This is a genomic window from Leisingera sp. ANG-Vp, from assembly GCF_000813725.1.
Taxonomy (GTDB): Bacteria; Pseudomonadota; Alphaproteobacteria; order Rhodobacterales; family Rhodobacteraceae; genus Leisingera.
The window spans coordinates 1-42,413 of sequence record NZ_JWLD01000077.1 but is presented as its reverse complement, the minus strand read 5'-3'; the positions used below and the strand labels follow the sequence as shown (position 1 = coordinate 42,413).

The 42,413-nt window shown below is 63.5% G+C and carries 47 protein-coding genes; 32 read left to right on the top strand and 15 right to left on the bottom strand.

Annotated elements, in window-relative coordinates; translation table 11 throughout:
• The coding region (locus RA20_RS21315) for a penicillin-binding transpeptidase domain-containing protein (protein WP_039133522.1) at positions 1-703 on the top strand (703 nt) is incomplete at its 5' end.
• Between the two features lie 262 nt (positions 704-965).
• On the opposite strand, the gene RA20_RS21310 is transcribed toward RA20_RS21315, so the two are convergent.
• Together RA20_RS21310 and RA20_RS21305 are read right to left on the bottom strand one after the other, a co-directional pair.
• Positions 966-1,553 carry an MlaC/ttg2D family ABC transporter substrate-binding protein gene (locus RA20_RS21310; RefSeq protein ID WP_082018091.1) on the bottom strand — a complete coding sequence of 196 codons (588 nt, stop codon included), beginning with the start codon at positions 1,551-1,553 and terminating at the stop codon, positions 966-968.
• Positions 1,554-1,556: 3 nt separating this feature from the next.
• Positions 1,557-2,309 carry an MlaA family lipoprotein gene (locus tag RA20_RS21305; RefSeq protein WP_446720162.1) on the bottom strand — a complete coding sequence of 251 codons (753 nt, stop codon included), beginning with the start codon at positions 2,307-2,309 and terminating at the stop codon, positions 1,557-1,559.
• 171 nt (positions 2,310-2,480) lie between these two features.
• Between RA20_RS21305 and RA20_RS21300 the strand changes: the two genes are divergently transcribed.
• The 6 genes from RA20_RS21300 to RA20_RS21275 all read left to right on the top strand — a co-directional run bounded on the left by RA20_RS21300 (position 2,481) and on the right by RA20_RS21275 (position 8,396).
• Positions 2,481-4,214, top strand: a complete 1,734-nt coding sequence (locus RA20_RS21300; protein WP_039133512.1) for a type I secretion system permease/ATPase — start codon at positions 2,481-2,483, stop codon at positions 4,212-4,214.
• Positions 4,211-5,515: an HlyD family type I secretion periplasmic adaptor subunit gene (locus tag RA20_RS21295; RefSeq protein WP_039133510.1), complete on the top strand. Its 1,305-nt coding sequence runs from the start codon at positions 4,211-4,213 to the stop codon at positions 5,513-5,515. Before RA20_RS21300 ends, RA20_RS21295 begins: the two co-directional genes overlap by 4 nt.
• 111 nt (positions 5,516-5,626) lie before the next feature.
• Entirely contained in the window at positions 5,627-6,085 is a 459-nt protein-coding gene (locus RA20_RS21290; RefSeq protein WP_039133507.1) for a RidA family protein, read from the top strand.
• Entirely contained in the window at positions 6,082-6,855 is a 774-nt protein-coding gene (locus RA20_RS21285) for a glycerophosphodiester phosphodiesterase family protein (protein WP_039133504.1), read from the top strand. Before RA20_RS21290 ends, RA20_RS21285 begins: the two co-directional genes overlap by 4 nt.
• Before the next feature lie 48 nt (positions 6,856-6,903).
• Positions 6,904-8,091: a GNAT family N-acetyltransferase gene (locus tag RA20_RS21280; RefSeq protein WP_039133501.1), complete on the top strand. Its 1,188-nt coding sequence runs from the start codon at positions 6,904-6,906 to the stop codon at positions 8,089-8,091.
• A complete protein-coding gene (locus RA20_RS21275; protein WP_039133498.1) occupies positions 8,088-8,396 on the top strand; it encodes a 4a-hydroxytetrahydrobiopterin dehydratase in 309 nt (102 codons plus the stop codon). The genes RA20_RS21280 and RA20_RS21275 overlap by 4 nt, the downstream gene beginning before the upstream one ends.
• A 488-nt stretch (positions 8,397-8,884) precedes the next feature.
• Here RA20_RS21275 and RA20_RS21265 read toward each other — a convergent pair whose 3' ends face one another.
• Positions 8,885-9,373: a peroxiredoxin gene (locus tag RA20_RS21265; protein ID WP_039133493.1), complete on the bottom strand. Its 489-nt coding sequence runs from the start codon at positions 9,371-9,373 to the stop codon at positions 8,885-8,887.
• A gap of 95 nt (positions 9,374-9,468) precedes the next feature.
• Between RA20_RS21265 and RA20_RS21260 the strand changes: the two genes are divergently transcribed.
• The 4 genes from RA20_RS21260 to RA20_RS21245 all read left to right on the top strand — a co-directional run bounded on the left by RA20_RS21260 (position 9,469) and on the right by RA20_RS21245 (position 12,232).
• Positions 9,469-10,680, top strand: coding sequence for an NAD(P)/FAD-dependent oxidoreductase (locus RA20_RS21260; RefSeq protein ID WP_039133490.1), 1,212 nt, complete (start codon positions 9,469-9,471; stop codon positions 10,678-10,680).
• Positions 10,677-11,237: a 16S rRNA (guanine(966)-N(2))-methyltransferase RsmD gene (rsmD, locus tag RA20_RS21255; protein ID WP_039133487.1), complete on the top strand. Its 561-nt coding sequence runs from the start codon at positions 10,677-10,679 to the stop codon at positions 11,235-11,237. The genes RA20_RS21260 and rsmD overlap by 4 nt, the downstream gene beginning before the upstream one ends.
• Before the next feature lie 125 nt (positions 11,238-11,362).
• Positions 11,363-12,025 (top strand): HAD family hydrolase, encoded by a 663-nt coding sequence (locus tag RA20_RS21250; RefSeq protein WP_039133485.1) that lies wholly within the window; start codon positions 11,363-11,365, stop codon positions 12,023-12,025.
• A 24-nt stretch (positions 12,026-12,049) separates the two neighbouring features.
• A complete protein-coding gene (locus RA20_RS21245; protein WP_039133481.1) occupies positions 12,050-12,232 on the top strand; it encodes a hypothetical protein in 183 nt (60 codons plus the stop codon).
• An 82-nt stretch (positions 12,233-12,314) separates the two neighbouring features.
• Here RA20_RS21245 and map read toward each other — a convergent pair whose 3' ends face one another.
• Positions 12,315-13,124, bottom strand: coding sequence for a type I methionyl aminopeptidase (gene map, locus RA20_RS21240; RefSeq protein ID WP_039133479.1), 810 nt, complete (start codon positions 13,122-13,124; stop codon positions 12,315-12,317).
• 162 nt (positions 13,125-13,286) lie between these two features.
• On the opposite strand from map, the gene RA20_RS21235 reads away from it, so the two are divergent.
• Positions 13,287-14,312, top strand: a complete 1,026-nt coding sequence (locus RA20_RS21235; RefSeq protein WP_152618580.1) for a hypothetical protein — start codon at positions 13,287-13,289, stop codon at positions 14,310-14,312.
• 43 nt (positions 14,313-14,355) lie between these two features.
• On the opposite strand, the gene sfsA is transcribed toward RA20_RS21235, so the two are convergent.
• Both sfsA and RA20_RS21225 read right to left on the bottom strand, forming a co-directional pair.
• Entirely contained in the window at positions 14,356-15,093 is a 738-nt protein-coding gene (sfsA, locus tag RA20_RS21230; protein ID WP_039133474.1) for a DNA/RNA nuclease SfsA, read from the bottom strand.
• A 39-nt stretch (positions 15,094-15,132) separates the two neighbouring features.
• Positions 15,133-15,888: an SDR family NAD(P)-dependent oxidoreductase gene (locus RA20_RS21225; RefSeq protein WP_039133472.1), complete on the bottom strand. Its 756-nt coding sequence runs from the start codon at positions 15,886-15,888 to the stop codon at positions 15,133-15,135.
• Positions 15,889-15,985: 97 nt separating this feature from the next.
• Between RA20_RS21225 and RA20_RS21220 the strand changes: the two genes are divergently transcribed.
• The 5 genes from RA20_RS21220 (at position 15,986) to RA20_RS21200 (ending at position 19,524) form a co-directional block, all read left to right on the top strand.
• The gene (locus RA20_RS21220; RefSeq protein WP_039133469.1) at positions 15,986-16,522 is read left to right on the top strand and encodes a TetR/AcrR family transcriptional regulator; all 537 of its coding nucleotides are present in this window, start codon (positions 15,986-15,988) and stop codon (positions 16,520-16,522) included.
• Positions 16,523-16,587: 65 nt separating this feature from the next.
• On the top strand, positions 16,588-17,319 hold the full coding sequence (locus RA20_RS21215) for a competence/damage-inducible protein A (protein ID WP_039133466.1): 732 nt from the start codon (positions 16,588-16,590) through the stop codon (positions 17,317-17,319).
• Positions 17,316-18,041 (top strand): GNAT family N-acetyltransferase, encoded by a 726-nt coding sequence (locus tag RA20_RS21210; RefSeq protein WP_039133463.1) that lies wholly within the window; start codon positions 17,316-17,318, stop codon positions 18,039-18,041. Before RA20_RS21215 ends, RA20_RS21210 begins: the two co-directional genes overlap by 4 nt.
• 5 nt (positions 18,042-18,046) lie before the next feature.
• Entirely contained in the window at positions 18,047-18,619 is a 573-nt protein-coding gene (locus RA20_RS21205) for a peroxidase-related enzyme (RefSeq protein WP_039133460.1), read from the top strand.
• Positions 18,610-19,524 carry an OmpA family protein gene (locus RA20_RS21200; protein ID WP_241482310.1) on the top strand — a complete coding sequence of 305 codons (915 nt, stop codon included), beginning with the start codon at positions 18,610-18,612 and terminating at the stop codon, positions 19,522-19,524. The genes RA20_RS21205 and RA20_RS21200 overlap by 10 nt, the downstream gene beginning before the upstream one ends.
• A gap of 189 nt (positions 19,525-19,713) precedes the next feature.
• Here RA20_RS21200 and RA20_RS21195 read toward each other — a convergent pair whose 3' ends face one another.
• Entirely contained in the window at positions 19,714-20,637 is a 924-nt protein-coding gene (locus RA20_RS21195) for a GlxA family transcriptional regulator (RefSeq protein WP_039133459.1), read from the bottom strand.
• A 96-nt stretch (positions 20,638-20,733) separates the two neighbouring features.
• Between RA20_RS21195 and RA20_RS21190 the strand changes: the two genes are divergently transcribed.
• Positions 20,734-21,525 (top strand): class II aldolase/adducin family protein, encoded by a 792-nt coding sequence (locus tag RA20_RS21190; RefSeq protein ID WP_039133455.1) that lies wholly within the window; start codon positions 20,734-20,736, stop codon positions 21,523-21,525.
• A 66-nt stretch (positions 21,526-21,591) separates the two neighbouring features.
• Here the strand turns inward: RA20_RS21190 and RA20_RS21185 are convergent, their stop codons facing one another.
• Positions 21,592-22,458, bottom strand: coding sequence for an MBL fold metallo-hydrolase (locus RA20_RS21185; RefSeq protein WP_052249118.1), 867 nt, complete (start codon positions 22,456-22,458; stop codon positions 21,592-21,594).
• Positions 22,459-22,554: 96 nt separating this feature from the next.
• On the opposite strand from RA20_RS21185, the gene RA20_RS21180 reads away from it, so the two are divergent.
• On the top strand, positions 22,555-23,181 hold the full coding sequence (locus tag RA20_RS21180) for a TetR/AcrR family transcriptional regulator (RefSeq protein WP_039133452.1): 627 nt from the start codon (positions 22,555-22,557) through the stop codon (positions 23,179-23,181).
• Positions 23,182-23,274: 93 nt separating this feature from the next.
• On the opposite strand, the gene RA20_RS21175 is transcribed toward RA20_RS21180, so the two are convergent.
• Complete coding sequence (locus RA20_RS21175; protein WP_039133449.1) at positions 23,275-24,186, bottom strand: LysR family transcriptional regulator; 912 nt, start codon at positions 24,184-24,186, stop codon at positions 23,275-23,277.
• Between the two features lie 531 nt (positions 24,187-24,717).
• Between RA20_RS21175 and RA20_RS21170 the strand changes: the two genes are divergently transcribed.
• Both RA20_RS21170 and RA20_RS21165 read left to right on the top strand, forming a co-directional pair.
• Positions 24,718-25,038 carry an NIPSNAP family protein gene (locus tag RA20_RS21170; protein ID WP_039133446.1) on the top strand — a complete coding sequence of 107 codons (321 nt, stop codon included), beginning with the start codon at positions 24,718-24,720 and terminating at the stop codon, positions 25,036-25,038.
• A gap of 11 nt (positions 25,039-25,049) precedes the next feature.
• Positions 25,050-25,394, top strand: a complete 345-nt coding sequence (locus tag RA20_RS21165; protein ID WP_039133443.1) for an antibiotic biosynthesis monooxygenase family protein — start codon at positions 25,050-25,052, stop codon at positions 25,392-25,394.
• Between the two features lie 292 nt (positions 25,395-25,686).
• On the opposite strand, the gene RA20_RS21160 is transcribed toward RA20_RS21165, so the two are convergent.
• Positions 25,687-27,714 carry an NADPH-dependent 2,4-dienoyl-CoA reductase gene (locus RA20_RS21160; protein ID WP_039133440.1) on the bottom strand — a complete coding sequence of 676 codons (2,028 nt, stop codon included), beginning with the start codon at positions 27,712-27,714 and terminating at the stop codon, positions 25,687-25,689.
• A gap of 139 nt (positions 27,715-27,853) precedes the next feature.
• On the opposite strand from RA20_RS21160, the gene RA20_RS21155 reads away from it, so the two are divergent.
• On the top strand, positions 27,854-28,336 hold the full coding sequence (locus RA20_RS21155) for an RNA pyrophosphohydrolase (RefSeq protein ID WP_039133439.1): 483 nt from the start codon (positions 27,854-27,856) through the stop codon (positions 28,334-28,336).
• Between the two features lies 1 nt (position 28,337).
• Positions 28,338-28,853 carry a hypothetical protein gene (locus RA20_RS21150; protein WP_241482309.1) on the top strand — a complete coding sequence of 172 codons (516 nt, stop codon included), beginning with the start codon at positions 28,338-28,340 and terminating at the stop codon, positions 28,851-28,853.
• A gap of 6 nt (positions 28,854-28,859) precedes the next feature.
• Here RA20_RS21150 and RA20_RS21145 read toward each other — a convergent pair whose 3' ends face one another.
• On the bottom strand, positions 28,860-29,729 hold the full coding sequence (locus RA20_RS21145; protein WP_039133437.1) for an EamA family transporter: 870 nt from the start codon (positions 29,727-29,729) through the stop codon (positions 28,860-28,862).
• A 75-nt stretch (positions 29,730-29,804) separates the two neighbouring features.
• Here RA20_RS21145 and RA20_RS21140 point away from each other — a divergent pair, with 75 nt between their 5' ends.
• Positions 29,805-30,290: a MarR family winged helix-turn-helix transcriptional regulator gene (locus RA20_RS21140; protein ID WP_039133435.1), complete on the top strand. Its 486-nt coding sequence runs from the start codon at positions 29,805-29,807 to the stop codon at positions 30,288-30,290.
• 129 nt (positions 30,291-30,419) lie between these two features.
• On the opposite strand, the gene RA20_RS21135 is transcribed toward RA20_RS21140, so the two are convergent.
• Positions 30,420-31,412 (bottom strand): adenosine kinase, encoded by a 993-nt coding sequence (locus RA20_RS21135; RefSeq protein WP_039133433.1) that lies wholly within the window; start codon positions 31,410-31,412, stop codon positions 30,420-30,422.
• 60 nt (positions 31,413-31,472) lie between these two features.
• Positions 31,473-32,117, bottom strand: a complete 645-nt coding sequence (gene nth / locus RA20_RS21130; protein WP_039133431.1) for an endonuclease III — start codon at positions 32,115-32,117, stop codon at positions 31,473-31,475.
• Positions 32,118-32,273: 156 nt separating this feature from the next.
• Here nth and RA20_RS21125 point away from each other — a divergent pair, with 156 nt between their 5' ends.
• The 5 genes from RA20_RS21125 to RA20_RS21105 all read left to right on the top strand — a co-directional run bounded on the left by RA20_RS21125 (position 32,274) and on the right by RA20_RS21105 (position 36,473).
• Positions 32,274-33,143 carry a methylated-DNA--[protein]-cysteine S-methyltransferase gene (locus tag RA20_RS21125; RefSeq protein WP_039133429.1) on the top strand — a complete coding sequence of 290 codons (870 nt, stop codon included), beginning with the start codon at positions 32,274-32,276 and terminating at the stop codon, positions 33,141-33,143.
• A gap of 269 nt (positions 33,144-33,412) precedes the next feature.
• Positions 33,413-34,102: a helix-turn-helix transcriptional regulator gene (locus RA20_RS21120; protein WP_039133426.1), complete on the top strand. Its 690-nt coding sequence runs from the start codon at positions 33,413-33,415 to the stop codon at positions 34,100-34,102.
• Between the two features lie 127 nt (positions 34,103-34,229).
• Entirely contained in the window at positions 34,230-34,889 is a 660-nt protein-coding gene (locus RA20_RS21115; RefSeq protein ID WP_039133422.1) for an OmpA family protein, read from the top strand.
• A gap of 168 nt (positions 34,890-35,057) precedes the next feature.
• On the top strand, positions 35,058-35,600 hold the full coding sequence (locus tag RA20_RS21110; RefSeq protein WP_039133419.1) for an NADPH-dependent FMN reductase: 543 nt from the start codon (positions 35,058-35,060) through the stop codon (positions 35,598-35,600).
• A 36-nt stretch (positions 35,601-35,636) separates the two neighbouring features.
• Positions 35,637-36,473 (top strand): acyl dehydratase, encoded by an 837-nt coding sequence (locus RA20_RS21105; protein ID WP_039133417.1) that lies wholly within the window; start codon positions 35,637-35,639, stop codon positions 36,471-36,473.
• Positions 36,474-36,700: 227 nt separating this feature from the next.
• Here the strand turns inward: RA20_RS21105 and RA20_RS21100 are convergent, their stop codons facing one another.
• Positions 36,701-37,741, bottom strand: coding sequence for an NAD(P)/FAD-dependent oxidoreductase (locus tag RA20_RS21100; RefSeq protein ID WP_039133413.1), 1,041 nt, complete (start codon positions 37,739-37,741; stop codon positions 36,701-36,703).
• Between the two features lie 58 nt (positions 37,742-37,799).
• Between RA20_RS21100 and mnmD the strand changes: the two genes are divergently transcribed.
• Both mnmD and RA20_RS21090 read left to right on the top strand, forming a co-directional pair.
• On the top strand, positions 37,800-38,468 hold the full coding sequence (gene mnmD / locus RA20_RS21095) for a tRNA (5-methylaminomethyl-2-thiouridine)(34)-methyltransferase MnmD (protein WP_039133410.1): 669 nt from the start codon (positions 37,800-37,802) through the stop codon (positions 38,466-38,468).
• Positions 38,465-39,370, top strand: coding sequence for a DMT family transporter (locus RA20_RS21090; protein WP_039133407.1), 906 nt, complete (start codon positions 38,465-38,467; stop codon positions 39,368-39,370). Before mnmD ends, RA20_RS21090 begins: the two co-directional genes overlap by 4 nt.
• Here the strand turns inward: RA20_RS21090 and RA20_RS21085 are convergent.
• A complete protein-coding gene (locus RA20_RS21085) occupies positions 39,344-41,302 on the bottom strand; it encodes a lytic transglycosylase domain-containing protein (RefSeq protein ID WP_039133404.1) in 1,959 nt (652 codons plus the stop codon). The two genes, RA20_RS21090 and RA20_RS21085, sit on opposite strands and share 27 nt — an antisense overlap.
• A 139-nt stretch (positions 41,303-41,441) precedes the next feature.
• Here RA20_RS21085 and dapA point away from each other — a divergent pair, with 139 nt between their 5' ends.
• Positions 41,442-42,314 carry a 4-hydroxy-tetrahydrodipicolinate synthase gene (gene dapA, locus RA20_RS21080; RefSeq protein ID WP_039133401.1) on the top strand — a complete coding sequence of 291 codons (873 nt, stop codon included), beginning with the start codon at positions 41,442-41,444 and terminating at the stop codon, positions 42,312-42,314.
• Positions 42,315-42,413: the final 99 nt, after the last annotated feature.

Below are 42,413 nucleotides of genomic sequence, written 5' to 3'. Positions count from 1 at the left end.
CTCGCTGAACGTGCCGGCGGTGAAAGTGTCCGAGGCGGTGGGCCGCGACAAGGTGAGCATCGTGGCCAAGGACTTCGGCATCGACAGCGATCTTGCGGCAGGGCCGGCTTTGGCCCTAGGGGCCTCGGAAAGCACGCTGCTGGAGATGAGCGGCGCCTATGCGGGCATCCTGAACGGCGGCTCGTCGGTGACGCCTTACGGGGTGACCGAGCTGAAACTGGTCGAAGACAACGAAGCACTGATGGGCGCCAGCGGCGGCATCGGCGAACGGGTGATCCGGCCCGAGGCGGCGCAGCAGCTGGTCTGGATGATGGAGAAGGTGATTGCCGCGGGCACCGGCCAGCGGGCGCAGATCCCCGGCTGGCAGGCCGCGGGCAAGTCGGGCACCACTTCGGCGGCCAAGGACGCCTGGTTCATCGGCTTTACCGCGGATTACGTGGCAGGCGTCTGGATGGGCTATGACGACAACACGCCGCTGAAAGGGGTGACCGGCGGCGGCCTCCCGGCTGAGATCTGGAAGGAAACCATGGTGCGCGTGCATGAAGGTCTTACGCCCAAGCCGCTGCCGATGCTGGAGCCTGCTCCGATAGCCCCGCCGCCGCAGGAAACCCGGCGCGAGCGCCGCCGCCGTCAAGGCCCCAAGCTGGGCCAGGAACTTGGCCGCGCGGTGGACAATATCCTGAACGACATCCTCGGTCACTGATCCGTCCTGCAGACGGGGGGCTCCCGCCTGGCTTGAGGCCCCCGGCGGGGCGCCTCCGCCAGTTGGGTCCGGCGCCGCACCTGGCGGTGCGGCGCGCGCCCCGCCCCCAGGGCAGGGCGCCAGGCCCAACGGGCTCGCAGCATCTTTGATGCGGCGGCGGCAGGCGGGAGAGCACCGGAATTGAACCGGGCGCAGCAAAAACAGGCAAAGAAAAAGGCCCCGGTAACCGGAGCCTTCCTGAAAATCCATCGGGATGGGCTGTTCAGCTCAGCCGCTTCAGCTCGGCGATCAGCGCGTCGATGTCGCCCTTCTTGCTGTCCAGAATGGCGCCGATCTCGGTGCGTTCCGTCAAGAGCAGGTTCACGCCTTCAATGAACATGTTGAAGAACAGCTCCTTGCCCGAACGGTCCGATACAAGGAAGGTCACTTCGAACGGCGACTGGCCGCGAAGATGGGCAATGGTGCTGACTTCGTACCACTTCTTCACCTTGCGCACGCCGGTCACTTCCAGCTTGCCGCCGATGAACTCGCGGAACCGCTTGCCGTATTTGCGCGAAATGTAGCCCTGGAACGCCTTCGAGAAAGCCTTCTTCTGAGCCCTGGTGGCGCGCCGCCCGTCGACCCCCAGCGCATAGGCTGCAATTGCTGACGTGTCGCCGTAGCGCTGGAAGATCCGCTCGAACTCCCGGAACATCGCGGTCTCGTTCTTGCCGGAAGCGATCACGGAGTTGATATCGGTAACCAGGGCATTGATCAGCCGGCTGGCGCTGTTCTCTGTCAGCGCCCACAGTGCCTGCGGGGCTGCGGCCAGTGCGGCGCCCAGGCCAATCAGGAAATTGCGGCGTTGCATCATTCAAAATCCTTCAGTGTTCAGGTCGAACGGGTCGACTTCCTGGATCTCTTCGCCATCACCCAGCTGGAACCGGCGGTTCTGCAGGTAGATCAGGCGCGATTGCGCATAGCTGTCGGCGCTCTCGTAGAGAATCGAATCGATCGTGTCGGAATAGTTGCCACGATCGCCCATGCGGCGCACGATCTCGGCGTAGATGCTGATGTTCTCGGCAGTATTCTGCTCGACATAGCCCAGCGGGTTGGTGAAGAAATCGACGCCGATGCCCACCGCATCGCGGGTGGTGGAGGGGCCGAAGAACGGCAGCTCGACATAGGCGCCTTCGCCAACGCCCCAGGCGTGCAGGGTCTCGCCGAAATCGGTGTCGACCTCGGGCACATGCAGCTCGGTGGCCGGGTCGGCCAGGCCGGCAAACCCCACGGTCGAGTTGACCAGGAAGCGGGTCAGCGCGTTGCCGGCCAGCTTCAGATCGCCCTGCAGCAGCGCGTTCACCATCTGCCCCGGCATCGACAGGTTTTCGGCAAAATGCGAGAAGCTGGTGACCATCGGCGCCGGCACAATCGCCACATAGCCCTTGGAGGCAGGGCGGAATGCCAGCCGGTCAACGCCGCGGTTGAAGGCATGGACCGAGCGGTTGGTCCGCTCATAGGGGTCGAACACTTCACCCGAGGCGCGGGCCACCGGATCCTGGGTGGCGCAGCCCGCGGCGGCAGCGGCCAAAATCAGCGCAGATACAAATTTAAGCGGTCGCAACATGAAAGGCATTCGGGTAAGTGTCCAATTGATACTGGGGCCGGCGGATCGGAGCGCAAATAAGGGTTTTGCCGCGGATTTCCAGTGCGATTACATTTTTTTACCTGCTTGTGCCAGAACTGTTACAAAATCAGTCCTGACCAGAAGCCAAGGAACCACTATTGCAGTCTGACCATGAATAAAAGCATTTATAAAAACGGCTATGAGGAGCTGCGCCGTGTTCGGCAGCAGAGCCGGGGCCTTTACTGGTTCACCGGCATCTTCAGCTTCTTCGTGAATCTGCTGATGCTGACCGGGCCTCTGTACATGATGCAGGTCTATGACCGGGTGCTGGGCAGCCGGTCGGAGGCGACGCTTCTGGCGCTGTCGCTGCTGGTTGTCTTTCTCTACGGCATGATGGGGCTTCTGGACTATGCCCGCGGCCGCATCATGGCGCGGGTCGGGGCGCGGTTCCAGGCGGCGCTCGACAAGCGGGTCTTTGATGCGATGATCCGCCGCTCGGCGGTGGCGCAGGATCAGACGGCGCAGACCGGCCTCAGTGATCTGGAATCGGTGCAGCGGCTGATCTCCTCGCCGGTGCTGACGGCTGCCTTCGATTTGCCGTGGACGCCGGTGTTCCTGGCGGGCATTGCCTTGTTCCATCCCTGGCTGGGCCTCCTGGCGCTGGCAGGCGGCGCGGTGCTGGTGGTGATTGCCATCTTTAACCAGGTCTTCACCCGGGCTCCGATGCAGAAGGCCAATATGACCGGCCACAAGGCCAACCTGATGTCCGAGGAGATCCGCAATGAAGCGGAGATGATCCAGTCGATGGGCATGCGCGGCGCCTCGTTTGAGCGCTGGAAGCAGGCCCGCGATGCGGCGCTGACCGACAGCGTCACGGCCAATGATACCGGCGGCGGCTTCACCACGCTGACCAAGACACTGCGGCTGTTCCTGCAGTCGGCGATGCTGGGGCTGGGCGCCTACCTGGTGCTGCAGAACGAAGTGTCGCCGGGCGCGATGATCGCGGGCTCCATTTTGATGGGCCGGGCCTTGGCGCCGATTGAACTGGGGCTGGGGCAGTGGGCCATGGTGCAGCGGGCGATGAAGGGCTGGCACAGCCTGGCCGAACTGCTGGACAAGGTGCCCGAAGAGGACGAACGCACTGCGCTGCCGAAGCCCAAAGCGCTGCTGGAAGTGCAGGGGCTGGCCATCGTGCCGCCGGGCAGCAACACGCCGCTGCTGCGCAATGTTAATTTCCGGGTGCAGCCTGGGCAGGCGATCGGTGTAATCGGGCCGTCTGGCTCCGGCAAATCGACGCTGGCGCGGGCGCTGACGGGCGTGTGGCGCCCCGCGGCGGGCTCTGTGCGCTTGGATGGCGCAGCGCTGGATCAGTATGCGCCGGATGTACTGGGCGGCCATATCGGCTATCTGCCGCAGCGGGTTCAGGTGTTTGACGGCACCATTGCTCAGAACATTGCCCGCCTGCAGCAGCAGCCGGATGCCGAGAAGGTTGTCGAAGCGGCCCGCAAGGCCGCCGCCCATGAGATGATCCTGAAACTGCCCGAGGGGTATGACACACGGGTCAATGCCACCGGGGGGCGTCTGTCAGGCGGCCAGATGCAGCGGGTCGGGCTGGCGCGCGCACTTTATGATGACCCGGTGATCGTCATTCTGGATGAGCCGAACTCGAACCTCGACAACGAGGGGTCGATTGCCCTCAACCAAGCGATCAAACAGATCAAGGCTGAGGGGCGTTCGGTGCTTATCATGGCGCACCGTCCGGCCGCGATCCAGGAATGCGATATGCTCCTGGTGATCGACAAGGGCACTCAGACGGCCTTTGGTCCCAAGGACAAGGTCCTGCAGGAAATGGTCGCCAACCACCAGAATATCCGCCAGGCCACTGGCACGGGAGGTGTGCGATGAGCGTCGAAAGCAATTGGCCCGCACGGCGGCCGCTGATCATCGGCCTGCTGGCAATGCTGATCCTGGTGGGCGGTTTCGGCTCCTGGTCGGTGCTGTCGACGATCTCCGGTGCCGTGGTGGCAACCGGCAAGATTGAGGTCGACCGCAACCGCCAGGTGGTGCAGCACCTGGATGGCGGCATCGTGGCCGAGATCCTGGTCGATGAGGGAGACACCGTGGCCGAAGGCGCCACGCTCCTGCGGCTGGATGCCAACGAGCTGACGTCGCAGCTGGTGATCACCGAAGGCCAGCTGTTCGAACTGATGGCGCGGCGGGGGCGGCTTGAGGCGGAGCGCGACGGTGCAGCGGCGATTGCCTTTGATCCGGAGTTGCTGCGGGTGGCGGAGGCCCAGCCGGAAGTGATGGATCTGGTACAGGGCCAGGACCGTTTGTTCCAAGCCCGAAAGGACACCACTGCCCGCGAGATCGAACAGCTGGAGAAACGCCGGGGGCAGACCCAGGAACAGATCCGCGGCATCCAGGCGCAGCAGCAGTCGCTGAAGGTGCAGCTGGAGCTGATCGGGGAGGAACTGGGCAACCAGCAGTCGCTCTTGGACCGCGGCCTGGCCCAGGCGGCAACGGTTTTGAACCTGCGCCGCACTCAGGCCAGCCTGGACGGGCAGCTGGGTGAACTGGTGGCCTCCGAGGCGCAGGCCGAGGGCCGCATCACCGAGATCGACATCGAGATTCTGAAGCTGGGCAGCGGCCAGCGCGAGGAGGCGATCAGCCGCCTGCGCGACCTGCGCTATCAGGAGCTGGAACTGGCCGAGACCCGCCGCTCGCTGCAGGGGCGGCTGGAACGGCTGGACATCACTGCTCCGGTGTCGGGCATTGTCTACGGGCTGCAGGTGCAGACCCCGCGCTCGGTGATCCGCCCGGCTGATCCGGTGCTCTATCTGGTGCCGCAAGACCGGCCGCTGGTGATTGCGGCGCAGGTGGCGCCCACGGATATCGACCAGCTCTACACCGGCCAGGAGGTCACCCTGCGGTTCTCGGCGCTGGACCAGCGCTCAACACCGGAGCTGTTCGGCCATGTCACCCAGGTCTCGGCGGATGCGTTTGAGGATCAGGGCAGCGGGCTGTCCTATTACCGGGCCGAGATCGAGCTGAACCCGGGGGAGCGCGGCCGCCTGCCTGCGGGGACTGTGCTGATCCCCGGCATGCCGGTGGAAAGCTACATCCGCACTGCCGACCGCTCGCCGCTGGCCTATCTGGTCAAGCCCTTGGCCGATTACTTTGTGAAAGCTTTCCGCGAAAGCTGACATGATCTGCCCGCAGGCCGGAAAGGGCTGCGGGCGGGGCGCATTTGCTCTTTCCGATTTCTGCTGGTGCGGGTAGCGTCCCGGCCAGCAAAGACTCGGAGGAATTCGGCCATGAGCATCGAAGCAAAACTGAACGAACTGGGCGTGACCCTGCCCGACGCGCCGGCACCGGCAGCGAACTATGTCCCCTACGTCGTCGCAGGCGACATGGTCTACATCTCGGGCCAGATCTCGGCGGATGAAAACGGCCTGATCACCGGCACCCTGGGCGAAGACATGGACGTTGATGCGGGCCAGGCTGCGGCCAAGCGCTGCGCCATCGCACTGCTGGCGCAGCTGAAAGCCGCTTGCGGCGGCGACCTGGACCGTCTGGTCCGCGTGGTCAAACTGGGCGCGTTCGTCAACTCTACCGCTGATTTCACCCAGCAGCCGCATGTGGTGAACGGCGCCTCCGACTTCCTGGTCGAAGCCCTGGGCGACATCGGCCGCCACGCGCGTTCCGCCGTCAGCTCGCCTTCGCTGCCGCTGGGCGTCGCGGTGGAGATCGACGGGGTCTTCCAAATCAAATGAGACCTGCCCTGCCTGCCGCCTTCCTGAGCGTGCCGCTGGCGCATCGTGCGCTGCATGATGTGAATGACGGGCGCCCTGAGAACAGCCGTGCGGCCGTCCGTGCGGCTCTGGCGGCGGGGTACGGGATTGAAATCGACTTGCAGCTTTCCAGCGACGGCTGCGCGATGGTCTTTCACGACGACTGCCTGGACCGGCTGGCCGAAGCCTCCGGTCCGGTCAAGGCTCTGAGCAGTGCTGAGCTGCACGCCACCCCCTTGAAAGGCGGCGGCGGCGCGGGCATCCCAGAGCTTCCGGAAGTTCTGGAGATGGTGGCAGGCCAGGTGCCGCTGCTGATCGAGCTGAAGGACCAGCATGGCGAAATGGGTGTCACCGACGGCCGGCTGGAGCGTGCCACGGCGGAGGCCTTGAAGGGCTACCGCGGCCCGGTGGCGCTGATGTCCTTCAACCCCAATTCCGTTGCCGAGCTGGCGCGTCTGGCGCCGGATATCCCGCGCGGCATCGTGACCAGCGCCTATGATCCGGCGGAATGGCCGGAACTGCCGGAAGCTGTCTGTGACCACCTGCGCGCGATTCCGGATTATGACCGCGCGGATTGCAGTTTCATCAGCCACGAGGCTTATGATCTCAGCCGCCCGCTGGTGCAGCAGATGCGCGAGGACGGCGTGACGGTTTTGTGCTGGACGGTCACCTCGGCAGAACAGGAGGCCGCCGCCCGCATCTTTGCTGATAATGTGACTTTTGAACAATACCTTGCCGCGTTTGCGCCTTGATCCTTCAGGTACAAACCCCACATCTTTGAAGCGGTGCGGAGGAATGGCATGGATCAGGCGCAAATCGAAATCCGGGTGCTGGGATCGCTGTCGCAGATCGCGGCTGCGGACTGGGATGCCTGTGCCTGTCCCGAAGCATCGGATGGCGGCCGCCCGAACGATCCCTTTACGACCCATCGGTTCCTGAGTGCGCTGGAAGAGAGCGGCTCAGTCGGTCCCGGCACCGGCTGGCAGCCGCAGTATCTGACCGCCTACCTGGACGACAGCCTGATCGCCTGCGCGCCGCTTTATGCCAAGGGCCACAGCCAGGGCGAGTATATCTTTGATCACAACTGGGCCCATGCCTTTGAGCGGGCAGGGGGGCATTATTACCCCAAGCTGCAGATGGCGGTGCCCTTCACGCCGGTGACCGGCCGGCGGTTTCTGGTGAAACCCGGCTATGACGGTATTGGCCATTCGGCGCTGGTGCAGGGCGCGGTTCAGCTGGCGGCAGACAACAGCCTTTCTTCGCTGCATGTGACCTTCTGCACCCGGGATGAGGCGCGGATGGGGGAGGAAATGGGGCTGATGGCCCGCGCCACCCAGCAGTTTCACTGGCTGAACCAGGGCTATGAAGATTTTGAAGGCTTCATGCGGGCGCTGTCCTCGCGCAAACGCAAGAACATCCGCAAAGAGCGGATGCAGGCGCAGTGCTTCGGCGGTGAGATCAAGGTCTATCAGGGCAGCAGCCTGCGGCTGGAGCACTGGGACGCGTTCTGGGAGTTCTACCAGGACACTGGCGCGCGCAAATGGGGCTCGCCCTATCTCACCCGCGAGTTCTTTCAAATTGCCCATGAAACCATGGCCGGCGACATGGCGCTGATTCTCGCCTGGCGCAATGGCCGTTATGTGGCCGGCGCACTGAATTTCCTTGGCCGCGAAACGCTTTACGGCCGCTACTGGGGCTGCGCCGAACACCATCCCTGCCTGCATTTCGAGCTGTGCTATTATCAGGCCATCGAATTGGCCATTGCCATGAAGCTTGACCGGATCGAAGCCGGCGCGCAGGGTGAGCACAAGCTGGCGCGCGGCTATCTGCCAAGCCAGACCCATAGTTTGCACTGGATCGGAGATCCGGGGTTCGCCAAGGCTGTCGGCCGCTACCTTGAGGCAGAACGGGCGGCGGTGGAGGAAGAGATCGAAATCCTCACTGATTACGGTCCATTCCGCAAAGCGCATGTGGAGGAGCAAGAATGACGGAAAAACTGTCCGACGCGACTCGCGGCCCCTTGCTGGAGCCGCTGTTTGCCACCGGCTGGGAAATGGTCGAAGGCCGCGATGCGATCACCAAGACCTTCAAATTCTCCAATTTCGCCGATGCGTTCGGTTGGATGACCCGGGCTGCAATCTGGGCTGAGAAATGGAACCACCACCCGGAGTGGAGCAATGTCTACAACCGGGTGACGGTGGTGCTGACCACCCATGACGTGGATGGCATCAGCGCCCAGGACGCCAAGCTGGCGCGCAAGATGGACGGGCTGTTCGGCGAACCGCAAGGCTGAGCAAACTCTCTGCTTCTAGTGTGGCACCTAGTTGCACCTAGCCTGCAGCAAGTTGAAAAGCTGTGTCAAAAACCTGATTTCCCTTGTCCGAATTCGAGATCAGGCAAGGGTCGTCCCACTCGATCTGATAGGTGAACTGACACCCGGCAAAATCAACAGTGGAGCAAATAGCAAAAACGGTGATCTTCGGTTTCCCGTAGTTGGCTTCGACAACTTCTCTGACACATGGCAAATCCGATGTTTCAAATTCAAGCGAGAGGTTTCCGTTGGAAAGCCTGAGTATACTGAAGGGCATGGCGGCAACCTTGGCCTGATCAGGCTGGTATGCAGCCAGGCAGCGTGTATGGAGGTCCGAAATAGGTCAAGTTTCCTGCCGCAATGTTTCGCGCGCGAAACATTCGGACAAGACTGCTGACGTTATTTTTTACAAATTATTAAGGGGTTGCAGCCGCGGCCGCCTGAAAAAGGCAGCCGCGGGCAGGTGCATCTCAGCCCATCGCTTCAAGCAGGCCTTCGCCGGCGGACAGTTCGCACTGGCCGGGGTTTTCCTCTTTCTGAAGGACTTTCACGGCCCCGTCGTCGACCAGCATTGCATAGCGCAGCGACCGGGCGATCAGGCCCACCTCGGGAGCGTCAAAACGCATGCCGATGGCATCGGTAAAGCCGCAATCAGCGTCCGACAGCATGGTGATGCCGGCCTCGGTCGCGCCGGTGTTGTCCCCCCAGATCGACATCACGAAAGGGTCGTTGCCGGCCAGGCAGATGATCTCATCGACGCCTTTGGCAGCAAACTGGTCCTTGGTGCGGATGAAACTGGGCACATGAGCCGAGTGGCAGGTTTTGGTGAAAGCGCCGGGAACTGCAAAAATCACCACCTTCCGCCCTTTCAGCTTGTCCGACAGCTGCACCTGTTCGGGGCCGTTGTCTCCAATCAGTGTCAGTGTCGCGTCCGGCAGTTGGTCTCCAACAGAAATCATCGCACGTTCCTCTTTCTCATGATTGCGTTTTGGGGCCCTGATTATATAGGGTCCGTTCGAAGCGTGACTGGAACTATTGCGGGAGGCAAGCGTAGATGTCCCACATCGTTGTGATTGGAGCAGGCCAGGCGGGGTCCTCGCTGGTGGCAAAACTGCGCAAGGACGGGTTTGACGGGGAGATTACCCTGATCGGCGCAGAGGAGGCGCTGCCCTATCAGCGGCCGCCGCTGTCCAAAGCCTATCTGCTGGGCGAGATGGAGCTGGAGCGTCTGTTCCTGCGGCCTGCGAGCTTCTATGAGGACAACAGCATCACCGTGAAGCTGGGCCAGCGGGTCACTGCAATTGATCCGGCGGCCAAGACCGTTTCGCTGGGCGAAGAGGTGATCTCCTATGACCAGCTGGCGCTGACCACCGGGTCCGACCCGCGCCGCCTGCCGGCCGCGATCGGGGGCGATCTGGAGGGTGTCTATGTGGTGCGCGGCCTGACCGACGTCGACGCAATGGCGCCGAATGTCACCGAAGGCAAGCGCGCGCTGATCGTCGGCGGCGGCTACATCGGGCTGGAGGCCGCAGCGGTCTGTGCCAAGCGCGGCGTGCAGGTCACTCTGGTTGAGATGGCGGATCGCATTTTGCAGCGTGTTGCGGCACCCGAGACCTCGGACTACTTCCGCAGCCTGCACTCCTCGCACGGTGTCAGCATCCGCGAAGGTGTCGGGCTGGAGCGGCTGGAAGGCGAAGACGGCAAGGTCACCCGGGCGGTGCTGAGCGGCGGCGAAACGCTCGACGTGGACTTCGTCGTGGTTGGCGTTGGCATCACCCCGTCTTCGCAGCTGGCCGAAATGGCGGGTCTGGAGCTGGACAACGGCATCAAGGTGGACGCCAAGGGGCGCACTTCGGACGCGTCGGTCTGGTCGGCGGGCGACTGCGCCTCCTTCCCGTTCAAGGGCAGCCGGATCCGTCTGGAAAGCGTGCCGAATGCCATTGATCAGGCTGAAGTTGTTGCTCAGAACATGCTGGGCGCGGACAAGGATTATGTGGCGCAGCCCTGGTTCTGGTCCGATCAGTATGACGTCAAGCTGCAGATCGCGGGCCTGAACACCGGTTATGACAATGTGGTCACCCGCCAGGGCGAGGGGCAGCAGGTGTCGTTCTGGTATTATGCTGGCGATCAGCTGGTGGCGGTCGACGCGATGAACGACCCGCGCGCCTATATGGTGGCCAAGCGGCTGATCGATATGGGCAAGACCGCCGACAAGGGCGTGGTTGCCGACTCTGCCGCCGATCTGAAGCCGCTTCTGAAAGCGTGAGGATCATCGCAGGAGATTTCCGCGGCCGGGCTCTGGCCGCGGTGGGCAAGGGGGATGCAAGCGCCCATCTGCGTCCCACCACCGACCGGGTGCGTGAAAGCCTGTTCAATGTTCTGATGCACACCGGCGCCATCCCCGGAGCCAGGGTGCTGGACCTGTTTGCAGGCACCGGTGCTTTGGGGCTGGAGGCTCTGTCGCGCGGTGCGGCAGAGGTGCTGTTTGTCGACGACGGCCGTGTTTCCGGCGGGCTGATCAGGAAAAATATCGGGATTTGCCGGGCAGAGGACCGCTGCACTCTTGCACGCCGCGACGCGCTGAAACTGGGGCAGAACCCGGATGCGCCGTTTGACCTGATTTTCCTTGATCCCCCCTATGGCAAGGGGCTTGGCGAAAAGGCGCTCGCGGCGGCCGTCAAGGGCGGCTGGGTGGCAGAGGACGCTTTGCTGGTCTGGGAAGAAAGCGCGCCGATGGCCGCGCCCGAAGGGTTTGAGCTGCAGGACAGCCGCAAGTATGGTGATACCCATATCTCCCTGATGTGGCGGGATGTTTCAGGCTGAAACAGGCCGGGCAGGGGATTGCTCAGCGCTGGTTTGCCGCGGCAGGCAGGCTACTCTACTACGTAACAGGATTTGAGCCTGCGCATCGCGCGGGCAAAGCCAATAGTGCGATGAGGTGAGTTTGCATGCCCAAGACATTCCCCACCCCGAAACTGGTGATCTTTGATTGCGACGGTGTGCTGGTGGACAGCGAGCCTGCTTCAAACCAGGCGCTGATCGATAATCTGGCACGCCACGGGCTGGAACTGACCCTGGAACAGTCGATGACCCGTTTCGTCGGCGGCACCATGGCAGGTGTGATGGAGAAGGCCCGCAGCCTGGGGGCGGATCTGCCGGAGGATTGGATCGCCGAGGTCTATGCCGAAACCTATGCCCGGCTGAAGCAAGGCGTGCCGCTGACACCGGGCATTCCTGCGCTTCTGGCCCGGCTCGATGCCAAGGGGATCCCGGTCTGCGTTGCTTCCAACGGCAGCGAGGACAAGATGCGCATCACCCTGGGCCAGAACGGGTTGTGGGAGCGGTTCCACCCTCAGGCAATGTTCTCGGCCCATTCCTTGGGCGTGGCGAAGCCCGAGCCGGGTCTGTTTCTGGCCGCCGCTAGCCATTTCGGCGTGCAGGCGCGTGACTGTTTGGTCATCGAAGACAGCGGCAGCGGCGTGACTGCGGCGGTGCGGGCCGGCATGCGCTGCCTGGGCTTCGCGCCGCAAGGGCAGGGGCAAAGGCTGGCGGCGCTGGGGGCGGAAGTGTTCAGCGATATGGCAGAGGTGCCCGCGCTTTTGTCGATCTGAGGCGGCTGTGCTACTGTTCCAGGCATGGAGCAGACATTGCGCACCCCGTTCCTGCAGCCCGCACAGGACACTGAAGCCCGGACCCGGCCCAAGCCGAAACCGGTGCGGGCGCCGCTGTTCATTCAGGATGCGGTGACCCCATGGGCGGATGGCACCATGCTGCTGGCCCTGTGGCGGCTGCAGGAGGCAGAGGAGCGGGACAGCTAGAAGCCCAGGCTCTCTGCTGCTTCTTTCTGGTCAGAAATATCCCGGGGGTGCGGGGGCCGGCCCCCGCTTCCGTCCTGCCTGCTTATCCGTAGGTCGGATGGAACTTGCCCGCCGGCGACAGGGTGAAAATCTCGGCCCCGTCTGCGGTTACCCCGATCGAATGCTCGAACTGCGCCGACAGCGACTTGTCGCGGGTGACGGCGGTCCATTCGTCAGCCAGGATCTTGGTCTCCGGGCGGCCCAGGTTGATCATCGGCTCAATGGTAAAGAACATGCCCTCTTCCAGCACCGGGCCGGTGCCGGGACGGCCGTAGTGCAGCACGTTGGGCGGCGCGTGGAACACGGTGCCCAGCCCATGGCCGCAGAAATCCCGCACAACGCTCATCCGCTGGCTCTCGGCATAAGACTGGATCGCGTGGCCGATGTCGCCGAAAGTGTTGCCGGGCTTCACCGCCTCGATCCCCTTCATCAGCGAATCGTGGGTGACCTGAATGAGGCGCTCCGCCTTGCGCGGCAGCTTGCCCGCCACGAACATACGGCTGGTATCGCCGAACCAGCCGTCGACAATCACGGTGACGTCGATGTTGAGGATATCGCCGTCCTTCAGCTTCTTGTCGCCGGGGATGCCGTGGCAGACCACATGGTTCACCGAAATGCAGCTGGCGTGCTGATAGCCCTTGTAGCCGATGGTCGCAGACTTGGCGCCCGAGTCCTCGACCATCTGCGTGATGATACGGTCGATTTCGCCGGTGCTCTGGCCCGGAAACACATGCGCGGCAATGTCGTCCAGAATGCGCGCGGCAAGCGCACCCGCCTTGTGCATGCCGGCGTAATCGCCGGCTTCATGAATGCGGATGCCGTCCTTGGTTGTGCGGCCGTCTTTCGATCTCATCAGGCGAAGCTCCATCGCGTGTTGTCCCGTAGCTATTTAAGGGGTCTTGGCCGAAAGGGCCAGAGTAAGGGGGCATCTTCTGAGACGGGCACGTATCCTCAAATCCAAGCCGGGATGAAAAGTGTTCGGAAGCGCTGCGAATCGAAAGACATCTAAAGGTTGATGGCGCGTAGCGATTGCCACCAAGGTATTACTTATTGGCAATTCCTGAAACGGCCGCATGGTGCAAAAGGGGTAATTACAGAAAAAATATTTGAAGAGCAGTTTTGCTTGGCCAAACTCTGCCCGGGCGCTGCCGCGCCTGGTTATTTGTCAGTTTTTGGGGTGGTGCATATGGCTGATTCAGTAAAGTGGATATTGAGCTCCGGCGACGTGACGGTGGAGATTACCGCAGTTTTGAATGGATCGGGCGACGTCGAATTTGAATACAAACTCGTCAGCGGTATTGCGGACCTCAATGGGTTCTATGTCGATATCGGCAATGACGGGGGCGGGATTTCTAAGCTCGGTCGGGGCAACAACATGAAAGGCCGGGACAGTGATGGCGACGCGCTGGACGGGTTCGATGTCGCAGAGAAGATCGGAACTGCCGGCGGCAACGACGATGACACCACCGAAGGCACACTGACCTATTCCTTGGCTGAGCTGGGCATTTCCTCTCTGGAAGAATTGGCAGATGCGGAAATCGGTATCCGTGCAACCAGCGTCGGGGAGTACCGCGAAGACAGCCTGAAACTTGCCGGAACCGGAGAGTTTTGCCCTGATGAAGACCCTGATGGTGATGACTTTCCGGAATGGGGGCAGGACATCTCCAATATTACTTTTGTTTTCAATCAGTCTGAAGGCGATACCAGCGGCGACGGCTTTTACACCGTCAAAGTGAATGTTCCGGGTGAATTGGGTGATGATCCTGATGAGTATATCGAGGATCTTCTGGAAGACCTGATTGCCTTTGACCCGAACCTGGAGCCAGATGCGGATCTTGAAGGCATTGTTTTAAAGGGCGGTATGGAGACCACGGAGTTTTTTGCTTACGGCAGCCACAATATGAACGGAGAAGATCCTGACCCGCTGCCTGTTGGCATTGGATTTTCGCTCCCTGGTGATCACGGCAATGTGGTGCCGGTCAATGAGATTGACGTTGACCTTGACCTAAGCATCTCCGGGGATGATTTCCTGTTCAGTTAAGGTCCTGATCCCAAGCTGGAGACTGCTCCTGCAGGGGGTTTTGTCAGCCCGTGCCCGGTTCATTGCTGCCGCGTAAGGCCTGATCGCACAGAATGGCGCCGTGCAGGGTCACGCCTTCAGGCGAGATGCTGGTCGTATAGACCAGCCGCTCCACCCCGGCGGCGCGGGCGCTGGCAAAAGCATCGGCATAGGCCGGGTCGATGTCGGCGGCCAGCTGGAACCGGGTACAGTCAGTGCGCTGCACCAGATAGAGCATCATTGCCCGGTGGCCCTGCGCCACCATGTTTGCAAGCTCGCCCAGATGCTTGGTGCCGCGGGCGGTAACGCTGTCCGGAAACTCGGCCAGGCCGGGTTCGCGCGACAGGGTCACGCTTTTCACCTCGACATAGCAGTCGGGCAGGCCGTCCTGCTGCAGCAGGAAGTCGATGCGGCTTTTCTCGCCGTATTTCACTTCCGGGCGCACGGTCTTATAGGCGGCGAGCTCGGGGATTTCGCCTGCTTCCAATGCGGCCCGCAGGGCGCGGTTCGGAACGGAGGTGTCGACGCCGGTGAAATGGCCGTCCTCATGCTCCACCAGCCGCCAGCCGTATTTCAGCTTTTTCTTGGGGTCGTCGTTGGGCTCCAGCCAGACTTTCATGCCGGGCTCGGCCAGCCCCATCATGCTGCCGGGGTTGGCGCAATGAGCGGTGATCTCCTGCCCGTCCTGCAGCCGGCAATCGGCGAGGAAACGTTTGTAGCGGCGGATCAGGGTGGCGGGGATCAGGGGCTGGGCAAAATTCATGGGCAGATGACTATCCCAGCCCCGGCGCGGGGCAAAGCCTTAGTTGCGCCCGGCCATGACGCCGCCGTCCACGTCCCAGATGGCGCCGGTGACCCAGGCGGCCTGATCAGACAGCAGATGCAGCACGGTGGCGGCAACATCCGCCGGGCGGCCGACGCGGCCCACGGGATGGAAGGCATCAAAGCCGCTGGTCAGGGCGTCCTCGATCTGCTCCGGGTCAATGAAGGCGCCATAGATCGGGGTGACCACCACAGCAGGCGCAACCGCATTCACCCGGATGCTATGGTCCGCCAGTTCCATCGCCAGGTGCTGGGTGAGGGCGTGCAGGCCTGCCTTGGCCATGGAATAGGCAGAGCTCGGCGTCGCCTTGATCGCCTGTTTTGCCCACATGGAGCCGATGTTGACGATGGCGCCGCCGCCGTTGCGGGCCATATTGGCAGCCACTGCCTGCGTCAGGAAGAAGGTGGCGCGGTTCAGGCTCATGTAGCGGTCGTAATCCTCAGGCCCATGCTCCAGGAACGGTTTGGGGGCAAAGACGCCGGCGGCGTTGACCAGCTTGCTGATGCGGCTGCTGCCGTCCTTCAGTTCAGCGGCCAGGGTTTCAACGGCTGCAGTGTCCGTGAGGTCGATCCGGCGCACCCCGGCAAGGGCGCCGAGCTCTGCTCTTGCGGTCTCAAGCTTGGCGGCGGACGAGCCAAGCAGGGTGACATGTTGTCCCGCCTTCACCAGCTGGCGGGCGGTTTCCAGCCCCATGCCAGACGATCCCCCGATGATCAGTGCGGTGTCTGTGGTCATTGCGATTCTCCTATCTATCGATAGGTAGATAGATGTGGATTGTGCGGCGCTCCGTCAAGACCTATCTGTAGGTAGGTAGATGGGCGGAGAGATGAGAATGGCAAAACCGGACACCGCGGAACGCATTCTGGATATCGCGGAACGGGCGGCCCGCACCGGTGGCTACAACGCTTTCAGTTTTCGCGAGATTGCAGCGGAAATCGGCATCAAATCGGCGTCTGTCCATTACCATTTTCCTACCAAGGAGGCCTTGGGGGAGGCCTTGGCAGAACGGTATTCAGATAATTTTTTCAAAGCGTTGGGAGACCCGCAAGCGTCACCTCCGGCAGAGCTTCTGGCGCGCTACGTTGCGGCTTACGGTGCTGCGCTGAAACAGGACGGGCTGATGTGCTTGTGCGGTGTGTTCGGCGCCGAAATTGCCGATCTGCCGCCGCCCGTAGCCGGAGCGACGCGGGCGTTTTTTGCCCGCAATCTGGACTGGCTGGGGCAGGTCTACCGGCGCAAGGGGTTGCAGGATGCGGCGGCAGATCAGGCGGCGGCGCATATGATGGCCGCGCTGGAGGGCGCGATGATTCTTGCGCGCGCGATGGAGGATACCGCTTTGTTCGACGCTGCGGTTGCCGGGCTTTCCTAGTCGCTTTGGCCCTTGTGCCGCTGCGCCGGCGGGGTATCTTCACGCACAGCCTATGGAGATGCCGCATGTCCACCCAGTCCAACCCAACTGCCGCGATGCTGGTCATCGGCGATGAGATCCTGTCGGGGCGCACCCGTGATGCGAACATGCACTACCTGGCCGGGGAACTGGCCAAGCACGGTATCGACCTGAAGGAAGTGCGCATCGTCAGCGATGACGAAGCGGCGATTGTGACGGCAGTGCAGGCATTGTCCGGCGCCTATGACCATGTGTTCACCAGCGGCGGCATCGGGCCGACCCACGACGATATCACCGCCGATTGCATCGCCAAGGCCTTTGCGGCGCATCTGGGCGTGCGGGATGATGCGCGGGCGATCCTGCAGGCGCATTACGACACCCAGGGCATTGAATTGAACGAAGCGCGGCTGCGGATGGCACGCATCCCGGACGGGGCGGCGCTGATCGACAATCCGGTCTCGGCGGCGCCGGGCTTCACCATCGGCAATGTGCATGTGATGGCCGGGGTTCCGATGATCTTCCAGGCAATGGTGGCCAGCGTGATGCCGACCCTGACCGGCGGCCAGCCGATGCTGTCGCAGACCTTGCGGGTGTTCCGCGGCGAGGGCGAGATTGCCGGGCCGCTGCGCAGCCTGGCCGAGGCCTATGCCGACCTGTCGGTGGGCTGTTACCCGTTTCAGAAAGACGGTGCCTTTGGCGCCAATATCGTGATCCGCGGCACCGACGGCGCCCGTGTTGATGCCGCGATGACCGAACTGGCAAAGGAGCTGGAGCAGTGACCACCGATCCCCGTTACTATGCCGTGACCGAAGCGACATGGCCTTCTGCTGCTGCCCGGGAGCTAGGGCCCGTGACTTTGCGTGAAGGGCAGGGCGGCGGCAGCCGGGTATCTGCGGCCACGGTGAATGGCGTGGCCTCGGACGCAGAGATTGCTGCTGCAGAAGAGGCGATGCAGGCGATGGGCCAGGACTGCCTGTTCATGATCCGCGACGGCGAGACGGCACTGGATGCGCAGCTGGAAGCGCGCGGCTATGCGGTGAAAGATCCGGTCAACCTCTGGACCTGCCCGGCCAAGCGGCTGACGAATATCCCGGTGCCCCGTGTCACCGCCTTTTGCATCTGGGAGCCTCTGGCCATTCAGCGGGAGATCTGGGTCCAGGGCGGCATCGGGCCGGAGCGGCTTGCGGTGATGGGCCGGGTGCAGGGGGCAAAGACCGGCCTCCTGGGCCGCCACAAGGACAAACCCGCCGGTGCGGGCTTTGTTGCCATCCATGATGGCGTTGCGATGATGCATGCACTGGAAATCCTGCCGCATCAGCGCCGCTGCGGCATGGGCGCATGGATGATGCGGCAGGCCGCCTTCTGGGCGGTGGAGAACGGTGCCAGTGAGCTGGCGGTGCTGTGCACGAAACGTAACGAAGGCGCCAACGGGCTTTATGCTTCCCTCGGAATGGACTGCGTTGGAGAGTATCACTACCGGATTTTACAGACAGGCGATTGAAGACGATGAGTGACCAGACTTTGCCCACAGCGCTCGACCTGCCGATGGCGGATCCGCTGCCGCCGGAGACGCAGCGCTATTTCGACATCTGCACCGAAAAGCTGGGTTTTGTGCCCAATGTGCTGAAAGCAAACGCTTTTGACATCGATAAGCTGAATGCATTCACGGCGATGTACAATGATCTGATGCTGGCGGACAGCGGCCTCAGCAAGCTGGAGCGGGAGATGATCGCGGTGGTGGTTTCTGCCATTAACCGCTGCTTTTATTGCCTGGTCGCCCATGGCGCCGCGGTGCGGCAGCTGTCAGGTGATCCGCAGCTCGGTGAGATGCTGGTGATGAACTACCGTGTCGCGCCGCTGGAGGCGCGGCAAAGGGCGATGCTGGATTTTGCGGCAAAGATGACCACGGCGAGCGCGGAGATCGGGGAAGCCGACCGGCAGGCCCTGCGCGATGCAGGGTTCACTGACCGCGATATCTGGGACATTGCCAATGTCGCCGGCTTTTTCAACATGTCCAACCGGGTGGCCAGCGCGACTGCCATGGCGCCCAATCCGGAATATCACAGCCAGTGCCGCTAAGCCGTTTTTTCGCCATTGCCGCCGCGGCTTTGCTGCCGGGCTGGCTTGCCGCTGCCGGGATTACTCTGCCAGCCGGAGCCGTCGCGGTGTCCGAACGCGCCACCGCGCTTGGGGTTTACCAGCTGCCGACCGGGTCGGAGGCCGAAGACAAGGTTCCCTCGCAGCGTTTTGAGGGGCAGATCTCGCGCCGGACCTGGCGGGTCGAGGGGGAGGCTGCGGTACTGCAGATCCTGGCGCCTTTGCGGGAACAATTGCTGGCCGACGGCTATGAGGTGCTGCTGGACTGCGCGGCGCGCGACTGCGGCGGCTTCGGCTTCCGTTTCGGGATCGAGGTGGTGCCGTCGCCGGATATGATGGTGGACATCTCCAGCTACCACTTCCTGTCGGCAGCCAAAGGCGGGCAGGCGGTGTCGCTGCTGGTGTCGCGGGGCGGCGGCGCGGCGTATCTGCAGATGATCCATGTGCGGCCGCCGGAGGCCGGGCCGATGGTGGTGAAACCCTCGGAGCAGGCGCTGGTAAAAGCGCTGCCGCTGGAGCTGGCCAAGGTGCTGGAAGTTCAGGGCCACGTGGTGCTGCGCGACCTGGTGTTCGGCAGTGGCTCGGCGCGGCTGGATGAGGGTGCCTATGCTAGTCTGCAGGAGCTTGCCGGTTTCCTGAAAGCCAATCCGCGCGACCGGATTGTGCTGGTGGGGCATACCGACACGGTTGGCTCCTTGGAGCAGAACACGGCGATTTCGCAGCGCCGGGCCGAGTCGGTGAAACAGCGGCTGGTGGAAGGCCTTGGAGCGGATGCAGGGCGAATCGACGTGGCCGGCGCGGGTTACCTGGCACCCATAGCCAGCAACCGGACCGCTGAAGGGCGCGAAGTGAACCGGCGCGTGGAAGCAGTGCTGATCTCAAAATGATGCGGCAGTTGGAGCAGAGGGCGATGCGCTCCCGCCTCCGCAGCTGCCCTGGCTGCGCCAGAACCGCTTAGCGGCGTTGGGCCAGGCTCGGCGCCCTGCGCCGAGCCTGGCCCAACGGGAGCGTCGCAGGTTGCCTGCGGCGGCGACGGGCGGGAGATCTTCGGCAGCTGCAAAGACAGCATCTGATGTTCAGCGGCGGCGCAGCGCCCGGGGGCTGTGCTGATACCGTGATTTGAATAGGCGGGAAAAACTGGCCGGGGAGGCAAAGCCGGCTGCCAGCCCCACTTCCGTTACCGGCATTTCGGTGTTGCGCAGAAGGTCGCGGGCATAAGACAGGCGCAGTTGCAGGTAATAGGCTTTGGGCGCCATGCCCAGCCCGCGCTGGCAGCGCAGGCGCAGCGCCTTGAGACTGAGGCGCAGGGAGTCTGCGATCTCCTGCAGCGGACGCGGGTCCTGCAGGCTGGCTGCCATCATCCGGTGCATTTGCTGCAGCACAGGGTCAGCCGTGGTCTCGGCCCGCTGCCCGGCAGCTGGAGGGCGGATCTCGCCATGAGCCATGGCGTCCGAGGTGGCGGCGGCCAGGGCAGCCGAGGCCGTGGAGGCGATCCAGGCCAGCATGGCGTCGCTGGTTGCGATGCCGCCGGCTGCGGTCAGCCGCCGGCGGCCGTGGCAATAGATCCGGTCGCTGACGGCAATATCCGGCCAGGTCTCGCGGAATCCCGGTTCGGCCTCGTAGTGCAGCACCGCCTCATGGCCGTCCAGGAAACCAAGCGCCGCCAGCACCACAGTGCCGGTGTCCACTCCGCCCAGGGTGGCGCCGCTGCGGTCCATCCGGGCAAGCCAGGCCTTGACGCTGGCAGGCACGTTTTGCAGGGGATCGTAGCCGGCGCAGAGCAGAACCAGCTCCGGAGCGCTGCCGGTGCGCCAGCCGGTGCGGTCCGGCGCCACTAAGGCGCCATTTGACGCCCGCACCGGCGCTTGCGTTGCCGTCAGGGTCTCCCATTCGAACAAGGGCTCGCCCGCGCATTTGTTGGCCAGCCGCAGGGTTTCGGTTGCCAGAACGTAAGCCAGCATCTGGAAACCGGGAAACAGGAGGAATTCGACCTTTTGCATAATGAGGACTATTTCGCCAAGTTTTGGGTATTTCCAGATAAATATCTGACTTGCGTAGCGGCATAGGCTGTGCGGGAAAGAGGAGAAGGAAACGCCATGACCGTCATGACACCCACCCCGCTGGAAGGCCGTCCTGCCAATTGCTCAGACGCCGAATGGGAAGCCCGCTGCGAATTGGCCGCGGTTTACAATGCGCTGGTGAAATACCGGCTGACCGACCAGACCAACCAATGGCACGCGATCCGGGTGCCAGGGGAGGATGCCCTGATTACCCATCACTATGGCTGGATGCATGAGGAAGTGACCGCTTCCAACCTGATCAAGGTTGGTTTCGACCGGGTCAATCACAATCCGGAAAACGGCGAGCCGAACCCCTCTGCCACCGAGATCGGCAAACTGTTCTTCGAGGCAGAGCCGGAGAAGAACTGCATTATGCACATCCACACCAAGGCGATCATGGGGGTAAGTGCCCAGAAAGACGGTGTTGGCCCCTACAGCCAGGCCTATCTGATGATCGGCGGCGGCGATGTGCTGGGCTACACTGACTATGAGTTTGAATGCACCGATGACTTCCTGAGCGGTTTGCTGGAGGCCGGCCGCGGCAAGAAAGCAGTGGTCGAGGCCTGGCACGGCGCCTTTGTGTTCGGGGCCACAGCGGGAGAGGCTTTCTTCCGGTCGTTCTATCTGGATCAGGCCTGTGCGGTGCAGCTGGAAGTGCAAAAGGCTGCGGCCTGCCCAGGCGTCGAGATCCGCACCATCCCGGAAAGCGAGCAGAAACGCCATTTGAGCGATATGGCCGCGAGCGATTGGTACGGCTACGAGGGAGAGCTGGAATGGCATGCGATCCGCCGCCGTCTGGACGCCGAGGCGCCGCATTACAAAAGCTAACCGGCCTGCAGACTGGAACGGGCCGCGCGGGCGGCCCGTTTTTGCTTTCTCTGTCCGGGCCGGGACTCAGCCGCCGTGCAGGACCGACAGCGCCATCCGGCGGACATAGGCGGGGAAGTTCTCCTCGTAGCCTTCCCAATCTGCATATTCCGGCATCTCGACCTCTTCGGAAATGCTGAACAGCAGGTTCCAAGGCGCCCCGGGATCATCGCTGGCAAAGGCCTCCTCGAACCGGGCGCTGACGACGGCCTGCAAATCGGTGTAGAACTTGGCATTTTCCTTCAGCGCTTCGACGCTGTTGCCAGCCGAATGACCGTTGATCGCATAGGCCGGATCCCAGCCGGCCAGGGTGTTCAGCACCAGTGCCGAGCCGACAAAATTGGTGTCCTCCTTGAACTCATGCGGCGACAGTTTCCGCGGCACATAGAGATCAGCAGAAAACACCACATTGCTTTCCAGAACCCGGGCCACGGCAGTGGCCACGCCATCGGCAATGGCCGGCTGGCTGAGCTCAACGGTCTGGCCGCCCAGGTCAATGGTCAGGGCCTCGTCAAAGGTGGTGGTAACCTCGGGGGACGGCATCAGCGGCGACAGCTTGAGCACGTCCAGCCCGTTCTCCTGCATGATAATCTCGGCATCAGGGAAGACTTCGGTGCCGCCGATATGGTCGAAATGCTCATGGCTCAGCACCACATGGGTCACCGGCTTGCCGGTGACCTTGGCCAGCTCCTCTTTGAACATCTCGGCGCGGGGGGAAAAGGCCGGGTCAATGATCAGCACGCCGGTCTCCCCAACTACGGCCATGCTGGAATAGCCCATTGCAAAGAAGTGGTAGACGCCATCGGCGGCCTCGGTCAGCGGCCCGGTCTGGGCCTGTGCGGCGGAGCCTGCGGCCATCAGGGCAGCCGCGGCAAGTGTGGATCTCAGGGGCATGGTCCTCTCCAAAACTAACATTGGTAGTTTTGACTAACACCGTTAGTTAAGGAGTCAAATGAAAGCCGCACGGCGGCTGATCACGGAAGAGTGAGCATGGCAGGCAAGGCAAAGCGGATCGCCGAAGAATTTGCTGGATTTTCAACGCCTGAGGCGATTCTGATCGCGGCGGAAAAACTCTGCGGCGAAGAGGGGCCATCGGGGCTGAAACTGCGCGGGATCGCCCGGCGCGTCGGGATAGAGCCTGCGTCGGCCTACAATCACTACAAGGGATTGCCGGGGATCCTGGCGGCCTTGATTCGCAATGCGCTGATTGCTGAGATGGCATTGCTGGATCTGCCGGAGGACCTGCAGGGCAATGCAGCAGTGGACGAACTGTGCCTGCGCAGCACCCGGTTTTTTGCCGAACGGCCGGGGATTGTGCGGCTGTCGCTGAATGATTTTGCAGAAGTGCATTATCAGACACCCAACGCCTTTGATGAAAACCAGGCCTTGATCGTGCAGATGCTGGATCTGGAGGCGGCGTTTCACCGCCGCCACCTTGGGCTGGGGCATCTCAGCCGGAAACGGCTGGGCGAGATTGCAACCTCGCGGCGGTCGATGATCCTGGCGCTGCTCAGCCTGACCTGGCTGAACCAAAGGGAAGCGGATGAAGCACGGGTGCAGGAGATTGCCGGGCTGGCTGCGGCCTTTATGAAAGGGCTGCCTGCGCAGATGAAGTAGCAGCGCAGGCGCGGGCTGCAAAAAAAGCCCCCGCGTTTGGCGCGGGGGCAGGTCTTCGAGGGAGGTCTTGGTCCGGTTTTCCGTTGAACCGGTTCAGGTTTTCCATTCCGAAGGATCGCGGTCGGCAAAGGCCGCCACAAGAAAGTCGATGAAGGCGCGCACCTTGGGCTGGGTGAACTTGCCCGGCGGGTAGACCGCGTAGATGCCCTGGGTTTCCATCGGCAGGCTGGGCATCACGTCCTCGACCAGCCCTTCCTCCAGCGCTTCCGAGTAGAGGTAGCTGGGCAGATAGGCGATGCCGAGGCCGGAGATGGCTGCGTTCAGCAGCGACTGCCCGTCATTCACCGACAGCCAGCCGGAGGTGCGCACTTGGCGTTTCTCGCCTGAAGGTGCTGTAATCTTCCACACATTGCCGCTGGATTGGCTGGAGTAATGCAAGAGCTTGTGGGTGTTCAGCTCGTCGATCTTCTGGGGGCGGCCGTATTTCTCTAGATAGGCAGGAGAGGCGATCATCCGCTTGGTGGTTTCGGTCAGCTTGCGGGCCCGCAGGGAGCTGTCCTCCAGCTCGCCGATCCGCACGGCCATGTCGAAACCTTCGGAAATCAGCTCCACATAGCGGTTGTTCAGCACCATGTTGACGGTGATATCCGGGAAGTCGCGCAGGAAGTCCGACAGCACGGGCGACAGGTGGTTGACGCCGAAATCGGTGGCGACGGAAATCCGCAAGAGGCCAGAGGGCGCGGATTGCATCGAGGTGACCAGCGCATCCGCTTCGCCTGCGTCGTTCAGTACCCGGCGGGCGCGGTCGTAATAGGCGAGGCCGATTTCGGTGGGGGAAACCCGGCGGGTGGTCCGGTTCAACAGGCGCGCGCCAAGGCGGGCCTCCAGGCTGGAGACATGTTTGGAAACCGCCGATTTAGAGATTCCCATTTTCCGTGCCGCATCGGTGAAACCGCCCTGGTCCACCACATTGGCAAAGGCCTCCATTTCCGTAAGCCGATCCATATTCACCCATCCTCGTAAAGCCGTGTTGCCTTAAGTGTTGCCGGTGAAATCGGGCAAGAACGGGGCAGGGGTGGGATAATTGCGAGGTTTCGCCGGGATCGTTTGCGCTGAGGAAACGGCGGCCGGCATAGACGGGATTGGGGTGACCCTGGGTTGACAGGTCCTTAAAACGCAAGCGTGATCGCGAGAATCCGCTAAGGCAGGGTTGCTGAGCTGAACAGACTGGATTGCGCAATAAGTGTGGCAGCCTGCTCGCGATCGGCACCAAAGGCCGAAGCCGAACGTGTTTGCCGGGGCCGCGGGCAACGCGGCATCTCCCGGGGATTGCTTCGTTACTGTGCATCTGTGGCCAGCTGCGGGCGGCCGGGCCGCCATGCGTTGCTACTGGTGACGCGGGGGCCTGTGCCTTAGGCCATGCCGGTTTCTCCGGATTGATTGCTCTCACCGCGGAGTGATGCTTCGGTCCAGAGCGAAGCATCCGGGCGGCGGCGCAGGTTAGCCAGGAGGCTCCGAGACACAAGAGGACCCTCCATGCTCACCTGCATCATCCGCTACCAGATCGATCCGGCCAAGAAGGCCCAGTTCGAACAATACGCCCGCAACTGGGGCCAGGCGATCCCGCGCTGCGGCGCGGAGCTGATTGGCTACTATGCGCCGCACGAGGGGTCCTCGACCTTGGCCTACGGCATCTACAATGTGGAAAGCCTGGCGGAATATGAAGCCTACCGCGCCAGGCTGGCTGCGGATCCGCTGGGGCGTGAGAATTACGTGTTTGCGCAAAAGGAACGGTTCCTGCTGCGCGAGGACCGGACCTGGCTGAAGCTGGCTTCGGCACCGCATGGGGCAGGATGAGAGGACGCTGGATGATAGCCGTGATTTTCGAAGTTGAGATCGCCGCAGGGCAAAAAGATGCGTATCTGGAGACAGCTGCAGAGCTGCGGTCTGTGCTGGAGGAGGTGGAAGGGTTCATTTCCGTAGAACGGTTTCAGAGCCTCAGCACGCCGGACAAGCTGCTGTCCTTATCCTTTTGGCGCGACGAGGAGGCGGTGCAGCGCTGGCGGCAGCTGGCGGAGCACCGGGCTGCTCAAACACGGGGGCGGGGCGGCATTTTCAGGGACTACCGGTTGCGGGTGGCCGGTGTGCTCCGGGACTATGGCATGGCACAGCGCGCAGAGGCGCCGCAGGACAGCCTTGCCGAACACGGCTGAATGCAGCCGGTGATCCAATTGATCACTGAGGCGCGGAAGGTTGCCAGCCGAAGCCTTTCCGGAGCTGGTAATGACCGTCCCGCTAAATCCCCCGGCCTGCCCGCGGAAGGGGGAGCGGCTCCCGCCCGGCTTGGGAGTATTGAAAATGCTCCCCGCCCGTTGGGCGTGGCACCGCGCGCAGCGCGGTGCCATCCGCCGTGCCTTAGGCACGGCGCCGGGCCCAACTGCGGGCCGGGCCCGTCAGGGCATGGATCCGCAGGCGGGAGTGTCCCGACCGCGGTTTCGGGCGGCTTCAAAGGGTTGCGGCCAGCCGGGTGCCCTGGTTGATGGCGCGTTTGGCGTCAAGCTCTGCGGCCACATCCGCCCCGCCGATCACATGAGCGGTGATACCGTGTGCGGCGAGCTGATCCGCCAGGCTGCGATCAGAAACTTGCCCTGCGCAGAGCACAATAGTGTCCGCCGGAACCAGAGTGGGGTTCTCGCGGGCCGCGCCGAAGCTTACATGCAGGCCCTCTTCATCGATGCGCTCGTAGTTCACGCCGCCGAGGAACGCCGCATTCTTCATCTTGAGCGTGGCCCGGTGAATCCAGCCGGTGGTCTTGCCAAGCCGTTTGCCATGGCGTTCCGCCTTGCGCTGCAGCAGGGTGACCTGCCGTGCGGGTTCAGCAGGCTGCGGCCCTTCGGGCGCTAGCCCAGCGCGGTGCTCCCCGGGGTCGGTCACCCCCCATTCCTTCAGCCAGGCAGGAAGATCGGTGGCGGGGCTGTGCCCCTCTTCCAGCAGGAATTCGGAGACGTCAAAGCCGATGCCGCCGGCACCGATGACTGCGACGTGCCTGCCCACCGGTGCCCGGTGGCGGAGCACGTCGATATAGCTCAGCACGTTTTCACGGTCCTGGCCGGGGATCTCCGGATCGCGAGGCGTTACGCCGGTGGCGATGATCACTTCATCGAAACCTGTCAGGTCTTCCGCCGATGCTTCACGGCCAAGTTCCAATGTGATCCCGGCATCTGCCAGCATCACCCGGTACCAGTCCACCAGCCCCCAGAACTCTTCTTTGCCCGGCACCTGCTTGGCCATGTTGAGCTGGCCGCCGATCTCATCCGCCTTGTCGAACAGGGTGACGCTGTGCCCGCGCTGGGCCGCGGTCAGCGCGGCAGACAAACCAGCAGGGCCGGCGCCCACCACAGCCACCGTTTTGGCCGCTGCAGCGGGCTCGATCACCAGTTCGGTCTCATGGCAGGCGCGCGGGTTCACCAGGCAGGAGGTCAGCTTGCCGCCAAAAGTGTGATCCAGGCAGGCCTGGTTGCAGGCAATGCAGGGGGCGATGCGTTCCGGTTGCCCGGCTGCGGCCTTGGCCACGAAATCCGCGTCCGCCAGCATCGGCCGCGCCATCGAGACCATGTCGGCGCAGCCATCCGCCAGCACCTGCTCTGCCACCTCGGGCGTGTTGATGCGGTTTGAGGTGATCACCGGGATCGAGACCTTGCCCATCAGCTTCTTGGTGACCCAGGCAAAAGCTGCGCGCGGAACGCTTGTGGCGATCGTCGGGATGCGTGCTTCATGCCAGCCGATGCCGGTGTTGAGGATGGTGGCGCCGGCCTTCTCGATCTCTTGTGCCAGTTGCACCACTTCCTCGTGGGTGGAGCCCTCCGGCACCAGGTCGATCATCGACAGGCGGAAAATGATGATGAACTCGCGGCCCACGGCCTCGCGGGTGCGGCGGACGACTTCGATTGCCAGCCGCATCCGGTTCTCATACGGGCCGCCCCAGCGGTCCTCGCGCTTGTTGGTGCGGGTGACCAGGAACTGATTGAGGAAATAGCCCTCGCTCCCCATGATCTCGACCCCGTCATACCCCGCTTCCTGCGCCAGCCGGGCGGCGTTCACGATGTCCGAGATCTGTTTCTCGATCCCAGCTTCATCCAGCTCTTTTGGCGGGAAGGGGGAGATCGGCGATTTCACCGGGCTGGGCCCGACGCATTCCGGCCCGTAGGCATAACGGCCGGCATGCAGGATCTGCATCGCAATCCTGCCGCCCGCGGCATGCACCCGTTCCGTCACCACCCGGTGGTTTTCCACATCCTTCGCCGTGGTCATCATCGAGGCCCCCGGCAAAACCGAACCTTCCAGATTCGGACCAATGCCGCCGGTCACCATCAATGCCACGCCGCCGCGGGCGCGGGCGGCATAGAATTCGGCCACCCGGTTCCAGTCGCCGGTCTCCTCCAGCCCGGTATGCATCGAGCCCATCAGCACCCGGTTCTTCAATGTGGTGAAACCCAGGTCCAGCGGGGCCAGCAGGTTCGGGTACGCAGTCATCTTCAACTCTCCCTGGCAGTTGGGCTCAGGATCATTGCCATGGGCCGCCTTGTCACGGGCAAACGCCGCGTCACCCTCTTGCGTGCCTTGGCGGCAAGCGGTCTAAGGTGCAAGTTAAAGTATACTGAGGAGAGCCGCCATGACCCCGGAACAGATCGCCAGGCTGCCCTACCGCCCGAATGTCGGTGTCATGCTGATCAACGCCGGCGGCGGTGTCTGGGTCGGCCAGCGCAAGGACCGTTTCAAAGACGCCTGGCAGATGCCGCAAGGCGGAATCGATGCGGGCGAAGACCCGCGCACCGCGGCCCTGCGCGAGCTGGAAGAGGAAACCGGTGTGGTGCCGGAACTGGTGGAGATCATCGCCGAGAGCGATGGCTGGCTGCCCTATGATCTGCCCCATGACGTCGTCCCCAAGTTCTGGGGCGGCAAATACCGCGGCCAGGAGCAGAAATGGTATCTGATGCGGTTCCTCGGCACTGATGACCAGATCAATATCGAGACCGACCATCAGGAATTTTCGGCCTGGTGCTGGCAGCCGGTGGACAGCCTGGTCGAGAAAATCGTGCCCTTCAAACGCGAGGTTTATGCCCGGGTGGTGGAAGAGTTCAGGGAGCATTTGTGAGATGCGGTTTTTGTGTGGTTTGCTGACTGCCCCCGTCCGGCTTGCCATAGCTTGGGCTGCACTTTCAGCCAGTCCGGCAGCTGCCCTCAGCTGCCTGCCCTGGGGACCCGCAGACGCCTATCTGCAGGCGGCTCAGTCAGAAAGCGTCTTCAGCATCGTTGCGGGGAGGCTGCGGTTCGATAAAAGCCTGCTGCCAAAATCTCATGCGGAAGACCCGAATGACACACCGCCGCTGACCCGCATCCCGGCGCAGCTCTCGGGCAAGATGCTGGAGGGCAAGTATTTTTCCAAGCGCATCAATGCGCCTGCTGTGCTCGAGGTGGAATGCCTCGGCCCCTGGTGCGGCGGCATGGCCCCGGGCGAAGATCTGCTGTTCTTTGCTGAGCAGCGCGGGAGCGATCTGGTGATCCGGGCAGCCGCCTGCGGCGGTTTTGCCTTTGCCGACACTTCCGGGGTGCGGCGGCAGGTGATTGATTGCCACCGCGGCAAAGCCTGTGAGCCGGCCCTGCCGCGGTGATGCGGGTTACTCTGCCGGAGCCGCGTTTTTTCTGGCTCCCGGCCGGGACTGGCCAAGCCACAGGCTGAACAGAGCCAGCACGGCACCCAGCAATTGCGCGGGGGTCAGGCTTTCGTTCAGCAGCACCCAGCCCAGAATGACCGCTGACAGCGGGCTGAGCACTCCGAGCAGCGAGACTTGGGCCGGATCAATCCGGGCCAGGCCGCGGAACCACAGGATATAGGTCAGCGCGCCGCCGATCAGGCTCATGTAAGCCAGGCCTGCGATATTGGCAGCGGTGAAGACCGGCCATTCCGGCACCATCCAAAACGCCACCGGCACCAGCAGCAGCCCGCCCGCCGTGAGCTGCCAGGCCGTGAAGGTGAGCGGCGGAACCGGCGGCTGCCATTTGCGGGTCAGCACCACGCCTGCGGCCATCGACAGCGCCCCGCCCAGGCCGGCCAGCACACCGATCATGTCCAGTTCGGCAGACGGGGTCAGCACCAGCAGGGCCACGCCTGCGATGCTCAGGAGGGCGGCGGCGACGGCCGCAGCACGGACCTGGGTGTTCAGCAGCAGGGCGGAGAGGAACACCACGATCAGCGGCTGCACTGCGCCAAGCGTGGCGGCAACGCCCCCGGGAAGGCGGTAGGCGGAGACAAACAGCAGCACCCAGAACAGCGAGAAGTTAAGCGCGCCCAGCACCAGCAGCCGCGGAAGCCAGTCCAGAGGCGGCAGCCGGCGCACCAGCACCAGCAGCAAAAGCCCTGCTGGCAGCGCCCGCAGCAGCGCCACTGCCAGCGGCGAATGGCCGGGCAGCAAGGCGGTGGTCACAATATAGCTGCTGCCCCAGATCGCAGGGGCCAGCGCGGTCAGCAAAAGGGTTCGGATCGTCATGCGGGTCTCCTTATCTTGATGTCGAGATAATGAGTTTAATCTTGACGTCAAGATGTTTCCGCCTAAACCGGTGATATGGACCATGTGGATTTTGTCACCCAGCAATGGGAGCGGGAGCGGCCGGACCTGGATGTCACGGCCATGGGGGTAATCGGCCGGGTTGCACGGCTGTATCTGGCCTATCAGCGCGGGATGCATGAGACCTTTGCGGAGTTCGGGTTGAACGCGGCGAAGTTCGATGTGCTGGCCACGCTGCGCCGGTCCGGCGCGCCGTATGTGCTGTCGCCGGGGGATCTGCTGAAAGCGACGATGGTGGCCTCAGGCACGATGACCAACCGGCTGGACCGGCTGGAGGCGGATGGTCTGGTCAAGCGCGAGGTGAACCCGGAGGACAGCCGCAGCTTCCTGGTCGGGCTGACGGAGGAAGGCTTTGCGCTGATTGACCGGGCGGTGACAGCCCATGTGCAAACACAGGCACAGCTGCTGGACGGGCTCAGCAGCGGGGATGTGGCAATGCTCAATTCACTGCTGAGCAAGGCTCAGGCTGCAGCAGACAGCTGAGGCGCTGCGATTGCGGCAGCCCGGCGCGGGGCGGCAAAGCCGCCCCGCGCCGGGCCCAACGGACGGGAAAGCACCGTCAGGTGCTGTTCCGGCGGGCGGGAGCGCCCTGGCGGTCTTAAACTGGCTAGCTTAAACCAGACCGGCCTCTTCCAGAAGCGCGCGCACGTTGGTTTCCGGGCGCGGGCCGATGTGGCGGATCACTTCGCCTGCGCAGATGCAGCCCATCCGGGCGCAGATTTCCATGCTGCGCCCTGTAGCCATGCCGAACAGGAAGCCCGCGGCAAACTGGTCGCCGGCCCCGGTTGCGTCGACCGGCACAATCGCCTCGACCGGCACGTCGATGCGCACGCCTTCGTTCAGCACGGTGACCCCGTCGCTGGAGCGGGTGCAGACCACAAGCGGGCAGATCGCTGCGGTCTTGGCCATCGCAGCTTCCAGGTCGCTGGTCTCAAACAGCGCGCAGATTTCGTCCTGGTTGCCGATCACAAAGTCCAGCTCGTTGCCGATCAGGTTCAGGAAATCGGTACGGTGGCGTTCGACGCAGAACGGATCCGAGATCGAAATTCCGACCCGGCCGCCGCCTTCGCGGCAGGCCCGCGCAGCTTCCAGAAAGGCGGTTTTGCCCTTGTCCTTGTCGAACAGGTAACCCTCCAGGAACATGATCTGGGCGGTGCCTGCTGCCACGGCGGGCACATCCGCCGAGCTCAGCTCCGACGACGTGCCCAGATAGGTGTTCATCGACCGCTCGCCATCGGGCGAGACAAAGATCATCGAGCGCGAGGTCGGCAGATCGTCTTCAGCAACCGGCGGGTTCACAAAGGCGACGCCCTCGTTGTTCATCGCATCGGCGTAGAATTTTCCCAGCGCATCTTCGCGCACCCGGCCGATGAAGGCGGCCTCGAGACCCAGCGCGCCGGCACCCGCGATGGTATTGGCGACCGAGCCGCCCGGGGTCAGCACCCGGTTGCCCATCGCCGCATACAGGTCTTCGCAGCGGTCGCGTTCGATCAGTTGCATGATGCCTTTTTCGATGCCCTGCTCAGCCAGAAAGCTGTCTTCGCACTGGGCAATCACGTCGACCACGGCATTGCCGATACCGACGAGCTGGTAGGTCTTGGTCATGGTCCCTCCTTGGGGATTTTCGGAGCGGCTTCAACTTGGTGAATATGCCGCGCAAATGGTTTACAGATTCTTGTCTTCATACATGCAGAGGTCGCGGATCAGGCAGCTGCCGCACATCGGCTTGCGCGCCTTGCAGTGATAACGGCCGTGCAGGATCAGCCAGTGATGGGCATGCTGCTGAAAATCCGCCGGGATATTGTCTTCCACCGCGCGTTCCACCGCATCCACATCCTTGCCCGGCGCAATTCCGGAACGGTTGCCGACCCGGAAGATATGAGTGTCCACTGCCTGGGCAGGCTGTTTCCACCACATGTTCAGCACAACGTTGGCGGTCTTGCGGCCCACTCCCGGCAGGGACTGAAGTGCGGCGCGGGAATTGGGCACCTCGCCGCCGTAATCCTCAACCAGGATCTTCGACAGCTTGATCACGTTTTTGGCCTTGTTGCGGTAGAGGCCGATTGTCTTGATGTGCTCGATCAGCTGCTCTTCGCCGAGATCCAGCATCTTTTGCGGCGTGTCCGCGATCTTGAACAGCTCGCGGGTGGCCTTGTTCACACCGGCATCGGTGGCCTGGGCTGACAGCGCCACCGCGACCACCAGCGTATAGGCGTTGACATGCTCCAGCTCGCCCTTGGGTTCAGGCTCGGCTGCCTGGAACCGCGTGAAGATCTCGCGGAGCGTATGATAATCGAGTTGCTTTGCCATGCCTGCGCTTATGTACAGGTCAGGCCTTAAAGAGCAATTGAAATTGCCGCGGGCGGGGAGGCTGCAGGAAGCTGCTGCAGGTTTACCGCAAGTTCCGGGTCGATTGCCTGGGCTGCCCGTATTACTTTGGGATGCAAGTCAGAACAGGTTGAGCCGATGAATATCGAAGCACGGGAAGACACGTATCATTATGGCGTCATGCGCCGGGCGATTGAGCTGATCGACGATGGCGGCGAAGACCTGTCCCTGGATCAGCTGGCCGCCCGTATGGACATGAGCCCCACGCATTTCCAGCGGGTGTTTTCTGCCTGGGTCGGGGTCTCCCCCAAACGCTACCAGCAGTATCTGCGGCTGGGCCATGCCAAGGCGCTTCTGCGGGAGCGGTTCACCACGCTGGAGGCCTCGCATGCGGTGGGATTGTCCGGCTCGGGCCGTCTGCACGACCTGTTTTTGCGCTGGGAAGCGATGAGCCCTGGTGAATACGCCCGCAAGGGTGACGGCCTGCGGATCTACTGGGGCTGGTTCGACAGCCCCTTTGGCCTGGCTTTGGTGATGGGCACGGAAAAGGGCATCTGCGGCCTGGCCTTTGCAGCGGAAACCGGGGCAGAGCCCGCCATGGCCGACATGCGCGCCCGCTGGCCGCAGGCGGAATTCATCGAAGATCCCACCGCGCTGCGCCCGCTGGCCGAGGCAGCCTTTGCCCAGAAGGGCGAGACTGCCTTGCACATGATCGGTGCGCCCCTGCAGATCAAGGTCTGGGAGGCGCTGCTGCGCATTCCTTCGGGCCATGTCACCACCTATTCCGAGCTGGCCCAGGCCATCGGTTCGCCCAAGGCGGTGCGCGCCGTGGGCACGGCGGTGGGGCGCAACCCGGTCAGCTGGCTGATCCCCTGCCACCGCGCCTTGCGCAAGTCCGGAGCCTTGGGCGGCTACCACTGGGGGCTGCCGGTCAAGCGCGCCATGCTTGCTTTCGAGGCGGCAAGGGATGAGGAGGCTGCGGCAGGTGATATGCGCGCCGCCGGTTGAACAGGCGCTGCAGCAGGCCCGGCCCTGACGGTTTGGCTGCTTGCTGCGCCTCATGCCGCCGGCGGGCTGCGTCCCGTTCGATCTCATGCGGTTTCGGCAGCCGGTACATGGTGTCCCAGCGGTCATGGCCCAGGGTGATCATGGTGATCCATTCATAACTCAGCATGGTAACTCTCCTTCTCTGGTAATCAGAAAAGCAGATCCCTGCTGACAGGCTGTTGTCAGTGGCCTGTGCTAGGATGTCAGCAGATTGTCACTGGAGCCTGCCCATGCCCCGCACCGGCCGCCTGTTCGAAATCATCCAGATCCTGCGCTCCGCGGCCTCTCCGGTGCGGGCTGAGGACCTTGCGGAGAAGCTGGAAGTCAGCAAGCGCACCATCTACCGCGACATAGCGGCACTGCAAGCAATGCGGACGCCGGTCGAGGGCGAGGCAGGGATCGGCTACATCCTGCGCAACGGCTACGATCTGCCGCCGCTCAACTTTGATGAGGAAGAGCTTGAGGCGCTGCATGTGGGGCTTGCGATGCTGATGCGCACCGGCGATGGCGCCATGCAGCAGGCCGCTGCGCGTGTCAGCCGCAAGATCTGCGACGTGCATGCCTCGGCGGAATGGCTGCAGGTGGCGCCCTGGGGTGCGCCGCTGGACGATCCGGAGCAGGGCTGCGTCTCCAAGGCGCTGCTGCGCCAGGCGGTGCGGGAATGCCGTAAGCTGCAGATTACCTATGTCAGCCCCGAAAGCGGCGAGACCTGCCGGACACTGCGGCCGCTGGCGCTGATCTACCATATCGAATGCACCATGCTGGCCGCCTGGTGCGAGCTGCGCGGCGGTTTCCGCCACTTCCGCACCGACCGGATGTTTGCCGCGGAACTGCAGGAGGAGCAATTCGCGGGCGAAGCCAAAACCCTGCGCAAACTGTGGATGGAGCAGGAAGGCTGGGACTTTGCTTTTGCGCCCTGACCGCAGTTTTTGCGCGGGATTTCGCCCATGTGAGGCAATCCTGCCTTGAGAAGGCGGCGCAGCACCCCGATATTCCATTGGAATGCCGGGCGCGGCCCGGATTTGAGAAAGCAGAAGGCAGTTTTTGATGATGCAGATGAAACTCACCACGGCAGGTATTGTTGCCGCAACCCTGGGCCTTAGCGCCTGTACCGATCCCGCAACCATCGGCACTCCGGGCAGCAACACCCAGCAGGGCGCGATCCTTGGCGGCATTATCGGTGCGGGTGTCGGCGCCATCGCCAATGATTCGGACCGCGGCTTGGGCGCAGTGACCGGGGCGCTGGTGGGCGCCACGGCGGGCGGCATCATCGGCAACCAGCTGGATGCGCAGGAGCGCGAGCTGCGCCAGACCCTGGCCAACGACTCGATCACCATCGTCAACACCGGCGACCGGCTGATCCTGTCGTTCCCGAATGATCTGACCTTTGCCACCGACAGCTATGCCATTGCCCCGGCAGTGCAGGGCGACCTGCGCCGGGTGGCTGACAGCCTGGTGCGCTACCCCAACAGCTCCATCCAGGTGATCGGCCACACCGACAGCGATGGCGATGCCGGATACAATCAGGGCCTGTCCGAGCGCCGTGCCAATGCGGTCGCAGATCAGATCCAGGCGGGCGGCGTGCCCTATCACCGGATCCGCATCATCGGCCGCGGAGAGGAGCAGCCCGTGGCCTCCAACCTGACGCCCGAGGGCAAGGCCCGCAACCGCCGCGTCGAAGTGGTCGTGATCCCGCAGGCAGCCTGATCCCCGGCTCTTGCGGTTTTGTCAGCCCGTCCCTTAGGGGGCGGGCTTTTTCTTTGTGCAGAGGGGTTTGTAAAGCTGCACATCGGATGCGCGCAGATCTGTGTTTCCTGGCAGGGCCGGGCTCATACATGATGGGCGGAACAGAGATGCGCACAGAAGGATTTCCCCATGACTGACCCCGTTTTGCTCACCATGTCCGGCTCGCTGCGCCGGGAAGCCACCAACCGCAAGCTGCTTGCGGAAGCGGTGCGGGTGTTTGGCCCGGCCACCGTGGCGGAGGCGGACCTGAATCTGCCGCTCTATGATGGCGATGCCGAGGCAGCGGAAGGTATCCCGCCCGCAGTGCAGGCGCTGGCGGATCAGATTGCGGCGGCAGATGCGGTGATCGTCTCGACCCCGGAATACAACAAGGGCCCGTCGGGCGTGCTGAAAAACGCGCTCGACTGGGTGAGCCGCACCGAAGGAAACCCCTGGGCGGACAAACCGGTGGCAATAATGTCGGCCGCTGCAGGCCGGGCCGGCGGCGAGCAGGCGCAGGCGCTGCTGCGCGGGTTCCTGGTGCCGTTCCAGCCAAGGCTGATCACCGGGCCGGGCGTGCATCTGGCGGGGTCAGGCAAGGAGTTTGATGAGACCGGGCGGCTGACCAGCGAGCACTACGAGGGCACGCTGACCCGGCTGATGCAGAAACTGCGCGCGGAACTGGAGCGCTGAGCTTGTCTTGCTAAGGAGGCGGGCTAAGGTGGCGGCATGAGTTTTGAAACCACCGCCTCTGCCCCCGCTGCCGGATCTGCGCAGCGCTTGACCGACATGATGGATCCGGTCCGGGCCGCTGCCTTTCAAACCGCGCTGGGGCTTGAGCCGGACATTGAAACAGGCAGCGCGCTGCCGCCGTTTTTCCACCAGCTCTACTTCTGGACGCCGCTGCCGCCCGAAGGGCTGGGACGGGATGGCCATCCGAAAGTCGGAGGTGCCGGGCTGATCCCGGACCTGGGCCTGCCGCGGCGGATGTGGGCCGGAGGACGGCTGCGGTTTGAGACGCCCTTGCGGGCCGGGGTCCCGGCTGAAAAGACGTCTGTGCTGGAGAAAGCTGAGGGCAAAGCCGGCCGCACCGGGCCGCTGGGAGTGGTGACCCTGCGCCATGAGATCCGCCAGGAAGGGCGGCTGTGCCTCAGTGAATGGCATGATCTGGTCTACCGCGAAGATCCGGACCCGGCGGCGCCGAAGCCGGTGCCGCCAGTGGCGCGCACGGATGAGACAGATGTGCGGGAGGTCTCTTTCAGCTCGACGTTGCTGTTCCGCTATTCGGCGCTGACCTTCAATGGCCACCGGATCCATTATGACCTCGACTATGCCCGCGACGTGGAGGGCTATGCCGGGCTGGTGGTGCATGGGCCGCTATTGGCGCAGCAGCTGATGCTGCTGGCGCAAGAGCTGATGGGGACATTGGCGGAGTTCTCCTTCCGGGCCACCTCGCCCTTAATGCATTTCGAAAGCGCTGTTTTATGCCGCAACGGCCTGGACCTGTGGGTGCGCGGGCCGGACGGGCGCCAGTGCATGATCGCTTCCGCCGTGCCCTGCGGCTGAAAGGGGGTACTCCCGCGCCCCAAGCTGCCCTGGCGGGCAGATAGGGGCTTGGGCGTGGCGCCGCTGCGCGGCGCAGAGTTTTCTGCTGAGAAGCGTTTGAAGAGCAGGATTGCTCTTCAAAGCGCCATTTCGATTGTGGGATGCCCTTTGCCGCCTCAAGGGTGAACCGCGCGTGCCGCGCGGCGGCGTTGCCGCCCTTGACCCGGCAAAGGGCAGGGGCGGCCCGGTCAGAGGTTGTCTTCAACCCGGAAGCCTTGAGGGATGCTGTCTTTGCCATCGAGCAGCAGGTCTGCCATCACATGCGCGGCCTTGGGCGCCATGCCAAAGCCGATCTTGAAGCCGCCGTTGGCGATAAAGTGGCCGTCGCGGCCGGGCCAGGCGCCGAGCATCGGCGCGCGTGACTTTGCGCGCGGACGCACGCCGGCCCAGCGTTCGATCACCTCGGCGCCATGCAGCACCGGGATTGCGGTGCGGGCGCGTTCGATCATGTCATCCAGCTGTGCGTCGGTTGCCTTGCCGTCCTCGAAATCGCGCTCGGAAGTGGAGCCGATGGCCAGGGTGCCGTCGGCATGCGGGATGATGTGCAGGCTGTCGGCATAGAGCTGCGGCACCTCGCCTTCTTGAAAGCGCAGGAGCGCGGCCTGGCCCTTGACGCCGCCGCCGATGGTTTTGCCGAAAGTCTCGTTCAGCTCCAGCAGGCCGGCGTAGCCTTTGGCATGCACCACCTTGCCCTGGTCCGGGGCCTCGGGCTGAATTCCGACGCCCATCACGGCCAAAGCGGACACCAGCGCGGCACAGGCCCGGCGGGGGTGCATGCGGGCGCTGAGGGTGTCGTGGATAACATAGCCGGTGGCGCTGGGCGGCACCCAGGGGCCGAGCGTGTCTGCCTTGCAGACCCGCCATTCCGCCTCATCCTTCCAGAATTCGCGGGCGGTGATTTCGCGGGCGCGGGCCAGTTCCAGCGTGCGCTCGTCGTTGATGGGCTGCAGGCGGCCGGTGCGGCCATAGCCGGGGGAGACGCCGCCGGTGGCCTCAACCTCTGCCCAGAAGCTCTCTGCCATCAGCAGGCTTTCGAGCTGGAACTGTTTCTTGGGGTTCCAGTTCTCCGGCACATGAGGCGCGAGGGCGCCGACCAGTCCGCCGCTGGAACCCGCGCCGGCACCGAACGGGTCCACCACCTGCACAGATGCGCCGCGCCGGGCACAGACCCAGGCAACCGAGAGGCCAAAGATGCCTGCGCCGCGCACCGTGATATCTGCCATTGCCATTTGCCGTTCCTTTCGCCAGTGTCGCGCCGTTCCGGACAACCGCTTAGAGGATTATAGCATGGCAGACCAGCAGGCCCGCCTCAGCTGGCGCGACGGCACTGTGCCGGTGTCGGATCAGTTCGATGATCCCTATTTCTCGATCCACGACGGGCTGGCGGAAACGGAGCATGTGTTTCTGGCGGGCAATGATCTGCCCGCGCGGTTTGCCCCGGGCTTTCATATCGCAGAGCTGGGGTTCGGCACAGGCCTCAACATGCTGGCGGCTTGGCGCGCCTGGGAAGAGGCGGGGCAGGAAGGGCCGCTGCGTTTCACCAGTTTCGAGGCCTTTCCGATGGCGCCCGCCGATATGGCCAAGGCGCTGGAGGCCTTTCCCGCAGTGGCGCCCTGGGCGGAGAGATTTCTGGCAAAATGGGAGGGCACCGGCACTTGTGATCTGGGCACCCTGCAACTGGAGGTGATCCAGGGCGACGCCCGAATGTCGCTGCCGGAGTGGACAGGGCAGGCGGATGCCTGGTTTCTGGACGGGTTCTCTCCGGCCAAGAATCCCGAATTGTGGGAAGTGGCGCTGATGGCGCAGGTGGCGGCGCATACCGCGCCGGGCGGCTCGGCAGCGACTTATACCGCGGCAGGCTTTGTGCGCCGCGGGCTGGAGGCGGCAGGATTTGAGGTGACCCGTATCCCCGGCTACGGGCGCAAGCGGCATATGACAAAGGCAACAAAGGCATGACCCAGGCAGCCCCTGCACAGACCCGGACCGGCCAGTCCCAAGCCAGCAATGTGCCGCTGGGCATCCTGCTGATGATCGGGGCGACCATTGTCTTTGCCTTGCAGGACGGGATTTCGCGGCATCTGGCGGGCACTTACAACACCTATATGGTGGTGATGATCCGCTACTGGTTTTTTGCGGGTTTTGTGGTGTTCCTGGCCATGCGCGCGCCAGGCGGCATCCGGGCCACGGCGCAGACGGATCAGCTGTGGCTGCAAATCTTCCGCGGGGTTCTGCTGGCCGGGGAAATCTGTGTAGCGGTCTATGGCTTTACCCTGCTTGGGCTGGTTGAAAGCCAGGCGGTGTTCATCTGCTATCCGCTTCTGGTGGCGGCCCTCAGCGGCCCTGTGCTGGGCGAAAGCGTCGGCTGGCGGCGCTGGGCGGCCATCGGCGTGGGGCTGATCGGCGTGCTGATCATTCTGCAGCCGGGGGCAGGCGTGTTTGATCCGGCGGCCATCATCCCCTTCATCTCGGCCCTGATGTTTGCTGTCTACGGCCTGGTGACCCGCTTTGCCGCGCGCAGGGACAGCACCGCAACCAGCTTCTTTTGGACCGGCATTGCCGGGATGGTTTTCATGACCGCTGTCGGCATGTGGTACTGGGAACCGATGAGCCAGGGCGACTGGATGTGGATGGCGCTATTGTGCGTGACCGGGGTGACCGGGCACTGGCTGCTGATCAAGTGCTACGAGGTGGCCGAGGCCGGCGCAGTGCAGCCCTTTGCCTATTTCCACCTGATCTGGGCGTCGGCGCTGGGGGTTGCCGTCTTTGGCGAGGTGATCCGCTCCAATGTGGCCATCGGAGCCGGGATCATCCTGGCGGCCGGGCTGTTCACCCTATGGCGCGAACGCGTGAAGCGTTGAGCCTCTAAGTTCCTGTGAAAACGGCACCGGCAAGGGCGTCTTGCCCAGCCGGGCCCGGTAAACCGGCAGGCTTTCGGTGACCCGCATCACGTAGTTGCGGGTCTCGTTGAAGGGGATGTGCTCGATCCAGTCAACGATATCCGGGTTGCCATCTCGCGGGTCGCCATAGCGTTCCATCCAAGCCTTGGGGCGGTGGGGGCCCGCGTTATAGCCGGCTGCCATCATCACCACATTGCCGCGGAACTCGCCCGCCAGCCCGGCCAGGTAGTTGGCACCCAGCTTGGCGTTGTAGTCCCACTCAGCGGTCAGGCGCGACGTCTTGTGATTGGCCAGAATGCCCAGCTCGGATGCCACCAGCTTGGCCGTTGCAGGCATCACCTGCATCAGCCCGCGCGCGCCTGCATGGCTGATCACCTCCGGATCGAACTCGCTCTCGCGCCGGGCGATGGCGAGGGTCATCTCCTCCGCCATCGGCAGCTGCCGCTTGGCTACGGGGTGAAGAGGGTAATAGGCGCCTTCCAGCTCCAGCCCGCGCCGCGCCGCGCGTTTGGAGATCATCACCGCCAAATGCGGCTGATCAAGTTCCACTGCCATCTGGCCCAGCTGACGCGCCTGCACCGGCGGCAGAGTCTCGACCAGATGGGTGAAGAAACGCTCGGCCAGCGCCAGCTCGCCCGCCTTCAGCAGTTCGAGACCGGCCAGGGTGACCGAGGATTTTGCGAATTCCGCCGTGCTCCAGTCAGGCAGCTGCGCGGGCCTGGTCAGAGCCGGGTCAAAAGGACGGCCTAGCTGTTCAGCGGCCAGCAGGCCGTAAAACGCGGTCTGAAACTCCGCCGCCTGTGCATAGGCTTCATGCGCCTTGTCGGCCTGACCCATCTCCGCGTAGGCGCGGCCCAGCCAATAGCCGCCGCGGCTGACCGAGATCGGGGTTTCAACTGACGCAATGAACCGCTGGAAATGCACCGCGGCCAGCTCCGGATCGCGCAGTTTGCGCAGGGCAATATACCCTGCCAGCCACTCGCAGTCGGAATATCCGTACCCGTCCTCGGGCGAAGAGAAATGATAGGCAGCCAGCTGATAGGCGCGCTCAAAATCCCTGTCGCGCATCAGCTGCCGCGCCAGGTCGCGGCGGCGGCGCAGCCATTTGCCCGGTTCGCCGAGTTTGTCGGCGCTGGTGCTGCGCTCCATCATCATAGCGATGGCGCTTGCTTGCAGCCGCTTGCGGTCGCGCCAGGCAAAGCGGTCATAGGCGAGCCCCGCCGATCCTTTCAGCCGGTCCGGCACAGCCGCAATCTTGCCATCCACCCCCGGCGCGCGCTCCTGCAGCGCAATGCGGGCCTCGGCCAGCTTGCGCTCGCCTTCGGGTACCAGCGGCAGCATCCGCTTGGAGCTGACCAGGTGATCGTCCCACAACAGCCGGTCCAGCCGGGCGGTGTGATGCGGCTTCAGCAGCTTGGCGAAGTCCCGCATGTAATCTTTCTGAATGGCGCTGCCCATCGCCATGGTGCGCCAGGCCAGCACGATTTCCGCCTCGCCGTCGCCGCGCCGCCCGGAGGCGATCAGCGCCTTGCCCAGGCTCAGCGCGCCCTCAGCTGTGCGCGGCCGCTCGTTAGTATAAAAGGCCAGGATGGTGCCTCGGCCCGCCCCGGCAATTGCTGCTTCATTCTGGCGCCGCAGATAGGCCAGGCCGGGCCAATCCGGCCGCCGCTCCAGGAACGCCACCGCATCGGCGGCCGAGCCCAAGCCGGCGCGCAGCCGGTGCCATTCGATGATGTCGCGGGATACACTTTGGTTCCGTCCGGCTTCCCGCGCGGCCTGCTGCCATTTTTCGGCCCGCATCAGCTCCAGCGCATCGCCAAGACCCCGGGCCCCGGCCGGCGGTGCCTGCAGGGCCGCCGAGATCAGCAGAATAAAGACCAGAATGCGTGTCATCTCTTGCATTTTCCAGCGGACCGGGGATAGAGGCTTGAACGTTACTCATTGGCGTGCCGGTATCAACTCAAATCCCCGGCATTCCATATCTTGACGGCGGCGGATTGCCGCCTGCACCACTAGCGAAGGGAGCGTGCCCATGTTCAAAGGCTCTATGCCAGCACTCGTCACCCCGTTTTCGAACGGCGAGCTGGATCTGGATGCGCTCAAACGCTTGGTGGAATGGCAGATTGCCGAAGGCTCCACCGGCCTGGTGCCGGTCGGCACCACCGGCGAAAGCCCGACCCTGACCCATGACGAGCACGAGCTGGTGATCGCGGAAACCGTCAAGGCAGCAGCCGGCCGGGTGCCGGTGATCGCCGGTGCGGGCTCCAACAACACCGTCGAGATGATTCGATTCGTCGAGTTTGCCGCAAAAGCCGGTGCCGACGGCGCGCTGGTTGTGACCCCCTATTACAACAAGCCGACCCAGCGCGGCATGCTGCAGCATTTTACCGCAGCCCATGACTGTGCCGATATCCCGATCATCATCTACAACATCCCGGGCCGTTCGATCGTCGACATGACGCCCGCGACCATGGGCGAGCTGGCCAAGCTGCCGCGGATTGTGGGTGTGAAGGACGCCACCGGCGACATCGCCCGCGTCAGCCAGCAGCGCGCATCCTGCGGTGCGGATTTCATCCAGCTGTCGGGCGAAGATGCCACGGCCCTGGGCTTCAACGCCCATGGCGGCGTGGGCTGCATCTCGGTAACCGCCAACGTGGCACCGAAGCTCTGCGCCGAGTTCCAGGCCGCCACCCTGGCAGGCGATTACGCAAAAGCGCTGGAGTATCAGGACAAGCTGATGCCCCTGCATGAGGCGATCTTCATCGAGCCGGGCCTGGCAGGCGCGAAATACGGTCTGTCGAAACTGGGCATGTGCAGCGAAGAGGTCCGCTCGCCGCTGACCACGCTGGAAGACAGCACCAAGGCTGCCATCGATGCTGCCATGGTGCACGCAGGCCTGCTGTAAACCGCACCAGCCTATCCAATCAGCAAGGGCGGCTTCCCAATGGAGCGCCGCCCTTTTTGCTTCTTTCTGGTCCCAAATACCCCGGGGTGAATTGCCCCG

Bases quoted from the DNA above. Each gene is read 5' to 3' on its own strand.
- RA20_RS21115 (WP_039133422.1), top strand. From the start codon at position 34,230: ATGATGCAGATGAAACTCACCACGGCAGGTATTGTTGCCGCAACCCTG.
- RA20_RS21250 (WP_039133485.1), top strand. From the start codon at position 11,363: ATGCCCAAGACATTCCCCACCCCGAAACTGGTGATCTTTGATTGCGAC.
- RA20_RS21245 (WP_039133481.1), top strand. From the start codon at position 12,050: ATGGAGCAGACATTGCGCACCCCGTTCCTGCAGCCCGCACAGGACACT.
- RA20_RS21145 (WP_039133437.1), bottom strand. From the start codon at position 29,729: ATGACGATCCGAACCCTTTTGCTGACCGCGCTGGCCCCTGCGATCTGG.
- RA20_RS21190 (WP_039133455.1), top strand. From the start codon at position 20,734: ATGACCGTCATGACACCCACCCCGCTGGAAGGCCGTCCTGCCAATTGC.
- RA20_RS21300 (WP_039133512.1), top strand. From the start codon at position 2,481: ATGAATAAAAGCATTTATAAAAACGGCTATGAGGAGCTGCGCCGTGTT.
- mnmD (WP_039133410.1), top strand. From the start codon at position 37,800: ATGGCAGACCAGCAGGCCCGCCTCAGCTGGCGCGACGGCACTGTGCCG.
- RA20_RS21290 (WP_039133507.1), top strand. From the start codon at position 5,627: ATGAGCATCGAAGCAAAACTGAACGAACTGGGCGTGACCCTGCCCGAC.
- RA20_RS21105 (WP_039133417.1), top strand. From the start codon at position 35,637: ATGAGTTTTGAAACCACCGCCTCTGCCCCCGCTGCCGGATCTGCGCAG.
- RA20_RS21205 (WP_039133460.1), top strand. From the start codon at position 18,047: ATGAGTGACCAGACTTTGCCCACAGCGCTCGACCTGCCGATGGCGGAT.
- RA20_RS21275 (WP_039133498.1), top strand. From the start codon at position 8,088: ATGACGGAAAAACTGTCCGACGCGACTCGCGGCCCCTTGCTGGAGCCG.
- RA20_RS21180 (WP_039133452.1), top strand. From the start codon at position 22,555: ATGGCAGGCAAGGCAAAGCGGATCGCCGAAGAATTTGCTGGATTTTCA.
- dapA (WP_039133401.1), top strand. From the start codon at position 41,442: ATGTTCAAAGGCTCTATGCCAGCACTCGTCACCCCGTTTTCGAACGGC.
- RA20_RS21215 (WP_039133466.1), top strand. From the start codon at position 16,588: ATGTCCACCCAGTCCAACCCAACTGCCGCGATGCTGGTCATCGGCGAT.
- RA20_RS21265 (WP_039133493.1), bottom strand. From the start codon at position 9,373: ATGATTTCTGTTGGAGACCAACTGCCGGACGCGACACTGACACTGATT.
- RA20_RS21225 (WP_039133472.1), bottom strand. From the start codon at position 15,888: ATGACCACAGACACCGCACTGATCATCGGGGGATCGTCTGGCATGGGG.
- nth (WP_039133431.1), bottom strand. From the start codon at position 32,117: ATGGCAAAGCAACTCGATTATCATACGCTCCGCGAGATCTTCACGCGG.
- RA20_RS21125 (WP_039133429.1), top strand. From the start codon at position 32,274: ATGAATATCGAAGCACGGGAAGACACGTATCATTATGGCGTCATGCGC.
- sfsA (WP_039133474.1), bottom strand. From the start codon at position 15,093: ATGAATTTTGCCCAGCCCCTGATCCCCGCCACCCTGATCCGCCGCTAC.
- RA20_RS21120 (WP_039133426.1), top strand. From the start codon at position 33,413: ATGCCCCGCACCGGCCGCCTGTTCGAAATCATCCAGATCCTGCGCTCC.
- RA20_RS21140 (WP_039133435.1), top strand. From the start codon at position 29,805: ATGGACCATGTGGATTTTGTCACCCAGCAATGGGAGCGGGAGCGGCCG.
- RA20_RS21155 (WP_039133439.1), top strand. From the start codon at position 27,854: ATGACCCCGGAACAGATCGCCAGGCTGCCCTACCGCCCGAATGTCGGT.
- RA20_RS21295 (WP_039133510.1), top strand. From the start codon at position 4,211: ATGAGCGTCGAAAGCAATTGGCCCGCACGGCGGCCGCTGATCATCGGC.
- RA20_RS21135 (WP_039133433.1), bottom strand. From the start codon at position 31,412: ATGACCAAGACCTACCAGCTCGTCGGTATCGGCAATGCCGTGGTCGAC.
- RA20_RS21175 (WP_039133449.1), bottom strand. From the start codon at position 24,186: ATGGATCGGCTTACGGAAATGGAGGCCTTTGCCAATGTGGTGGACCAG.
- RA20_RS21160 (WP_039133440.1), bottom strand. From the start codon at position 27,714: ATGACTGCGTACCCGAACCTGCTGGCCCCGCTGGACCTGGGTTTCACC.
- RA20_RS21170 (WP_039133446.1), top strand. From the start codon at position 24,718: ATGCTCACCTGCATCATCCGCTACCAGATCGATCCGGCCAAGAAGGCC.
- RA20_RS21085 (WP_039133404.1), bottom strand. From the start codon at position 41,302: ATGACACGCATTCTGGTCTTTATTCTGCTGATCTCGGCGGCCCTGCAG.
- RA20_RS21220 (WP_039133469.1), top strand. From the start codon at position 15,986: ATGGCAAAACCGGACACCGCGGAACGCATTCTGGATATCGCGGAACGG.
- RA20_RS21280 (WP_039133501.1), top strand. From the start codon at position 6,904: ATGGATCAGGCGCAAATCGAAATCCGGGTGCTGGGATCGCTGTCGCAG.
- map (WP_039133479.1), bottom strand. From the start codon at position 13,124: ATGAGATCGAAAGACGGCCGCACAACCAAGGACGGCATCCGCATTCAT.
- RA20_RS21195 (WP_039133459.1), bottom strand. From the start codon at position 20,637: ATGCAAAAGGTCGAATTCCTCCTGTTTCCCGGTTTCCAGATGCTGGCT.
- RA20_RS21165 (WP_039133443.1), top strand. From the start codon at position 25,050: ATGATAGCCGTGATTTTCGAAGTTGAGATCGCCGCAGGGCAAAAAGAT.
- RA20_RS21285 (WP_039133504.1), top strand. From the start codon at position 6,082: ATGAGACCTGCCCTGCCTGCCGCCTTCCTGAGCGTGCCGCTGGCGCAT.
- RA20_RS21150 (WP_241482309.1), top strand. From the start codon at position 28,338: ATGCGGTTTTTGTGTGGTTTGCTGACTGCCCCCGTCCGGCTTGCCATA.
- RA20_RS21110 (WP_039133419.1), top strand. From the start codon at position 35,058: ATGACTGACCCCGTTTTGCTCACCATGTCCGGCTCGCTGCGCCGGGAA.
- RA20_RS21235 (WP_152618580.1), top strand. From the start codon at position 13,287: ATGGCGCGTAGCGATTGCCACCAAGGTATTACTTATTGGCAATTCCTG.
- RA20_RS21090 (WP_039133407.1), top strand. From the start codon at position 38,465: ATGACCCAGGCAGCCCCTGCACAGACCCGGACCGGCCAGTCCCAAGCC.
- RA20_RS21100 (WP_039133413.1), bottom strand. From the start codon at position 37,741: ATGGCAATGGCAGATATCACGGTGCGCGGCGCAGGCATCTTTGGCCTC.
- RA20_RS21260 (WP_039133490.1), top strand. From the start codon at position 9,469: ATGTCCCACATCGTTGTGATTGGAGCAGGCCAGGCGGGGTCCTCGCTG.
- RA20_RS21310 (WP_082018091.1), bottom strand. From the start codon at position 1,553: ATGCAACGCCGCAATTTCCTGATTGGCCTGGGCGCCGCACTGGCCGCA.
- RA20_RS21185 (WP_052249118.1), bottom strand. From the start codon at position 22,458: ATGCCCCTGAGATCCACACTTGCCGCGGCTGCCCTGATGGCCGCAGGC.
- RA20_RS21305 (WP_446720162.1), bottom strand. From the start codon at position 2,309: ATGTTGCGACCGCTTAAATTTGTATCTGCGCTGATTTTGGCCGCTGCC.